This window comes from Kribbella sp. NBC_01510, assembly GCF_045040325.1.
Lineage (GTDB): Bacteria > Actinomycetota > Actinomycetes > Propionibacteriales > Kribbellaceae > Kribbella.
This window is the reverse complement of sequence record NZ_CP109418.1, coordinates 4,304,013-4,361,683: the sequence shown is the minus strand read 5'-3', so window position 1 is coordinate 4,361,683 and position 57,671 is coordinate 4,304,013. Positions and strand designations below refer to the sequence as shown.

The 57,671-nt window shown below is 69.0% G+C and carries 50 protein-coding genes (2 of these 50 cut by a window edge); 37 read left to right on the top strand and 13 right to left on the bottom strand.

Annotated features, from left to right (window positions below; translation table 11 throughout):
* Together OG558_RS21755 and OG558_RS21750 are read left to right on the top strand one after the other, a co-directional pair.
* Positions 1-748, top strand: the 3' portion of a protein-coding gene (locus tag OG558_RS21755; RefSeq protein WP_405071907.1) for a Gfo/Idh/MocA family protein. It extends 287 nt beyond the left edge of the window; only the last 748 of its 1,035 coding nucleotides appear in the window; its start codon lies off the left edge, out of view; its stop codon occupies positions 746-748.
* 173 nt (positions 749-921) lie between these two features.
* Complete coding sequence (locus OG558_RS21750; protein ID WP_405071906.1) at positions 922-1,287, top strand: PRC-barrel domain-containing protein; 366 nt, start codon at positions 922-924, stop codon at positions 1,285-1,287.
* Positions 1,288-1,472: 185 nt separating this feature from the next.
* Here OG558_RS21750 and OG558_RS21745 read toward each other — a convergent pair whose 3' ends face one another.
* Together OG558_RS21745 and OG558_RS21740 are read right to left on the bottom strand one after the other, a co-directional pair.
* The gene (locus tag OG558_RS21745; protein WP_329474764.1) at positions 1,473-2,657 is read right to left on the bottom strand and encodes an epoxide hydrolase family protein; all 1,185 of its coding nucleotides are present in this window, start codon (positions 2,655-2,657) and stop codon (positions 1,473-1,475) included.
* Positions 2,644-3,858 carry an MFS transporter gene (locus OG558_RS21740; RefSeq protein ID WP_405071905.1) on the bottom strand — a complete coding sequence of 405 codons (1,215 nt, stop codon included), beginning with the start codon at positions 3,856-3,858 and terminating at the stop codon, positions 2,644-2,646. The genes OG558_RS21745 and OG558_RS21740 overlap by 14 nt, the downstream gene beginning before the upstream one ends.
* A 72-nt stretch (positions 3,859-3,930) precedes the next feature.
* Between OG558_RS21740 and OG558_RS21735 the strand changes: the two genes are divergently transcribed.
* Both OG558_RS21735 and OG558_RS21730 read left to right on the top strand, forming a co-directional pair.
* Positions 3,931-4,899, top strand: a complete 969-nt coding sequence (locus OG558_RS21735) for a GlxA family transcriptional regulator (RefSeq protein ID WP_405071904.1) — start codon at positions 3,931-3,933, stop codon at positions 4,897-4,899.
* A 148-nt stretch (positions 4,900-5,047) separates the two neighbouring features.
* Entirely contained in the window at positions 5,048-5,698 is a 651-nt protein-coding gene (locus tag OG558_RS21730) for a hypothetical protein (protein WP_405071903.1), read from the top strand.
* Here OG558_RS21730 and OG558_RS21725 read toward each other — a convergent pair.
* Genes OG558_RS21725 through OG558_RS21700 form a run of 6 tightly spaced genes read right to left on the bottom strand, consistent with a single transcriptional unit; the run spans position 5,685 to position 12,093 of the window.
* On the bottom strand, positions 5,685-6,812 hold the full coding sequence (locus OG558_RS21725) for a mandelate racemase/muconate lactonizing enzyme family protein (RefSeq protein WP_405071902.1): 1,128 nt from the start codon (positions 6,810-6,812) through the stop codon (positions 5,685-5,687). The genes OG558_RS21730 and OG558_RS21725 overlap by 14 nt on opposite strands.
* Before the next feature lie 26 nt (positions 6,813-6,838).
* Positions 6,839-6,964 carry a hypothetical protein gene (locus OG558_RS21720; RefSeq protein WP_405071901.1) on the bottom strand — a complete coding sequence of 42 codons (126 nt, stop codon included), beginning with the start codon at positions 6,962-6,964 and terminating at the stop codon, positions 6,839-6,841.
* Positions 6,961-7,617, bottom strand: a complete 657-nt coding sequence (locus OG558_RS21715; RefSeq protein WP_405071900.1) for an aspartate/glutamate racemase family protein — start codon at positions 7,615-7,617, stop codon at positions 6,961-6,963. The genes OG558_RS21720 and OG558_RS21715 overlap by 4 nt, the downstream gene beginning before the upstream one ends.
* Positions 7,614-9,602 carry a glycoside hydrolase family 127 protein gene (locus OG558_RS21710; RefSeq protein ID WP_405071899.1) on the bottom strand — a complete coding sequence of 663 codons (1,989 nt, stop codon included), beginning with the start codon at positions 9,600-9,602 and terminating at the stop codon, positions 7,614-7,616. The genes OG558_RS21715 and OG558_RS21710 overlap by 4 nt, the downstream gene beginning before the upstream one ends.
* Positions 9,563-10,846 (bottom strand): four-carbon acid sugar kinase family protein, encoded by a 1,284-nt coding sequence (locus OG558_RS21705; protein WP_405071897.1) that lies wholly within the window; start codon positions 10,844-10,846, stop codon positions 9,563-9,565. The genes OG558_RS21710 and OG558_RS21705 overlap by 40 nt, the downstream gene beginning before the upstream one ends.
* Positions 10,846-12,093 carry a RuBisCO large subunit C-terminal-like domain-containing protein gene (locus OG558_RS21700; RefSeq protein ID WP_405071895.1) on the bottom strand — a complete coding sequence of 416 codons (1,248 nt, stop codon included), beginning with the start codon at positions 12,091-12,093 and terminating at the stop codon, positions 10,846-10,848. Before OG558_RS21700 ends, OG558_RS21705 begins: the two co-directional genes overlap by 1 nt.
* Before the next feature lie 79 nt (positions 12,094-12,172).
* Here OG558_RS21700 and OG558_RS21695 point away from each other — a divergent pair, with 79 nt between their 5' ends.
* The 9 genes from OG558_RS21695 (at position 12,173) to OG558_RS21655 (ending at position 21,479) form a co-directional block, all read left to right on the top strand.
* Positions 12,173-13,024: a phosphogluconate dehydrogenase C-terminal domain-containing protein gene (locus OG558_RS21695; RefSeq protein ID WP_405071894.1), complete on the top strand. Its 852-nt coding sequence runs from the start codon at positions 12,173-12,175 to the stop codon at positions 13,022-13,024.
* A 47-nt stretch (positions 13,025-13,071) separates the two neighbouring features.
* Positions 13,072-13,797: a FadR/GntR family transcriptional regulator gene (locus tag OG558_RS21690; RefSeq protein WP_405071893.1), complete on the top strand. Its 726-nt coding sequence runs from the start codon at positions 13,072-13,074 to the stop codon at positions 13,795-13,797.
* A gap of 173 nt (positions 13,798-13,970) precedes the next feature.
* On the top strand, positions 13,971-14,825 hold the full coding sequence (locus tag OG558_RS21685; protein ID WP_405071892.1) for an alkaline phosphatase family protein: 855 nt from the start codon (positions 13,971-13,973) through the stop codon (positions 14,823-14,825).
* Positions 14,816-16,090: an MFS transporter gene (locus OG558_RS21680; RefSeq protein WP_405071890.1), complete on the top strand. Its 1,275-nt coding sequence runs from the start codon at positions 14,816-14,818 to the stop codon at positions 16,088-16,090. The genes OG558_RS21685 and OG558_RS21680 overlap by 10 nt, the downstream gene beginning before the upstream one ends.
* Complete coding sequence (locus tag OG558_RS21675; protein ID WP_405071889.1) at positions 16,087-17,073, top strand: TolB family protein; 987 nt, start codon at positions 16,087-16,089, stop codon at positions 17,071-17,073. Before OG558_RS21680 ends, OG558_RS21675 begins: the two co-directional genes overlap by 4 nt.
* A 331-nt stretch (positions 17,074-17,404) precedes the next feature.
* Positions 17,405-17,854 (top strand): hypothetical protein, encoded by a 450-nt coding sequence (locus OG558_RS21670; protein WP_405071888.1) that lies wholly within the window; start codon positions 17,405-17,407, stop codon positions 17,852-17,854.
* 51 nt (positions 17,855-17,905) lie between these two features.
* Positions 17,906-20,632: an AAA family ATPase gene (locus OG558_RS21665; protein WP_405071886.1), complete on the top strand. Its 2,727-nt coding sequence runs from the start codon at positions 17,906-17,908 to the stop codon at positions 20,630-20,632.
* A 58-nt stretch (positions 20,633-20,690) separates the two neighbouring features.
* Positions 20,691-21,044, top strand: a complete 354-nt coding sequence (locus OG558_RS21660) for a VOC family protein (protein ID WP_405071884.1) — start codon at positions 20,691-20,693, stop codon at positions 21,042-21,044.
* A 42-nt stretch (positions 21,045-21,086) separates the two neighbouring features.
* Complete coding sequence (locus OG558_RS21655; protein ID WP_329474747.1) at positions 21,087-21,479, top strand: VOC family protein; 393 nt, start codon at positions 21,087-21,089, stop codon at positions 21,477-21,479.
* A gap of 62 nt (positions 21,480-21,541) precedes the next feature.
* Here the strand turns inward: OG558_RS21655 and OG558_RS21650 are convergent, their stop codons facing one another.
* Positions 21,542-22,015 carry a hypothetical protein gene (locus tag OG558_RS21650; RefSeq protein WP_405071882.1) on the bottom strand — a complete coding sequence of 158 codons (474 nt, stop codon included), beginning with the start codon at positions 22,013-22,015 and terminating at the stop codon, positions 21,542-21,544.
* A gap of 217 nt (positions 22,016-22,232) precedes the next feature.
* Between OG558_RS21650 and OG558_RS21645 the strand changes: the two genes are divergently transcribed.
* Together OG558_RS21645 and OG558_RS21640 are read left to right on the top strand one after the other, a co-directional pair.
* On the top strand, positions 22,233-22,862 hold the full coding sequence (locus OG558_RS21645; protein WP_405071880.1) for a VOC family protein: 630 nt from the start codon (positions 22,233-22,235) through the stop codon (positions 22,860-22,862).
* Positions 22,859-24,187, top strand: coding sequence for a dihydrolipoyl dehydrogenase family protein (locus OG558_RS21640; RefSeq protein WP_405071879.1), 1,329 nt, complete (start codon positions 22,859-22,861; stop codon positions 24,185-24,187). Before OG558_RS21645 ends, OG558_RS21640 begins: the two co-directional genes overlap by 4 nt.
* A 1-nt stretch (position 24,188) precedes the next feature.
* On the opposite strand, the gene OG558_RS21635 is transcribed toward OG558_RS21640, so the two are convergent.
* Positions 24,189-25,298 carry a hypothetical protein gene (locus OG558_RS21635; RefSeq protein WP_405071877.1) on the bottom strand — a complete coding sequence of 370 codons (1,110 nt, stop codon included), beginning with the start codon at positions 25,296-25,298 and terminating at the stop codon, positions 24,189-24,191.
* Positions 25,299-25,365: 67 nt separating this feature from the next.
* Here OG558_RS21635 and OG558_RS21630 point away from each other — a divergent pair, with 67 nt between their 5' ends.
* On the top strand, positions 25,366-28,023 hold the full coding sequence (locus OG558_RS21630; RefSeq protein ID WP_405071876.1) for an MGH1-like glycoside hydrolase domain-containing protein: 2,658 nt from the start codon (positions 25,366-25,368) through the stop codon (positions 28,021-28,023).
* On the top strand, positions 28,020-30,128 hold the full coding sequence (gene glgX / locus OG558_RS21625) for a glycogen debranching protein GlgX (protein ID WP_405071875.1): 2,109 nt from the start codon (positions 28,020-28,022) through the stop codon (positions 30,126-30,128). The genes OG558_RS21630 and glgX overlap by 4 nt, the downstream gene beginning before the upstream one ends.
* On the opposite strand, the gene OG558_RS21620 is transcribed toward glgX, so the two are convergent.
* Together OG558_RS21620 and OG558_RS21615 are read right to left on the bottom strand one after the other, a co-directional pair.
* On the bottom strand, positions 30,125-30,748 hold the full coding sequence (locus tag OG558_RS21620; protein WP_405071874.1) for a hypothetical protein: 624 nt from the start codon (positions 30,746-30,748) through the stop codon (positions 30,125-30,127). The genes glgX and OG558_RS21620 overlap by 4 nt on opposite strands.
* Positions 30,749-30,751: 3 nt before the next feature.
* Positions 30,752-31,927: a PASTA domain-containing protein gene (locus tag OG558_RS21615; RefSeq protein ID WP_405071873.1), complete on the bottom strand. Its 1,176-nt coding sequence runs from the start codon at positions 31,925-31,927 to the stop codon at positions 30,752-30,754.
* A 128-nt stretch (positions 31,928-32,055) separates the two neighbouring features.
* Between OG558_RS21615 and OG558_RS21610 the strand changes: the two genes are divergently transcribed.
* From OG558_RS21610 to OG558_RS21600, 3 genes are all read left to right on the top strand, one after another.
* Positions 32,056-32,451 (top strand): hypothetical protein, encoded by a 396-nt coding sequence (locus tag OG558_RS21610; protein ID WP_405071872.1) that lies wholly within the window; start codon positions 32,056-32,058, stop codon positions 32,449-32,451.
* An 8-nt stretch (positions 32,452-32,459) separates the two neighbouring features.
* The gene (locus tag OG558_RS21605; RefSeq protein ID WP_405071871.1) at positions 32,460-34,424 is read left to right on the top strand and encodes a LamG-like jellyroll fold domain-containing protein; all 1,965 of its coding nucleotides are present in this window, start codon (positions 32,460-32,462) and stop codon (positions 34,422-34,424) included.
* Between the two features lie 134 nt (positions 34,425-34,558).
* A complete protein-coding gene (locus OG558_RS21600) occupies positions 34,559-35,392 on the top strand; it encodes a ZIP family metal transporter (protein ID WP_405071870.1) in 834 nt (277 codons plus the stop codon).
* A 25-nt stretch (positions 35,393-35,417) separates the two neighbouring features.
* Here the strand turns inward: OG558_RS21600 and OG558_RS21595 are convergent, their stop codons facing one another.
* Complete coding sequence (locus OG558_RS21595; RefSeq protein WP_405071868.1) at positions 35,418-36,242, bottom strand: M55 family metallopeptidase; 825 nt, start codon at positions 36,240-36,242, stop codon at positions 35,418-35,420.
* 184 nt (positions 36,243-36,426) lie between these two features.
* Here OG558_RS21595 and OG558_RS21590 point away from each other — a divergent pair, with 184 nt between their 5' ends.
* The 17 genes from OG558_RS21590 to OG558_RS21510 form a co-directional block, all read left to right on the top strand.
* Positions 36,427-37,092, top strand: coding sequence for a response regulator transcription factor (locus OG558_RS21590; RefSeq protein ID WP_405071867.1), 666 nt, complete (start codon positions 36,427-36,429; stop codon positions 37,090-37,092).
* Positions 37,064-38,158: a sensor histidine kinase gene (locus OG558_RS21585; protein ID WP_405071866.1), complete on the top strand. Its 1,095-nt coding sequence runs from the start codon at positions 37,064-37,066 to the stop codon at positions 38,156-38,158. Before OG558_RS21590 ends, OG558_RS21585 begins: the two co-directional genes overlap by 29 nt.
* A gap of 270 nt (positions 38,159-38,428) precedes the next feature.
* Positions 38,429-39,754: a right-handed parallel beta-helix repeat-containing protein gene (locus tag OG558_RS21580; RefSeq protein WP_405071864.1), complete on the top strand. Its 1,326-nt coding sequence runs from the start codon at positions 38,429-38,431 to the stop codon at positions 39,752-39,754.
* A 283-nt stretch (positions 39,755-40,037) separates the two neighbouring features.
* Complete coding sequence (locus tag OG558_RS21575) at positions 40,038-40,646, top strand: HAMP domain-containing sensor histidine kinase (RefSeq protein WP_329474731.1); 609 nt, start codon at positions 40,038-40,040, stop codon at positions 40,644-40,646.
* Complete coding sequence (locus OG558_RS21570; protein ID WP_405071863.1) at positions 40,643-41,278, top strand: DNA-binding response regulator; 636 nt, start codon at positions 40,643-40,645, stop codon at positions 41,276-41,278. The genes OG558_RS21575 and OG558_RS21570 overlap by 4 nt, the downstream gene beginning before the upstream one ends.
* Positions 41,275-41,988, top strand: coding sequence for a response regulator (locus OG558_RS21565; RefSeq protein ID WP_405071862.1), 714 nt, complete (start codon positions 41,275-41,277; stop codon positions 41,986-41,988). The genes OG558_RS21570 and OG558_RS21565 overlap by 4 nt, the downstream gene beginning before the upstream one ends.
* A 102-nt stretch (positions 41,989-42,090) precedes the next feature.
* The gene (locus OG558_RS21560) at positions 42,091-43,314 is read left to right on the top strand and encodes a DegT/DnrJ/EryC1/StrS family aminotransferase (protein ID WP_405071860.1); all 1,224 of its coding nucleotides are present in this window, start codon (positions 42,091-42,093) and stop codon (positions 43,312-43,314) included.
* Positions 43,311-44,786 (top strand): polysaccharide biosynthesis protein, encoded by a 1,476-nt coding sequence (locus tag OG558_RS21555; RefSeq protein WP_405071859.1) that lies wholly within the window; start codon positions 43,311-43,313, stop codon positions 44,784-44,786. The genes OG558_RS21560 and OG558_RS21555 overlap by 4 nt, the downstream gene beginning before the upstream one ends.
* Before the next feature lie 33 nt (positions 44,787-44,819).
* Positions 44,820-46,280 (top strand): RtcB family protein, encoded by a 1,461-nt coding sequence (locus OG558_RS21550; RefSeq protein WP_405071857.1) that lies wholly within the window; start codon positions 44,820-44,822, stop codon positions 46,278-46,280.
* Between the two features lie 23 nt (positions 46,281-46,303).
* Positions 46,304-50,518 carry a right-handed parallel beta-helix repeat-containing protein gene (locus OG558_RS21545; protein WP_405071856.1) on the top strand — a complete coding sequence of 1,405 codons (4,215 nt, stop codon included), beginning with the start codon at positions 46,304-46,306 and terminating at the stop codon, positions 50,516-50,518.
* Between the two features lie 34 nt (positions 50,519-50,552).
* Positions 50,553-51,812 carry a hypothetical protein gene (locus tag OG558_RS21540; RefSeq protein WP_329474724.1) on the top strand — a complete coding sequence of 420 codons (1,260 nt, stop codon included), beginning with the start codon at positions 50,553-50,555 and terminating at the stop codon, positions 51,810-51,812.
* Positions 51,809-52,804, top strand: a complete 996-nt coding sequence (locus OG558_RS21535) for a hypothetical protein (protein ID WP_405071855.1) — start codon at positions 51,809-51,811, stop codon at positions 52,802-52,804. The genes OG558_RS21540 and OG558_RS21535 overlap by 4 nt, the downstream gene beginning before the upstream one ends.
* Positions 52,804-53,964, top strand: a complete 1,161-nt coding sequence (locus OG558_RS21530; RefSeq protein WP_405071853.1) for a glycosyltransferase — start codon at positions 52,804-52,806, stop codon at positions 53,962-53,964. The genes OG558_RS21535 and OG558_RS21530 overlap by 1 nt, the downstream gene beginning before the upstream one ends.
* Positions 53,961-54,395: a hypothetical protein gene (locus OG558_RS21525; RefSeq protein WP_405071852.1), complete on the top strand. Its 435-nt coding sequence runs from the start codon at positions 53,961-53,963 to the stop codon at positions 54,393-54,395. Before OG558_RS21530 ends, OG558_RS21525 begins: the two co-directional genes overlap by 4 nt.
* A complete protein-coding gene (locus tag OG558_RS21520) occupies positions 54,392-55,450 on the top strand; it encodes a phosphotransferase family protein (RefSeq protein ID WP_405071851.1) in 1,059 nt (352 codons plus the stop codon). Before OG558_RS21525 ends, OG558_RS21520 begins: the two co-directional genes overlap by 4 nt.
* Positions 55,447-56,739 (top strand): O-antigen ligase family protein, encoded by a 1,293-nt coding sequence (locus OG558_RS21515; protein ID WP_405071850.1) that lies wholly within the window; start codon positions 55,447-55,449, stop codon positions 56,737-56,739. Before OG558_RS21520 ends, OG558_RS21515 begins: the two co-directional genes overlap by 4 nt.
* Positions 56,736-57,671 carry the 5' portion of a polysaccharide biosynthesis C-terminal domain-containing protein gene (locus tag OG558_RS21510; RefSeq protein ID WP_405071849.1) on the top strand. Its footprint extends 396 nt past the window's final position, so the window shows 936 of its 1,332 coding nt (coding positions 1-936); the start codon lies at positions 56,736-56,738; its stop codon lies off the right edge, out of view. Before OG558_RS21515 ends, OG558_RS21510 begins: the two co-directional genes overlap by 4 nt.

Here is a 57,671-nt window from a genome sequence, read left to right as displayed (position 1 = left end):
CACCAACCTGGAGGACGCCCATGCGATTGCTGCGGCGGTTCACCGCTCGGGCGTTCGATGCCTCGTCGGCTTCGAGAACCGTTGGAACCCGCACGTGGTGCAAGCCAAAGCGGCGATGACGTCGGGGAGCCTCGGCGAGCCGATCACGGCGTCAGCCACCCTGAGCAACTCGTTCTTTGTGCCGACCACCATGCTGTCGTGGGCGGCCCAGTCGTCGCCGGCCTGGTTTCTGATGCCGCACACCGTCGACCTTGTCCTGTGGCTCACCGCCAGGTTGCCCGTGTCGGTGAGCGCGGTGGGATCTCGTGGTGTCCTCGCGAAGCGCGGCATCGACACCTGGGACGTGGTGCATGCCCTGGTCACCTTCGACGACGGATCGACGGCGACACTCTCATCGGCGTGGACACTGCCGGATGCCGGTGACGGCATAGTCGACTTCCGGTTCCAGGTGATCGGCACCGAAGGGTCGGTGACGGCGGATCTGTCCCATCAGGGCCTCACTGTGGTGAGCGACAAGTACCGGTCGGCGTGGCCGGTCTCCGGCCGGATCGGGCGATCACAGGTCGGTCCTGCCGTGTGGATGGTCCAGGACTTCGCGGCGGGTCTCGTGGACGGCGGCGAACTCGGGCCGGGCATCGACCACGGCGTACTGGTCACGCAGATCATCTGCGCGATCGAGGACTCGATCACCACCGGACAGCCCGTGGACCTGAGCGATCCGAGCACCCAGGCCACGCGCCGCGCCTGACAAGCCGCCAACCGGCGCGGACCTGAACTCGCGGTGTCCTGCTTGATCGCGCGGGCGGTGGGTACCGGGCTCGCACCATGCTCGAGACACCGGGTGCCGGTCTCGGGCTGGCGCGCGCGTGTCACGGGTTCCCTTGCTGGGCCAACGCCCACCTGTACGAAAGGCGAACCGCCATGTCGATGAACGCATTCGACCCTTGGAACTACCGAACGACGGCCGGCTACACCCAGGGCACCGACCTGACCGGGTACAAGATCGCCGCCCTTGACGGTGATATCGGCAAGGTCGACGAAGCCACTGACCAGACCGGCACCTCCAGCTTGGTGGTCGACACCGGACCGTGGATCTTCGGGCGCAAGGTGCTGCTGCCGGCCGGCGTGGTCGAGAAGGTCGACCATGACGACAAGAAGGTCTATGTCGACCGGACCAAGGACCAGATCAAGGACGCCCCTGAGTACAACTCCGACGCCGGCGTCGACGACGACTACCGGACCCGGCTCAGCGGCTACTACGACGACACCTACCGCTCCGGCATGTAGCCACCCCTGACCCGAGCGTTCGGCGGCCGCCGCGCCGCGGAACCACCGGCCCCCGGCCGCCGAACGCACGGACCGCTCACGATCACACCTCAGTAGTTGTCCGGAGCAACGGTCATGGACAGCGGAGGACCGGCGCGTCGCTCAGACGACCAGGAACCCCGGTGCGGCCCTCACGACGCGGTGCACTAGCGCGTGCCGATTTCATCGAAGAATGCTGCGATGTCGCGGCTGAGCGACTCGGGTTGTTCGGCGGCCGGGAAGTGCCCGCCTCGGGGCATTGGTGTCCAGCGGCGGATGTTGTACAGGCGCTCCGCCCACTCGCGCGGCGGGCTGCCGTCATCGATGAACTGGTTGGCGAACAATGCGACCGCAGTGGGGACGGTGACGACATCGATTGACCGGAGCTGGGCAGCCAGGTCGCGGTTGTCGACGTAATCTCGCATCGACGTGGTGATTGTCTGCGTCGCCCAGTAAATGGTGACGATCGACAGCAGCAGGTCGCGGGAGAAGGTGGCGTCCAGGTCGCCCGCGGAGTCGGCCCAACCTCGCCACTTCTCGAGTATCCACGCCGCCAAGCCGGCGGGTGAATCGTTGAGCCCGTAGCCGACGGTCTGCGGTCGGGTCGACTGAATGGCACCGTAGCCACGGTCGTCGTCTCGCCACCGCCGGTACTGAGCCAGGTAGTTGCGTTCGGCCTCGGACAACGGCCGCGATCCCGGGCCGGTGTACGGAGGCAGGTCAAGATTGCCGAGATGGATGCCGAGCATGGGCGCGGGTTCGTCCAGCGCCATGAACGTTGTGACCGCCGAACCCCAGTCGGTGCCGTGCGCGCCGTACTGCGAGTAGCCGAGCCCGCGCATCAGCCGATGCCACTGCGCCGCTACGTATCGGCTGGTCACACCGGTGCGGGCGGGCCGCTCGGAGAAGCCGTATCCGGGAAGTGAGGGGATCACGACATCAAAGCCGGGCCCGTCGAGGCCGTGAGCGGCTGGGTCGGTCAGCCACGGCACAAGGGGCAGGAACTCGACGAAGCAGCTTGGCCACCCGTTCGTCAAGACCAGCGGGATGCCGCGGCCGGTCCGGGCCCTCTCGTGCACGAAATGAATCCGGACACCGTCCACATCAGCCACGAAGTGAGCGAAGCTGTTCAGCCAGCGTTCCTGAGCATGCCAATCGAAGCCGTCCGCCCAGTACGTCAGCAACCCTCGCAAGTAGGCGAGATCCGTGCCCTGCCGCCACGGTGCGTCCGGCGAGTCAGGCGGCCATCGTGTGCTCCGGATCCGGGCCGCCAGGTCGCCCAAGACCTCTTCGCTCACCGAGATCGTGAACGGCCTCGGGTCGAACGTCGACGCCGCGTCAGTCGACTCCATCCCTCCACCCTGCCATGGATCCGGCCAGCCACAAGGCCGCCACTGTCGCGACGACGAGGGTGATGGTGAGAGCGTGTAGGGCCGTCCAGTCGAAGCGTGTGTGGGAGATCGTCAGCAGGTACGGCACTGCGAATCCGAGATAGCACAGCGCCTGGTACGCAGCGGTCGCTGATCCGAGTCGTGCCGGATGAGCTACGCGCTGGACGTCAGAGAGACCGGCGAACTGGGTGATGCCGTATGCCGCACCGAGTGCGATGCACGCGATCAGCACTGGCAGGACGGTTGCGGTCGCGGCGGCCCACACTGCCACCGCGAGCGCGACCACGACACTTGCCATTGCGACGAGGAGCAGGCGTCGTCCCGCCACGCGGGCGGCGGCGGGCTGTACGACGACGGCGGCAAACGCCGGCACCGCAGTCGCAACTGCGGCGAACGCCACTGGCGAGGCCCCGGCGCCGGACGCCACCAGACCCGGGAGGAAGGCCAGAGCGATAGCCGCGGTGCCGAACACCCACGGTGCGAATGGCAGCAGCACGAACAACAGGTACCGGGCAGGCAAGGTCCGGCGCGGCGCAGGGTGCGAATCGGCCGGCCGGCTGTCCGTCACGCCAGCGCGTGCTCGACGCAGGAGGAGCAGCGCCGAAGCCGCGAGTACCAGATGAGGTAGATAAGCACTGACTTCGGGCATCGGAGCCCACTGCGCGACGACTCCCGCAACCAGCGGCCCGATCCCAAATCCAGCGGACATCGCGACAGTTGTCCTCCTCGGCCCCGCACTCGCGACTCCTTCGGTGACGGACAACTCACCGATCCAGGCTGCGCCCGCGCCGAAGCCCAAGCCGCTACTGGCCCCGGCCAGCAGCCGACCTGGGTACAGGCACCACAGATGAACTGCTCCCAGAATCAGGGTCAGGCTCCCTGCGAGCGAGAGCAGCACGGCTGCTTGCACGACCTTGCGTCGCCCGATGCGGTCGGACCACCGCCCGCCGGTCACGAGTGCCGGGACGAGACTGACGGCGTACAGCGCGAAGAGCAGACCCGTTGCCGAGGCCGAGACCCCGTGCTGCTGATACAGCACGATCAATGGGGAGAACTGGTTCGCACCCCACCCGATCGCCGCGATCGCGACTCCTGGCCACACCCAGTCGCGGGCAGCAGTTGTCGAACGGTCAGCTACAAGCGCGGGATCTCTGCCGGTCATGGATACCAAGCATTACGGTCGCCGTACGCCGCAAACAGTGTCCGATCAGACGTCTGAGATACGATTTCGGACATGGCTCACGTCATCGCCCTCGCGCTCAGCGACGGCGTACCCATCTTCGAACTGGCTGCGCCCGCCGCCATTTTCGGCACGAACCGGTCAGAGCTGACAACCACGGACTGGTACGACCTGCGGGTCTGCAGCCCCGCGAACGCCCGCGTCGACGCGTGGTTCACCACGACAACGCCCTACAGGTACGACGACCTCATCGCGGCCGACACCGTGATCGTGCCGGCGTGCCACGACGAGGCACTCGACCCGCCCCTGGACCTCGTCGACGCGGTACGGAGTGCCGCCGAACGCGGAGCACGCGTCGTCTCCCTTTGCACGGGTGCGTTCGTCCTTGCCGCCGCCGGGCTTCTGGACGGGCGTCGCGCCACGACACACTGGTTGCACGCAGCAACCCTGGCCGACCGCTATCCCCACATCGAGGTCGACCCCGCCGCACTGTACGTCGACGAGGGACGCGTGCTCACGTCCGCCGGCAAGTCCGCGGGCATGGACCTGTGCCTGCACATCGTCAGATGCGACTACGGAGCCGACGTGGCCAATCAGGTCGCCCGTCGACTCGTGACACCTCCCCATCGCGAAGGTGACCAGAGCCAATACATCGACCCGACCCAACCGCGTGCCACCCACGACACACTCGGAAACGTCATGGACTGGGCGATCAGTCACCTGGGCGAACCGATCACGGTCGAACAGCTCGCCAGGCACGGCCGCGTGAGCGTCCGCACCCTTCACCGGCACTTCAATTCTCACGCGGGCACCAACCCCCTCGACTGGCTCAACAGCCAACGCGTACGCCGGGCTCAGCAACTCCTCGAGACCACTGGCCTGCCCATCGAACACATCGCCTCGCACTGTGGATTCGGAACCGCAACTGCTTTCCGACGACAGTTTCGCCGGCTCCTCGACACCACCCCTGACAACTATCGCCGCACCTTCACCACCGATGTCGTCACACCGCCCGCGCGGTGACACGCAGGCGCCGTCCTGACCACCTGGTTCTCATTCACGGTGATGGCGCTGGGCGCGGCCGAGCCGGGTGTGTGGGCTCATCCGCGCCGGGGGAAGCGCCTGGCAACGGGACTGCCTTACGGTCTGCGGGTTGGGGGGTGGTGCGCACGTGATCGGTCATGCGCTGGTCTCTGTTCCGAGGCCGGCTACCCGGCGGGGCTGGGACGTCGCGATCGCCGTGGGGTTCGCGATCGGGTCGGCGTGCTTCTTCATCGGGCCGTTCCCCGGGTTCGTCCAGCTCGTGGGTTCCGCGACGGACGGAGTGGTCTTCTTCGTCGGCTCCATCTTCTTCACCCTCGCCGCTGCCATGGAACTGCGGGAGGGGACCGTACGGCGCGGGCACCGGTGGGGCCATGATCCGTCCTGGTGGACTGCCGCGGTCCAGTTCGCCGGCACACTGCTGTTCAACGTCAGCACGTTTTCCGCGATGCAGGAAAGCCTGTCGACCCAGCAGGAGAACCGGCTGATCTGGGCGCCTGATGTGTTCGGCTCGGCGTGCTTCCTCGTGTCCGGCGCGCTGGCCTACCGCATGACGGCCGGACCGGGGCTCCGCCCGCGGCGTGTGGACCGGACGTGGACGACAGCCGCAGTGAACCTGCTCGGATGCATCCTGTTCGGGATCTCGGCCATCGCATCGTTCATCGTGCCGTCCACCGGTTCGATACTCCACCTGGCCGCCGCGAACTGGTGCACCGTGCTCGGCGCCCTCTGCTTCTTCATCGGCGCCCTCCTACCCCTGCCCCGTCTCACCAGTTCGTGACGGATCCGTCTGGGCCGTGGAGGCGGGGAATGGTGGTCGTTGCGGGGGGCACGGCCTGGGACAGATCGGCGGTGATGCCGAGGCCTGGCGCATCGGATGCGGTCAAGCGGCCTGGCTCGGCGATGATCGTCGAGGTGAAGGCACCCAGCGGGGCGGTAGCGCGGTGGGCCTGTTCCTGCACGCTCACGTTCGGCAGGGCGGTGTTGAACTGGGTGGACGCCGCGGTACAGAGCGCACCGATCGAGTTGTGCAGCGCCAACTGCACGTGGTGCGTCTCGCACAACGCCGCGATCTTGCGCCCCTCGGTGATCCCGGTGTGACCGAGATCGATCCGGGCGTGGTCGATCAACTCGTCCTCGACCAACTGCCGGAACTCCCACTTCGTGCAGAGCTGCTCCCCCGCCGCGATCGGTACGCCGACCCGCCCCCGGAGCGACTTGTATTCCGAGAGGTGCTCACTGCGCAGCGGGTCCTCGACGAAGAACGGCCGCATCGGCTCCAGCTCGCGACACAGCTGCACCGCCTCGGCCAGGTCGAGCCGGGTGTGGACGTCGATCAGCAACTCGATCTCGTCGCCGAGTCCGGCCCGCAGCTCCTGCATCAGTTCGACCGACCAGCGGACCGCACGACGCGCGTCGTACTCCGGCTCCTGCGGATCCCAAGCCGTCAGCCGCAGGTGCCGCCAGCCCTGACCGGCCAGGTCGGAGGCATGGTTGAGCACGTCGTCCATCGACCCACCACGCACATGTGCGTACGCCGGGACGTAGTCGCGCGACCGGCCGCCGAGCAGCTCGTGCACGGGGACACCCAGTGACTGCCCGCGGATGTCCCACAGCGCGATGTCGATCCCGGCCAGCACCGAGGCGTGATGGCGATCCGAGGGGAAGAAGACCGACCGGAAGCCCAGCTGCCAGATGTGTTCGATCCTGGTCGCGTCGACCCCGACGAGCAGTGGTCGCAGGTCCTCGACCAGCCCCGCCGCGGCCCGTTCGCGACCACGCATCCCCACCTCGCCGAGACCGGTCAAACCGTCGTCGGTCCTGACCACTGCCACCAGCGCCGGCCAGTCATCGGCAGCCGGCAACATCACCAGGTCGATCTCCTCGATCTTCATGGCTTCACCCCATCACAGGCCAGGCCTCAGCCGTTTCTCGGGATGAGCGGGAAGCGGGGCCGGTAGCCGGCGAAGACGCGCTCCAGTTCGTCGACCATGAGCTCGAAGAACCGGGGCCGCTCCTGTTGAAGCCCGATGAGCGGTTGCATCATGCGGTCTTCTCCGCGAGGTGAGCGGCCAGTCGGCGTACGCCGCGCTCCGGACTGGTCAGGACCGGCACGGGCACCTGGAGACCCGCGGCCGCCGACGCCATCGATGCCTGGGCGAGGACCACGACGTCACTCGCCGCCGCCCGGTCCTCGATGGCCGCCGCCACCAAGGCGTCGTGACGAGCGCGATCCCCGTTGACCGCGGCCTCGAACGCATCCGGTACGACGGTCTCCTCGATCCGTACGTCGCGACCGAGCAACTCGGCCCGCTCACGCAGGAGCGCGGCCGTCGGCCGCACGGTGGTCCGCAGTGTGGCGACGACACTCACCCGGTCGCCCGCCTGCACGGCTTCGTCCGCCATCGCCTCGTCGACCCGGTAGACCGGGACCCCGAGACGATCGGCGAGTGGCCCGGCGTACTGCGAGATGGACGAGCAGGTGAACAGCACGGCGTCGGCACCGGCGGCGACCGCGGCGTGACCGAGATCGGCCAGCCGCTGCTCGATCTGCTCGGGCGCCACGCCGTGGCCGAGATCGCCGACGATCTTGTCGTCGAGCAGGTTCTGCACCTCGACGTCCGGGAGCAGTTCGGCGGCGAGATTGGCGAACGCGGGGATGACGACGGCCCCGGTGTGCAGGAAGGCGATGCGCTTCATACGGCGCTCCTCTCGAGGGTGCGGATCAGGGGCAACCAGACGGTCATCTCGCCGTGTCCGCGGTTGGCCCACAGGGCGTACGGGACGAACTGCAGGTCGATGGCACGTGCCGGTGTGCGGTCGAGCTCGGCGTACAGAGGACTTTGCGAGCTGGGGAGGACGGCGGCCGCGACGTGCAGCAGGGCGTGACCCGCGAACATCCCGCCGCCCGGCGTGACCGTGATGTTCGCGTCCTGCGGGATGGCCACGTCCTCGATGCCGGTTCCTTCGGGCAGGTCGGCGCTTTCCAGGCAGTAGACGACCGGGCCACGGACGACGCACACCTGGTTGGTCGCCTCCTCGACGAAATGGTGAGCGGTCAGCAGGCGCGGCCGCAGCGGAATCCGAACGGTGACCGCATCGCGATGCCACTCGCGGTCGAGGACGACATAGCCGCGGTCCATCGCGGCCGGCTCGACCGGAGAGCCGTCGATCTCAACGCGGTCCGCCCAACCCGGCACACGGATGCGTAGTTGCCCGCGAACCGGACGCTCCGCCTCGACGGACAGCTCGATGTCACCGGAGACCGGGAAGTCCGTCCGTTGCCGCACCGTCACGGGCACGCCGCCGAAGCTCGTGCGGACCTCGCCGCTCACGAACTGATGGACCCACAACTCGTCACGGCCTTGCCCGTAGACGTAGTACGGCAACTCCGCCATGACGCGCGCGATGTTCGGCGGGCAGCAGAAGCAGGCCTGCATGTACTCCTGGCGTTCCCGTCGGTCCGACGGCGGTGGAGCGACGTCCCTGGGATCGCCCGGCCTGCGCAACGGGTAGGTGAGGCCGCGAACCTGCCGGAGTGGGTTGACGTAGAAGTACGTCGACCCCTCGTACCCGACCATCGCCGGCAGCGCGTTGAACAGCACTCGCTCGATCTCGTCGGCGTACTTCGCGTCCCCCGTGCGGATCAGCATCCGCCAGGCCCAGAACACCAGACCGAGCGACGCACAGGACTCGTTGTAGGCCGTTGTGTGCGGCAACTGATAGGGCCGGCCGTACGACTGGTGCACCTTGGTCACCGAGTAGTAGTCCTGGCCGGCGTCGGGCGAGGCTCCGTCGTACAGCGCGCCGCAGCCGCCGGTGACATACAGCTTGCTCGACACCAGGTCGTCCCAGATGCTGTCCAGCGCCGCGACGACCGCTGTGTCTCCGGTCTCCACCGCGTAGTCCGCCATCCCGGCATAGAGGTAGTTGGCGCGGACCGAGTGACCCACGGCCCGGCGCTGGTCTCGTACCGGCAGTACGTCCTGGTTGTCGTCTGTGCCCGCGCCGCCCTTGCCGCCGTGCAGGTCGAGCAGCGTCGCCGCCAGTTCGAGATGCCGGCGGTCACCGGTGATCCGGTAAAGCTCGACGACACCCATGTAGTGCGACGGGCAGACGTTGCACTCGGCCAGCCGCTCCGGCTTCTGTACGGCGAGGAAGTCGGCGACCCGGATCGCGACAGCCAGGAGGGTGTCGTCGCCGGTGACGCGGTGATGAACGCAGGCGAGCGTCATCAGGTGCCCGAAGTTATAGGTCTCGAAGTCGGTGCCGATGGCAAGTGGTTCGACGTCGTCGCCGTGGCGCCGGGCGATCTGGGTCTTGGTGTGCAGGTACCCGTCCTCGCGCTGCGCCCGGGCGATGACCTTGGCCGCCTCGGCGACGGCCGACCGCGGCTCCGGATCCTCCGTCTCGGCCGCCGCGACGGTCGCCGCCTCGAGCCACTTGTAGAGATCGCCGTCCATGAACGGCGGCCCGTTGTGCTCGCCCGGTACGTCGCCGGCGGCCACCCGGAAGTTCTCGCCGGCATGCGCGGTGGCCGGATCGAACATGATCGCGCCCATCGAGGGAATGGTCTTCTCCAGAGCACGGTGGCGCAGCGCTGCCAATGGTCCGTCGCCCGCGAGTGACACCGCGGCCACCGAGGTCATTCGAGCGTGAGCGCTGGCACCGGTGTCGGTGAGCATGCAGCCTCCTTCAGGGAGCGACCATGGCGGATGTCGTCGAAGAGCGAGGTGTGCCCCATCTGCCCGCCCTTGAGGACGAGCTCGACCTTTTGCAGGTGCGCGGCGGGGCCGCTCGCGTGGCAGAGCACGACGTTGCCCCACGGACGGGCGGCGATGCCGAGCCGTTCGACCCCGAGGCGGCGCAGCACGTTGCCGGACGTGTCGCCCCCGGAGAGCGCCAGACGGGTGTTCTGCTGCCGGCGCAGGCTGCTGTCGGCGATCGCGGCCAACCTGTGTTCGATTTCGGCACTGGGAACGGACCGATCGGTCATCGACGAATCGACGAGCACACCTGCACCTGCTCGGAGTGCGGTCTGGACGAGTCGCGTCGTGTCCTCCTCGAACAGGTCCAGTACGGGCCATCCGGCCGCGGTCGCCGCGTCGACCTGCACTCGGGTGAGCCGGGAGCGACTACCGTTCAGGACCAGGGTGGGACCGGTCGCCGGCTCGACGTCGGTCGGGAGCGATGGCAACCGATCGCTGACCTGCAAGCGCCGTCCGAGCGCGCCGCTGATCCCACCTGAGCCGATGACGAACCGCTGTCCCGTTCGGCCGGTGAGGATCGCGGCAGCCAGCCGGTCCAGCTCTTCGTCACTGATCGCATCACAGACGACGCCGGACTCGTCCGCCTCGTCGAGCAGCCGCCTCAGTTGCACGGGATCGCCGTACGACGGCCAGTGCGCACCGCCGATCGCCAGCTCAGTCTGCGCGCCAAGGTGCAGTCGCAGGTCGGACTCGTGCACCGGCGTCACCGGATGCGAGCTCATGGTCGGCTGCCGGTCAAGGCGGAAGACAACGTCGTGATCGCGCGCGAAGTGGTGACTGAAGAAGGTGTACCGGCCGGCATCGGGCTGGGCGAACACGATAGGCACCGGGGCCGAAGGGAACAGCTCGATCGCCAGCTCGAGCACGCGACCGATGCTTCCCGTCTGCGGTGCTGAGTCTGCGGTCGAGCACGCCTTGTACTGAACGACTCTGGTGCCGAGCCCGCGGAGCCGGCGCAGGGCGGGAACGACCTCGGCGTCCATCTCGCCGGTCGGCAGCGACCGCCCTGTGCCGGCGATACCGAGGACGTCCGTCGCGTTGACGTCGACCTCGACATCGGGCCCGGTCACGAGGACGCCCGACAGTCCGGCGCGACGGAACTGCAGGAGCGCGTCGACCGAACCGGTGAGGTCGTCACCGTAGAAGGCGGCAACGGCCATCAGGCTCTCCCGAACGTGTTCAGCGCGGCGGCCAAGGCGGGGACCGCGGCGGCGCGCTGGTCCAGCGGCTCACCGGATGTCGCCGCCTCCCAGGCCTCCCGCATCGCGAGCACTCCGGCGGCCGATCCCTGTGGGTGACCGTGGATTCCACCCCCGGAGAGCACGAGCAGGTCGGTGCTCCGCGTCCGCGCGTACGTCGTATGGGCGAGCCCCGGGGTCTGCGCCGAGGACAGGACGGGCAGCGCCTCGTACCCACCGAGCAGCGGCGCGCGCACCGCTGCGATCGAGGCCAGCACCTCGTCGTCGGTCTCGTAGAACTTGTTGGCGAACCCGTTGGTGTGCAGGTGATCCGCGCCGGCGATCCGGGCGAGTTTCTGCCAGACCCGGAAGTCGATGCCCAGCTGCGGCGAACGGGCGTACGCGCCGTACATCGCCCGATGCCCATGGATGGGCAGCTGTGTACGCCGGCTCAAGTACTCCAGTCCGGCGAGCCCGACCAGATTCACGCAGACCATGACGCAGGTACCGCCGGCGGCGAGCACCAGGTCGTGGTTCGGCTCGAGCCGGTCGAGGTCGTCGGTGATGTTGAAGGCGTACATCGGCTGCCGGCCGTTGCGATCGGCAACTTCCTTCAGGGCGTCCGTCACCACCCGCACCCGCTCCCGCAGGGGCAGGCCGGGCGGATTGCCCTGGAGCTCGTCGTCCTTGATGAAGTCGATTCCGGCATCGCCGAGCTCGATGACGAGCTGGGCGAGCTGTGCACCGCTGAGACCGATGCTGGGCTTCACGATCGTGCCGATCATCGGGCCGTCCGGCCGATCGAGCAGGCGCCGCGTCCCCACGACCCCGAAGCGCGGCCCCGGGTACCGCTCGGCGAAGGCTGCCGGGAGCTCGAGATCGACCAGCCGCAACGCCCCGACGTCGCGCAACTCGAACAGGTTGCCGGCCACGGCGGCGAGAAGGTTCGGTATCGAGGGCCCGAAGTTCGCCAGCGGAAACCGGACCGTCACGCGGCCTCGGCGTACGTCGTGAGGGTCGCCGGTCATCCCCGGAAGGGGCGGACGTCCGCTGGGCGGCAGTTCGTCGACGGCCACGACCTGCGCGGCATGGCGGGCCCGCAGTTCGTCGCTCTCGCGGGCGACGCGGACGAACGTGCCGCAGGACTGCTCACCCGCGATCACCTCGGCAGCTCGGTCCAGCGGGACCGCGCTCTCGATCTCGTAAACAGCCGTCACGTAGTCGGACACGGGGCTCAGATTGACACGTTTCAGACAAATTGGTCAACCAGTTGACCGATCTTTCCCCAGGGACCTACATTCGGGTGTCATGAGCACGCAGCAGGAGACAGTCGTCGTCATCGGAGCGGGCGGCAGGATGGGCCAACGGGTCTCGGCGAATCTCGCGACCAGCCCGTACCAGGCCTTGTACTGCGAGACGTCGGCAACCGGCATCGAGCGGGTGAACGCGGCGGGGCGGACCGTCACCGCGGCCGCCACAGCCGTGCCCCAGGCGGATGTCGTCGTACTCGCGACCCCGGACACCGTGCTCGGTCAGGTCTCGCACGACGTCGTTCCGCTGATGAGGGACGGGACAGTCCTCCTCACCCTCGACCCCGCGGCTGCCTACGCCGGCCTGCTCGCAACCCGGGACGGCGTGACCCAGGCAGTCGCACACCCGTGTCACCCGTCGGTGTTCCTCGAGCGGACCAGCGCCGAGCAGTGGGCCGACACGTTCGGAGGGATCAGCGCACCCCAGGATGTCGTCGCAGCCGTCGACGACGCTGCAAGCCAGGGCCGGGTCGAGGAGGTCATCCGGGTCATCTACGGCCCGGTCCTCGACGTCCACTGGGTCACGGTGAAGCAGCTCGCCGTACTGGAGCCCACTCTCGTCGAGACCGTCGCCTGCATGGTCGGCACGCTGCTCAAGGAGGCGCTGGCCGAGACCGTGCACACCGTCGGCGTGCCCGAACCGGCGGCCCGGGCGATGCTGTACGGGCATGTCCAGATCGCCCTCACGAACGCCCTGCGCGGATCGCACTCGTTCTCCGAGGCCTGTGAGATCGCGATAGCCTACGGCCGCGAGACGATCATCAAGGATGACTGGAAGCGCATCTTCGACGACGGCGAGCTCGATCGGGTGATCACCAGAATGCTTCGTCTCGAGCCGTCGACCCGGTGAGGGTGTGCCGGGAGCCGGCGGCGACGCCGCGCTGAGGGGCGGGCGATGTGAGCGAGGGGCAAGGCACGCCGTTCATCCGGACGCGGTTCCGGCCGGTCCAGCGCCTGTCCACCGCGAGCCTGGTTGCCCGCCAGCTGATCGAGCAGCTCGGCGCCGAGCACATCCCGGTCGGGGCCAGGCTGCCGTCCGAGCGGGATCTCGCGCAGATGCTCGGAGTGGGCCGATCGACGCTCCGCGAGGCGATCGCCGCGCTGGAGCTGCTCGGCCTGGTCGACATCCGCCCGGGCTCCGGGTCGTATCTGCGAGCGGACAGCACACAGCTGCTGGCACAGGCACTCGAGTGGAGCCTGGCGCTGGGCGAGCCCGAGATCGGCGACCTGGTGGAGGTGCGCGAACAACTGGAGCTGCTCGCGGCCCGGCTCGCCACCGAGCGGGCCGACGAGACCCAGCTCGAGCGTCTCCGCGAGCACGTCGACCGGATGCGTGACGCGGGCGACGACGTCGAGGCATTCGTGGCGGCGGACATCGCCTTCCATCTCGAGATCGCCACCATCGCGCAGAACGTCGTACTGCACAGTCTGCTCACCAGCATCCAGTCGCTGCTGGCCGACTGGTTCGATCGGACGCTGCGGGTCCCGGGGACCATCGAGGCCACGCTGGCCGAGCATCAGGCCGTCTTCACCGCGATCCAGCAGGGCGACCCGGACGCGGCTGAGACCGCCATGGCCACCCTGATGACCGCCGCCGACCACCGCGTACGCCGCTCTCGCTGAGCCGCCGCCTCACGCTGTGCGAGCACGCGGATCGCCTGAGCGATCGCGCGCTGTTCACCTCGCGCACATCTGAGGTGCTCGCAGCATTCGGCCTGGAGCGGCCGTCGGCTCTCAGGATTGGCCGCGGCCCTGACCGTCCGATCAGGGTCCGCCCATCCTTGTGAGGAGGATTCGTGATACGGAAGCGCATTGCGGCCGCGGTCGCGGTCGCGGCGGCTCTCATCGCCTCGGCGACGGCGATCACCACCGCCACCTCGCCCACCGCGCAAGCGGCGGCGAGCGTGCCGGTGTTCGATCACATCGTGCTGGTGATGTTCGAGAACCACGCGTACTCGCAGCTCAACGGCAGCTCCAGTGCCCCGTACTTCAACAGCCTGGCCGGCCAGGGCGCGAAGTTCACCCAGTCGTACGGCGTCACCCACCCCAGCGAGCCCAACTACCTGGCGATCTTCTCCGGGTCGACCCAGGGCGTCACCGACGACAGCTGCCCGCACACCTACAGCGGCAACAACCTCGGCAAGCAGCTGATCACGGCGGGCAAGACCTTCAAGGGCTACTCCGAGAGCATGCCCTCCGACGGATACACCGGCTGCTCGAGCGGCCAGTACAAGCGCAAGCACAACGGCTGGGTCAACTTCACCACCGTGCCCGCCGCCAGCAACGTCAGATTCACCGCGTTCCCGAGCTCGACGAACTATGCCAGCCTCCCGACCGTCTCCTACGTCACCCCGAACATGTGCAACGACATGCACGACTGCTCGGTCAGCACGGGTGACACCTGGCTCAAGAACAACCTGGACGCGTACGCGCAGTGGGCGAAAACGCACAACAGCCTGCTGATCGTCACCTTCGACGAGGACAACGGCGGATCGTCGAACCACATCCTCACCACGTTCGTCGGCGCCCACACCCAGGTCGGCTCGTTCTCCAACCAGATCAACCACTACAACGTGCTGAGCACGATCGAGAGCGCCTACGGCCTCTCGCATCTGAACTCGGCTCCGGAAATCACCAACGTGTGGAACTGACAGCCACCGTGTACCTCTCCACGATCGACCAGTCGCGCCCCGCGAACAAAGGTCCGCGGCGCGCGCTGTTCCTGGTGAGCGGCAACGTGTTCGCACTCGGCGCGGTCAGCCTGATCACCGACATCTCCTCGGAGATGGTGACCGCGGTTCTGCCGGTCTACCTGGTGCTCGGCCTGCACTTGAGCCCGACCGTGTACGGCGTTGTCGACGGCACGTACACCGGTGCGACGGCGCTGCTGCGGCTTGTCGGCGGGTACGTCGCCGACCGGGCGAGCCGCCGTAAGTTCATCGCCGGCCTCGGCTACGGGCTGTCGGCGGTGGCCAAACTCGGACTGCTTGCCGCGGGCAACGCTGTCGGCGCGATCGGTGCGGTGATCGCGATCGACCGTACCGGCAAGGGCCTGCGTACGGCGCCGCGCGACGCACTGATCACGCTGTCCACCCCGCTACCCCTGTACGGCCGCGCGTTCGGCGTCCACCGGATGATGGACACCATCGGCGCCTTCACCGGGCCGCTGGTCGCGCTCGGCATCCTGGCGGCCACCGCGCAGGCGTACGACGCAGTGTTCATGGCCAGCTTCTGTATCGCCGCGTTCGGGGTGCTGGTGCTCGTGCAGTTCGTCCGGGACCGCCGCGACGAACAGCCACCCAAGGGCACGGTGGCGCTGTCCGCGCTAGGTGGCCTGCTGCGGATGGCTCCGGTGCGGCGGTTGGTGGTCGCCGCGGGCCTGGCCGGTCTGGTGACCATCGGCGACGGATTCGTCTACTTGCTGCTGCAGCGGCGGGAAGAGCTGGGCATCGGCTGGTTCCCGTTGCTTGCCGTGGGCACCAACTTGTCCTACCTGCTGCTGGCCACACCGCTGGGCGTACTGGCCGACAAGATCGGCCGGCTGAAGGTGGTGCTCGGCGGCTACACCGCACTCGTGCTGGTCTACCTGCTGCTGTTCGGACCGGTCGGCGGTTGGCCGCTGCTCGTGATGGTGCTCGCGCTGTACGGACTCTTCTACGCCTCCACGGACGGAGTGCTGATGGCACTGGCGGGACCGGTGCTGCCGGTGGCTCTGCGTACGACGGGAATCGCGCTGATCCAGACTGGACAGGCGTTGTCCTACTTGGTCTCCTCGGTGCTCTTCGGACTCGCGTGGACCGTGTGGGGACCTGCGAGCGCGACCCGGATCGCCGCGGCACTGGTCGCCGTGGCAGTGCTCGCGATCGACCTGCTGCTCCGCGGCATCCCAGCCACGGCCACGGAGAAGCAGGCGTGACGCGCCGGGTGCTGGTCGCCCCCCTCGGGGCGCTGCTGCTGACCGCGGTCGCGGTCGGGTACGGCGCGTTCACGGTGACGCGTGATCACACGCCGGTGGCCGCGGCGACAAACGGGCTGAGCCTCACGGGCGGGCCGCGGATCCTGTTCCGCAGTACCGCGCCGGACAGCATGGGTCATCTGGCGCTGGTGGCGAAGAACCATCCGGACGGGCCGCGCTCGGTGTCCACGCTGAGCTGCCTGCGCGTGTACGCCGCCGGCGGCACCGGCGCTTGTCTACGCCAAGACGGCGCGCTCAGCACGTTCCAGGTCGCCATCCTCGACAAGAACCTCCAAGTGGAGAGAGCCATTCCGCTCGTCGGGGTCCCGAATCGCACCCGGGTATCCGCGGATGGACGCATGGTGGCCTGGACGGTGTTCGTCGCCGGGGACTCGTACAACCACGGGCGGTTCTCCACCCGCGCGGGACTGATCGACCTCGAGAACGAGGACACCGTCGACTCACTCGAGTTTCTCTCGGTGACTCTGGACGGCCACCCCTACACCGCCGCCGATCTCAACTTCTGGGGCATCACGTTCGCCCCCGGCGACGACAACCACTTCTACGCCACGATGTCCACCGCCAGCCACCGCTACCTGGTGCAAGGCGACATCGCCGCCAAGACAATCCGCACCATCACCCAGAACGTCGAATGCCCGTCCCTGTCCCCCGACGGCAAGCGCATCGCCTTCAAATCAGCCATCAACGGAGACCCGACCAAGGGCTGGCGCCTCTCCGTCCTCGACCTGGCTTCAGGCGCACGGACCCCCCTGGCCGAAACCCGCACCGTAGACGACCAGCCCTCCTGGCTGGACCCCAACACCATCGCCTACGCCATCCCACGAGCTCCCGCCGACGCCGACATCTGGACAGTCCCAGCCGACGGCACGGGCACCCCCCACCTCCTCATCCCCCACGCCGAATCCCCCGCCCCACTCGGCTAGTGCCGCGGCAAGCAAGCTTGGCGAGGTAATCCGGCGTGACCACCGCCCCGAAGCCGCCCCCGGCGGCCAGATGCGGGGTTCTCCCCTCATCTGGCCCCTTCACCCCCGGCATGCGGTGGGTAGAAGGGTGCATCTGCGAGGTTCTCCCCTCAAATTGACCCGCGTGGCTGGGACGCTCAGTGCGGTAACGGCCTCAATGGTTCTTGGCGAGGCGCAAGCTCTGCACGAAGCCGAACGCGGGCCCGTGGGAACTACTGGTGCGATGCGTGGTCTGGGTGCGGGAGTGTGTGGTCAGTGAGGGACTTCCTGAGCCCACAGACTAGGAGTGCACATGTCCACGATTCGGCTGCATGCGACTACGAGCTCGACGCCTGAGCAGTTCGTCAACGGGCTGACGGACTTCGGGCCGGGGCGTGCGGAACTCTTCGGGAACAGCACCGACGAGTATCTCGTGGTCCACAGCCGCGGCGATCACGACGCCGACGTCACCGAAGGGTCCGCCGGAATCTGGGAACGGCTGCACTACGACTGGTCCGACCCGAACCACGTCGTCCTGACCACCACCGACTCCAACATGTGGGGCGGAAGGTCCGGCCACACGTATGACCTCACGCCGCAGCCCGACGGAACGACGGCGATCGACGTCACGGTCGTGCGCGAGGGCAAGAACCTCAAAGGACGCGCGCTCGGAGTCGTCGTCGGCATAGTCGGCAAGCGCCTCCTGGCCAAAGCCTTCGCGAACACGGTCAAGGCCATCGAAGCCCGAAACACCGGGGGCTGATCCGTCGGCGTTGCGTTGGGGGGATCTCGGGTGCAAGCCTGAGGCGTGGCGATGGCGGATCGTGAACTGCGCGGCCGGTTGCGGGAGCGCGCCGTACTGGACCGGATGATCGACGCGGCGCGGCAGGGACGGAGCGAGGCCCTGGTTCTGCGCGGTGAGGCGGGAGTCGGGAAGTCGGCGCTCCTGGACGCCCTGGTGGCACGCGTCAACGGCTGCCAGGTCGCGCGCGCCGTCGGGATCGAGTCCGAGATGGAGCTCGCGTACGCCGGTCTCCATCAGCTCTGCCGCCCCTTTCTCGACGGGATGGAGCGGCTGGCGCGGCCGCAGCACGAGGCCCTCGGTACGGCGTTCGGCCTGCTGAGCGGGACGGCGCCGGATCGATTCCTGGTCGGCCTCGCCGTACTGAACCTGCTGTCCGACGCGGCCGCCCACCAGCCGGTGCTGTGCGTCGTCGATGACGCCCAGTGGCTCGACCTGATGTCGGCGCGGATCCTCGCGTTCGTGGCCCGGCGGCTGGAGGCGGAGTCCGTGGTCATGGTCTTCGCCGTCCGCGACGGGGAGGACCACGAGCTGTCCGGACTCGCGGAGCTGGAGATCCGGGGCCTCGACGACGCCGACGCACGGGCACTGCTGGATTCGGTGCTGCCGGGGCCGGTCGACCCGCGTGTTCGCGACCGGATCGTGGCCGAGACGCACGGCAACCCGCTGGCCCTGCTCGAACTGCCCCAGGCCTGGACCGCGGCGGAACTGGCGGACGGCCTGAGTGCGGGCACACTGGCCGGCCGGATCGAGGAGAGCTTCGTACGGCGGCTCGAAGTCCTCCCGCCGGACACCCGGCTCCTGCTCCTGACCGCCGCGGCCGAGCCACTCGGTGACGCACCTCTGCTCTGGCAAGCGGCCGAACGACTCGGCCTGGGCGCCGACCCGGCAGCAGGAGCCATCGAGTCGGGACTGATCAGCTTCGGCCAGCACATCGCCTTCCGGCACCCGTTGGTGCGCTCGGCGGCGTACCGGATGGCCACCGCCCGGGATCGGCAGGCAGTGCATCAGGCGCTCGCCGAGGTGACCGATCCCGACCTCGATCCGGATCGGCGCGCGTGGCACTGGGCCCAGGCATCCGCGCGACCGGACGAGCAGGTCGCGGCCGAGCTCGAACAGTCGGCGCGCAGAGCGCAGGCCCGCGGCGGCTTCTTCGCCGCCGGCACCTTCCTCGAGCGCTCCGCGGAGTTGACCCCCGAGCCCGCCCGCAGGGCTCGGCGAGCACTTGATGCGGCAGTGGCGAAACGCAGTGCCGGCGCCCTCGACGCGGCGCTGAGCCTGCTCGGAGCCGTGACCGCCGGGCCACCGGACGCGCTGCGGGTGGCGGAAGTCGAACGGCTGCGCGGATCGATCGCCTTCGACCAGGGACGCGCCCGTGAAGCCGCCCGGACCCTGCTCAACGCCGCCAAGCAACTCGACCGGCACGATCCCGGCCGGGCGCGCGTGGCCTACCTCGAGGCGATGTCGGCCGCTATCTGGGCCAGCGGTCCCGATGCGCCGGGCATTCTCGCGTTCGCGGCAGCCGAGGCTCCTCCCCCACTGGCCTCGGAGCCACCGGCCGACGTTCTGCTCCAGGCACTCGCGCTCCGCTTCACCCGCGGCTACCCGGCAGCCGCGCCGCACCTCACCAAGGCCCTCGACCAGGCACGCGAAGCCCAGATCGACGCCCAGAACATCGGAGACTGGCTCTGGCTCGCCGGCAACCGCGCCAGTGGGATCATCGCGGTCGAGGTCTGGGACTTCGACGCCGCCCACGAACTCGCGCTCAGACAGGACCGGATGGCCCGCGAGACCGGCGCGCTCGTGCAGCTGCAGTTCGCACTCAACTTCCGTGCCAACCTGTTGTGTCTGACCGGCGATCTGCAGGCAGTCGGCTACCTGGTCGAGGAGGACCGCGACCTCGCCTCGGCGACCGGCAACCCCGTGGTCGGGTACGCCAGGCTTCTGCTCGAGGCCTACCGAGGCGACGAGACGACAGCGACCGCGCTGATCGACGCCACCGCCCGGGAGGCCACCGCACGCAGCCAGGGCCGGATGGCAGCCTTCGCGACGTACGCGAACTCCGTCCTGCACAACGGCCTCGGCCGGTACGACGCCGCCCGCGACGCCGCGCTGCAGGTGTTCGAGCAGGATGTCCTCGGGTACGGCGTACTGGTCGTCGGCGAACTCGCCGAGGCGGCATCCAGGACGGGCGACACCAAACTCGTCGAGACAGCACTCGCCTGGCTGACCGAGCGCACCACGGCCACCCCGACAGACTGGGGACGGGGAATCGAGGCGCGCGCCCGTGCGCTCCTGGCCTCAGACGAGACCGCCTACCGCGACTCGATCGAGCACCTCGGCAGAACACCACTCCGCGTCGAGATCGCCCGAGCCCACCTCTTGTACGGCGAATGGCTACGGCGCGAGGGACGTCGCCTGGACGCCCGGGAACAGCTGCGCACCGCCCATGAACAACTGACCGAGATGGGACTCGGGGCCTTCGCCGAGCGGGCCCGCCACGAACTGCTCGCCACCGGCGAGACGGTCCGCAAGCGCCGACCGGACACACTCAACGACCTGACCGCGCAGGAAGCGCAGATCGCCGGGCTCGCCCGCGACGGCATGACCAATCCCGAGATCGCGGCCCAGCTGTTCATCAGCCCCCGCACCGTGGAGTGGCATCTCCGGAAGACGTTCTCCAAGCTGGGGATCACCTCGCGCCGGCAGCTCAAAGGTGCGCTGGCCCGGATCGGCTGACGAACACCAGTGGTTTCCACGGACGCGACGCCGTACGGCGGAGCCGACTATGGGCCTCGTGGACAGCAAACTCGAGGCAATCGTCGTTCCGGTATCCGACGTGGACCGGAGTCGGCATTTCTACCGTGCCCTGGGGTTCCGGCTGGATCGCGATGATGCAGCCGGGGCTGTGCGGGTCGTTGCACTGACTCCGCCGGGCTCATCGTGCTCGATTCTCATCGGCACGGGCATCTGCTCGGCCACGCCGGGTTCGTCCTGCGGCCTGTTGCGGGTGGACGATCTCGAGGCGGCCTGCGCCGAACTCCAGGCTCGTGGCGCGGCGCTGCGGCCCGCCTCCCGGTGGCCGACCGGCGTCCCTTACGTGGAGTTCGACGATCCCGACGGCAACCGGTGGCTGCTGGTGGGGAGTTGAGTTCTGCGGGCTCGTGCCGCTTACTGTGGCCAGGAGGTGGCGATGCCCGCACTCGATGCTGTTTCACACCTTTCGCTGACCGTGACCGACCCGGGGCGTAGTGCCGACTTCTACAACCGGGTGCTCGGTACCGAGACCCTGTTCTCGTCGAGCGGCGGCCCCTTCAGCCTGGTGGTGGTCGCCCGTCAGGGGCTGATGATCGCCCTGCGCGACCATCCGGGGATGACGGATCAGGGCTTCGACCCGAGCCGGATCGGGCTCGACCACGTCGCGTTCCAGGTGCCGTCCCGCGCCGACCTGGAAGCCTGGCACACCAACCTCGCCGCGGCAGGTGTCGCCTGCTCGGAGATCGAGGTCAGTCCGTTCGGGCTGCACCTCAACCTGAAGGATCCCGACAACATCGCCATCGAGCTCTTCGTGTCCGAGCCCACCTGACCACGAAAGCCGGCCGGAGCACGAGGCTCCGGCCGGCTTTCAGGTGGGACGATGGCCGATCGTCACACCTCGGCCCGGTTCGCCGGGGCGGCCGGGATGTTGCGTGCCTCGATGGCCCGGACCGTCTCGTCGAAGGCCTTGGCCAGCACGCGCTTGCCGCCGAAGGCGAACACGAACGCGAGCAGGTGGCCCTTGAGGTTCTTGCCTTCGCGCACGATCACGACGTCGATCTCGGTCGCGCCGTCCGCGTGCCGCTTGAACGTGTAGGTGTGACCGGAGGCGCCGCCCCAGAGGTTGGAGTCGACGGTCGTCAGGACGACGTGGTGCGGGTCGGACCAGTTGTAGTGCAGGCGTTCCCAGACGCCGCCCGAGCCCTCGGTGACATCGGCGTACCCAGGTCCCTGGTCGTGCACCTTCAGATAGTCGTCGTGGCTGTTGGGGAAGAGCTTCGAGCGGCCGGGCCCGAAGTCGGTGAGCCCGGCGATGAACTGCTCGGGCGTCGCGGTGGTGATCTCGGTGAAGTGAATGGTGGTCATCGGTCTTTCCGTTTCTCGAAGGGGTACCGCTACCACCAATCTGCGGCGACCGTTCCGCCATCACCCCAGTGGAAACCACGGGTCCACCCCCCAGCCAAGCCTGTCCAACGTTTGACCACCTTCGGCCAGGCCCGGGACCAGTGAGGATCACTGGCGCGAAGCCGCCGGCGGAGCGGCATAGTCGTCAGGGAAAGCCCACACACACCAGGAGGACATAGTGAGCACCGATCTCAAGCTCGAGGCCGTCGTCATCCCCGTCAGCGACGTCGACAAGGCGAAGGCGTTCTACGAGCAGCTCGAGTGGCGGCTCGACGCCGATTTCGCGTTCGACAACGGCTTCCGGGTCGTCCAGTTCACGCCGCCGGGCTCGCCGGCGTCGGTCCAGTTCGGCTCGAACATCACCTCGGCCGCGCCGGGCTCGGCCCGAGGTCTGTACCTGGTCGTCTCCGACATCGAGGCCGCACGGAACGAACTCGCCGCTCACGGCATCGACGTCAGCGCGGCGTTCCACCCCAAGACGCCAGGGGCCCAGTTCCAGCCCGACACCAGCGACCGGATCGCCGGACCGGCCGACGAACGCGCCAGCTACAGCTCGTTCGCCACGTTCAGCGACCCGGATGGCAACACCTGGCTCCTGCAGGAAATCACGACGCGACTCCCCGGCCGCATCGACTCGGGTGAGACGTCGTACTCCTCGGTCAGCGACCTGCAGCAGGCCCTGCAGCGGGCGGCGGCAGCCCACGGCGAGCACGAGAAGCGCAACGGCGGCCAGTTCGACGAGCAGTGGCCCGAGTGGTACGCCACCTACATGGTCGCCGAGCAGTCGGGCCAGGAACTCCCGCAATGACCGACTACGACGTCATCGTCATCGGCGGCGGCTCCCCCGGCGAACACACCGCCGGAGCCCTCGCCGGGGGCGGCCTGCGGGTGGCAATCGTCGAGCGTGAGCTCGTCGGCGGCGAATGCTCGTACTGGGCGTGCATCCCGTCCAAGACCCTGCTGCGACCGGGCGAGGCCGCGCACGCCGCGAACGACGCGGCCGCTCCCGCGACTGTCGACGTCGAGGCGGCGCTCGGCTGGCGCGACTTCATGGTTTCGGACTACTCCGATGCCGGCCAGGAGAAGTGGCTCGCGGACAACGGCATCGACCTGATCCGCGGCCGCGGACGCCTGGCCGGCCCGGGTGTCGTCGATGTCGACGGCCGCCGCTACACCGCGGATCACATCGTCCTCGCGAACGGCGCCGAACCCATCGTGCCGCCCGTCCCGGGCCTGCGTGAGCTCGACGGCCTCTGGACGAACCGCGAAGTGACGGGCATGAAGGCGGTCCCGCGCCGGCTGCTGGTCCTCGGCGGCGGTCCGGTCGGCGTCGAGATGGCCCAGGCGGTCCGCCGTCTCGGCGGCGAGGTCGTGGTCGTCGAGGCCGCGGAGCATCTGCTGCCGCGCGAGGCCGCACCACTCGGTGAGGCACTCGTCGAGGTGCTGCGCGGTGACGGGATCGAGCTCGTCCTGGGGGTCAAGGCGAGCGCGGCCCGGCTCGACGGCGACGACTACGTGCTCGTCCTGGACGACGGACGCGAACTCCGGGGCGACCGGCTGCTGGTCGCCACCGGCCGCCGACCGCGAGTCGACGGGATCGGACTCGAGACGATCGACGTCAAGGCCGGCGCCCACGGCGTACCGGTCGACGCTCGACTCCAGGTCGTCCCAGGCGTCTGGGCCGTCGGCGACGTGACAGGACTCTGGCAGTTCACCCACGTCGGCAAGTACCAGGGCCGGGTCGTGGCGGCCAACATCCTCGGCGAATCCAGGTCGGCCAACTACGACGCCGTACCGCGGGTCGTCTTCACCGATCCACAGGCCGCCGCCGTCGGCACCACCGACAGCCGCCACAGCGCGACCGTCGCACTGCGCGATGTCGCGAAGACCGCGACGTACACCCACAAGTACGCCGAGAGCAACGGATTCCTGACGCTCCTGAGCGACGGCGAACGGCTCACCGGCGCCTACGCGCTCGGCCCCGAGGCCGGCGAATGGCTGCAGCAAGCGACCCTCGCCATCCGGGCGCGCATCCCACTCGACGTCCTGCTCGACACCATCCAGCCGTTCCCGACCTTCTCCGAGATCTACCTCGACGCACTCAAGGCCCTGCGTGCACGCATCACGGCGTAAGTCAGGTGGTGGTTTCGGTCTTCGCCATCTCGACGCAGTAGTCGTGGATCGGACGGTAACGGTCGTAAAGGGTCGTCAGGATGCTGAACAGGAAGACGAAGAACAGCGTGTCCGTCAACTGCAGGCGGCCCTCACCTCGCGTCAGCAGCAGGTCGGCGACCGCGACCAGGACGACGTTCGTCGCGAAGACGACCGCGAACGACACCCCGGCCGACTCCCACGAGTGGCCGCGCTTCGCCGCCCACAGTCCGAGCCCGGCGTTGACGATCGCGTAGAAGGCGACCGCGAGGAAGATCTGCAGGCTGGACGCCTCGACCCCGGGCAGGACCCGGCCGTAGATCACGCTGATGAGTCCGATCAGGAAGATCTTCTCCAGCGCCGCCTCGTCGAAGACCTTCCGGTGCCTGGCCTGGAACGCGGCCCGCTCGCGCGCCTCGTCGATCCCGGCCGGCAACGGGTCGGCCGCGAGCCGCAGGGACCAGTCGGTCTGCGGCAACCGCGGGCGGACGACGAACCACAAGACCGCGATCAGCAAGAGGATGCCGGCGACGAGCGCCGGACCGAACCAGGGCACGTCTCTGATCGTGTCGGTGACGTCGAGCTGCGCGATGTGCACCCAGTACTCCTGCGGCAACTTGATGAACACCCAGATCGCGCCGGCGACGATCGCCCAGAACTTGAATCCCCACCGCAACGGGTTCCACCGGGTACGCACCGTCTCGTAGGCGATGAAGAAGTACTCGAACGTGTTCGGGAACACCAGCAGCAGCCAGCGCAGGCCGGTCAGCTCGAACGCCACCACACCGATCTGGCGGTAGAAGAACAGGAACCGGTTGATCCGGAACGCGGGATGACTCGTCCAGTTCCGCAGGCTCGCCGTGTACGCCACGGACAGGTAGAACACGTCCATCGCCTTGTCGTAGCTCTGGTAGAACGGCGGATTGAAACCGAACGCTTGAAAGATCGACTGGTCGGCCGCGTCCAGCACCAGGCAGCCGATGATCGCGGGCAGCGGATACTTCGGGATGAACAGGGGCAACACGAAGCGTGCCGTCACCACGCTCCAGAAAACGACGTCGACGCCCATCGACCCATCCCACTGGACAGCCACTCGTGGAACGATCGTAGGCGCGATGCGCGCAAGGTCCCAGACCGCGTGAAGTCGAGGGGGAAGAATCATGCCCGAGCTATCTGACGAGTGGTACCTGTGGGGTCCGTACCTGAGCGAGCGCCAGTGGGGCACCGTCCGGGAGGACTACAGCGCCGACGGCGAGGCCTGGAGCTACCTTCCGCACGACCAGGCCCGCTCCCGGGCGTACCGCTGGGGCGAGGAAGGGCTGGCCGGGTTCAGCGACCGCGAGCAGCGCCTGTGTCTCGGCCTCGCGCTGTGGAACGGGCGCGACCGCATGCTCAAGGAGCGGCCGTTCGGCCTGACCGGCGCGGAGGCCAACCACGGCGAGGACGTCAAGGACTACTGGTGGTATCTCGACGCCACCCCCAACCACGCGTGGAACCGCTGGCGCTACCACTATCCACAGGCCACCTTCCCGTACGACGACCTGCGCGCGGAGAACGGCAGACGCGGAAAACACGACCCCGAGTACGAACTCCTGGACACCGGCGTGTTCGACGACGACCGGTACTGGATCGTCGAGGTCCATTACGCGAAGGCGACTCCGACCGACCTCCTGATGTCCGTGCAGGTCACCAACGCCGGACCCGACCCGGCCACGATCCACGTCCTGCCGACCGCGTGGTTCCGCAACACCTGGTCCTGGGACCCGGGCAGTCCGCGACCCGAGCTCGCCGCGACCGGTGACACGTCGATGCGGGTCTCTCACCCCTCACTCGGAGAACTCGAGCTGCTGGCCGGCCAAGGTCCAGAAGGCGACCCGCCGAGTCTCCTGTTCTGCGAGAACGAGACCAACACCCAGCTCCTGTACGACGTCGCCGCGACGACGCCGTACCCGAAGGACGGCATCAACGACCACGTCCTGACCGGCGCCGCGACCGTCAACCCCGATCGCCAGGGGACGAAGGCCGCTGCCTGGTACCGAATCGACGTCGCACCGAAGACCACGGTCGAGCTGCGGTTGCGGCTGCGGCCGGCCGGCAACGGCCCGGATCCGGCGACCGCACTGGGTCAGGATTTCGACGCTGTCGTCGCCACGCGCCGGGCCGAAGCCGACGAGTTCTATGCCGGCCTCACTCCCCCGGCCGCCTCACCGGACGAGGCGATGGTGATGCGGCAGGCCTTCGCCGGGATGCTGTGGAGCAAGCAGCTCTACTACTACGACGTGGCGCGCTGGCTCGACGGTGACCCCGGCCAGCCGATACCGCCCGCCTCGCGGCAGACCGCTCGCAACTCCCGCTGGCGGACGTTCGACTCCTTCGACATCATGTCCATGCCGGACAAGTGGGAGTATCCGTGGTTCGCCTCCTGGGATCTCGCCTTCCACTGCATCGCGCTGGCGCACGTGGACCCGGCCTTCGCGAAGGACCAGCTGCTGCTGATCTGCCGCGAGTGGTTCCAGCACCCGAACGGCGCGCTCCCGGCGTACGAGTGGGACTTCGGCGATGTGAACCCGCCGGTCCAGGCCTTCGCGGCGCTCGAGGTCTTCGCGATCGACGGCGGGCGTGACCTCGACTTCCTGAGCCGCGTCTTCGACAAGCTGCTGGTGAACTTCACCTGGTGGGTCAACCGCGAGGACGCGGACGGGTCGAACCTGTTCGAGGGTGGCTTCCTCGGCCTCGACAACATCGGGCCGCTCGACCGCTCGCATCTGCCCGTCGGTGGGGTGCTGGAGCAGTCCGACGCCACCGGGTGGATGGCAGGGTACGCGCTGGCGATGACCACGATCGCGGCGGTCCTCGACCGGACCGGGTACCGGCCGGCCCGCGATCTGGTGCACAAGTTCCTCGAGCACTTCGCCGAGATCCGCACCGCGATGATCGCGCAGGGGATGTGGGACGAGTCCGACGGCCTGTTCTACGACCGGATCTCGGTGCCGGGCGGCGGTGTGGTGCCGGTTCGGGTGCACTCCATGGTCGGCATCATCCCCCTGCTCGCGGTCGCGGTGATCGACGAGCAGCAACTCGAGCGCTCCGTTGCCCCAGGCAAACAATTCGCCCGTTTCCTGCACCGCGAGGGAGTGCGCGACGCCGAGGACCTGGTGAAGACGGGCGCCCTGCGCGGCGACCCCGGACAGCGGCGCCTGCTGCTCGGCGCCGTCGGTGTCGAGCAGTTGCTGCGGTTGTTCGACCGGCTGTTCGACCCCGGCGAGTTCCTGTCGCCGTACGGCCTGCGTTCGCTGTCCGCGTTCCACCGCGACCATCCGTACACGATCGAGATCGAGGGCGTCACCGCCGGCGTGGACTACGAACCGGCCGAGTCGACCACGGCCATGTTCGGCGGGAACTCGAACTGGCGTGGCCCGATCTGGTTCCCGCTGAACTACCTCGCGGCCGAGGCGCTGGACCGTTACCACCGCTTCTTCGGTGACGACCTGCGGATCGAGTACCCCACCGGCTCCGGCGTCCACCAGACCCTCGACACCGTCGCCGACGACCTGCGGGCGCGGTTGGTGTCGATCTTCCTCACCGGTCTCGACGGCCGGCGACCGTGCTTCGGCGGAGTCGAAACCCTGCAGCGGGACCCGAACTGGAACAGCAACCTGATGTTCAACGAGTATTTCCATGGCGATAACGCCGCCGGTCTGGGCGCGGCGCACCAGACCGGCTGGACTGGGATCGTGGCAGACATCATCAGGCGCCGGCACGGCATGGTTCGGCCGCTCGGCGAGGTGCTCCTATCGGTGATCGAGCGGAAGCCATGAGTACGGCGCTGCCCGGCAGTCCGTTTCCCCTCGGCGCGACGCCCGGACCCGACGGGACGAACTTCGCGGTGGCCTCCGCGGCCGACGGCGTACTGCTGTGCCTGTTCGATGCCGACGGCAACGAGACCCGGATCCCGCTGCCGGAGCGCGACGGTGAGGTGTGGCACGGGTTCGTTCCCGACGTCGGGCCTGGCCAGGCGTACGGCTACCGGGCCACCGGGCCGTACGATCCGCGCCGGGGTCTGCGCTGCAATCAGGCGAAACTGCTGCTCGACCCCTACGCCAGGGCCATCCACGGCGTGGTGCAGCCCGGACCGGAGATACTCGGTTACGCCGCCGACGATCCCGAGGCCCCCAGTGAGCTCGACTCGGCCGAACACGTGCCGCGCAGCCTGGTGACCGACACCGCTTTCAGCTGGACCGATCAGCCCAGGCCGAGACACTCCGTTGCCGACACGATCGTGTACGAGGTCCACGTGAAGGGCTTCACCGCGGCCCATCCCGACGTACCCCCGAGGCTCCGCGGCACGTACGCCGGCCTGGCCCATGAAGCGGCGGTCGGCCATCTCGTCGACCTCGGTGTGACGACGGTCGAACTGCTCCCGGTCCATCACTCCGTGCCCGAGGCGGCCCTGGTCGCTCGCGGGCTGACGAACTACTGGGGCTACAACACGATCGGATTCTTCGCCCCGCACGCCGCCTACTCCGCCGCAGTCCGGGCCGGGCGGCCGGGTGGACAGGTCGCGGAGTTCCAGGCCATGGTCAACACGCTGCACGACGCCGGTCTTGAGGTCATCCTGGACGTGGTGTTCAACCACACCGCCGAAGGCAACCAGCTCGGACCGACACTGTGTCATCGCGGGCTGCACAACCCGGCGTACTACCGGCTCGAGCCCGACGACCAGCGCTACTACGTGGACACGACCGGCACCGGCAACTCGCTCAACGCCGACAACCCGTTCAGCCTCCGCCTCATCATGGACTCGCTGCGGTACTGGCTGACCGAGATGCGGGTCGACGGGTTCCGCTTCGACCTGGCGCCGACCCTGGCCCGCGAGGACGGCGGCTTCGACCGGATGGCGGCCTTCTTCGACCTCGTCGCGCAGGATCCGGTCGTCTCCACGGCCAAGCTGATCGCCGAGCCGTGGGACGTCGGGCAGGGCGACAGCTACGACCTCGGGCAGTTCCCGGCGCTGTGGAACGAGTGGAACGGACGGTACCGCGACGTGATGCGGGACTTCTGGCGCGGCACGGACGGACTGATCGGCGAGTTCGCGAGCCGGCTGTGCGGATCGCCGGACCTGTACCGCTGGGGCGGGCGGCGTCCGACCGCGTCGATCAACCTGATCACCGTCCACGACGGCTTCACCCTCGCCGACCTCGTCTCGTACGACGACAAGCACAACGAAGCCAATGGCGAGGACAACCGGGACGGCAACGACGACAACCGCTCCTGGAACTGTGGCGTGGAAGGACCGGCGACCGACCCGGACATCGTGTCCCTGCGTGCTCGGCAGGGCCGGGCGATGCTCACCACCTTGCTGCTGTCCTTCGGCGTACCGATGCTCCTCGGCGGCGACGAGCTCGGCCGCACGCAGCGCGGGAACAACAACGCGTACTGCCAGGACAACGAGATCAGCTGGTTCGACTGGTCCGCGACCGACCCGCAGCTGACGGCGTTCACGAAGAAGTTGATCGCGTTGCGACGTGCGCATCCGGTCTTCCGGCGCCGGCGTTACCTGACCGGCGTCGAGGCCGCCGAGCTCCGCTGGTTCACCCCCGGCGGCGCCGAGATGACCGCGGCGGACTGGAACTTCCCTGGTGCCCGGAGCCTCGCGCTCTACCTGGACGGCGCCGACGACCCTGATCGAGCCGCGGACGGTACGCCGCTACTCGACGACGACTTCCTCCTCCTGGTCAACGGCTGGTGGGAACCGCTGGACTTCGTCATCCCGTCCACCGAGCCCGGTGAGACCTGGGACCTGGAGGTCGACACCTACGCCCCCGACGGCGACCCCGCCACGGACCTTGCCGCAGGCAAGCACGTCACCGTCCGCCCACGCTCGATCACCCTCCTCCACGGCCACCGCGTCACAGCCGTCTAGGCAGCGGCCACGGAGCTGGTGATCAGTGGGCGTGGTGGGTCCAGGCGGACGACGAGTTCGAGGTCGGCGGTCCGACGAGCGTCGGCCAGTCGTACGCCGTCGAGGGTCAGACTCGCCGTCATCACGCAGTCGCCACTGCGCAGCATCGCCAACGTGCCGGCCCGGACGACCGCGTCCAGCGCTGCCACCTCGACGACGATCTCGAGCACGAACTTGAAGCAGTGGACCAGCACGCCGTTCACCACCAGGTCGACGTGCGGCGCATACTTCGACTGGATGCTGTGCGACGCCAGGCTGACGATCTCCTCGCTGCCGCTGATGGCGAGCGTACGGCGGGCGGCCTCGGTCAGCTTCGCGTGCCGCTGCCAGGCGGCGATCAGGACATCGCCGAGATCCATGTCCAGCAGACCGTCCGTCACAGTGGCGACCTCGCGGTCGACCAGGCCGGCCGCCGAACTCGACAACCGGCGGACCCTCCGCAGGGCGGTGCGGGTGGCGTGGCGCTCACTGATCGCCTGCCCCAGCGCCTCGGCCGGCTGCGAGCCGGCTCCGAACAGGAGCTCGCCGGCCGTCAGCGGCGTGTCCACAGGTCGATCGGCGGCAAGCGTCGTACTGGTCATCTGTCAGTCCCCCTTGAGAATGTGGACGCCCGCGTCAGCGTGCGGCTCGAGCCGCACGACCGGCATCGGCGGCTCCGAGTCGGACTCCGTGAGCCGTGGAACGACCGCGGGAGCTGCCGGCACGACAATCCGGAGTTTGTTGCGAACCCAGCGCCGATCCAGCCACCGCCGCGCAACGCCGTACGTGACAGCGCCGAACGCCAGTACGACGAGCGCGAGGAGAGCTGCCTTCGACCACGGGAACGGATCGGCGAACGTCACGGTGATCGTGGTCCCGGCGGCGACGAGGGTCCCGGGAGCCGGTTGCTGGCCGGCGATGTCGCGGTCGGCTTCCGCCGTACCGCCGAGGCGCAGCCCGACGGCCGACAGGGCCGAGCGAGCCGCGGCTGCCTGCTCGCCGATCAGGTTGGGAACCGGGACCAGCTGAGGAGCCACGACGGCGGGCTTGATCGTGACGCGTACGGCGTGGCCGACGCCGACCATCGATCCGACTGTCGGGGACTGACTGGCGACGACATCTCCCTCACCGGACGTCACCCGCAGCACCAACCCGAGGGCGGACAGCGTGGCCTTCGCGTCGGCAACCTTCATTCCGACCACCCTGGGAACGCGGACCGTCCGCGGCGTCACTGTTGCCGATGGGACAGCCGTCGACGGGACAGCCGTCGACGGGCTGACTGATGGCGACGGGACTGACGGCGACGGGACTGTCTTCGGCGGTACGACGACCGACGCCTCCGAGCGCGTCACGACGAACAAGTCGTCGTCCGTCAGCTTCGAATCGGTCATACACCGGGCCACGATCGAGTACCGCTGCGCCGTCGCCTCCGCGGGAACGGAGAACGGCACCTCGACCACCCCACTGGTGGGAACCACGGCCGACCCGACTGCCTCGTCGAAGCCCTCCCAGAAGATCTTGACCACGCCGCCTCCGGCCGTTGCGCCGTCGGCAGGCGAGGGACTCGTCGTGGCCGGCGCATGGCATCCGGCGTACCCCCAGGCGGTGGCGATCACCTTGGTGCCCGGCGGCCCGTCGGACCGATCGAGCCAGAGCGTCGCCGTCGCGTCACTCGCCGCGCGGGCAGGCGCGGCCGCGGTCGACGCGAAGACAAGCACGAGAGCCCCCGCCAGACCCCCGACGAACCAGCGGGCCCCCGAGGCCACGCGCGTACCGTCCATCCCCCATACCTTCTTCGCCGCAACCGTCGGGCAGAACGGTTCCACCCAAGCTGCGGGCTCACAGATACGGAGTCACACACCACCCCCTTTGATACGCTCGACCGCTATCCGGGTGGGGGGAACTACCGATGCAGATTCAGGGCAGTCTGACGATCGACGGCGTCTTGGTCGTGCCGGTCGAGGCGTACACGTTCGCGGTGACCGGGACGATCGCGGTCGCGACCGGGAAGTCGCGGATCTATCTGGAACACGACTACGTCGTCGAGACGGTGCGAGCCGCGGTCCACACCGCTCCGGCCGGGGCCGCGCTCGTCGTGGACGTGAACAAGAACGGCGCCACCATCTACACCGATCAGGCGAACCGGCCGAGTATCGCGGTGGGCACGAATAGTGCCACCGGCAACAATCCGGCCGTCACCGCACTGGCGGCCGGTGACTACCTCACCGTCGATGTCGACCAGGTCGGATCGGCAACCGCCGGCGCCGAGCTGACGGTGACGGTCCGGGTCCGCCGGGCCAGTTAGGGGCGGCTGTGGCGCAATCGGCGGGCTACACGTTCAATGCGAACACAGTCAGCGGTACGACGGTTCGGGACGTCGCGGGCTACTTCCTGCACGGCAGCATCGTCGGATCCGCGACCCTGGTCCCAGGCAGGTACGGCGACGGCCTCAACTGCACAGGTGGCGCGCTGCACGTCGTCGTACGACCGCCGAAGGCAGGCGACTCCTTCTACCCACTCAACACCGACGGCGGCCTGTCGATCGCCGCGTGGGTCGAGCTCGGCGACAACACCGCGGCGGCCCGTTGCATCGCGTCCGCGAGCAGCGGCGGCGTCCTGAACTGGGCCGTCTACGCCTCGAACGCGAGCGGCAACGTGGAGGCGAAGATCGCCGGGACGACGTACAGCACGACCACGAGCATCCGGGACGGGGAGCAGCACCACGTCCTCGTCGTGTACGACGCCACCCCGTCGACCGACACCGTGAAGATCGCCGTCGACGGTGTCGAGGTGTTGTCGGTCAACGCCGGCACCGCACTCGCCTACTCCGGCACAGAGGTCACCGTCGAGGCCGGGCGGAACACCCTCACCGGCTCCGAGGCGCTCAACGGGATCGTCGACGACCTGCGCTGGTGGAACGACCCGGTCGAGGCGGCGTACTGGCCGGACCTGGTCGCCGCCGAGCAGATCGACCACCAGTTGGCCATCTACCCCTTCGACCACGACAGCGCCGAGGACTTCGGCAGCTACGGGCATGCCCTCACGGTCGCTCCGTCGGCGAGCTTCACCGACGGCTTGTACGGGCGTGCCCTGGTTTCCGGTGCGGCGGCAGCCGGCGCGAGCGGCGTGGTCGGCTTCCCGAACTGCGACCGGCTCGCCATCTGCGGCTGGCTCCGGCTCGACACCGCGCCCGTCGGTTCGGCCGCCCCGATCCTCGCGATCGACGACAGCTCGAACAACGCGCGGGTCCGCGTAGTGGTGAATACCGACCGGACAGTCACCACGACCTGGACCACCATCGACGACGGAACGGTCTCGGTGACCAGCACGGCGGCACTCACGGTCGGTCAGTGGACGCGATTCCAGTTCGCGATCAACCCGACGTACGTGCAGGTCCGGCTGGAGAGCGATCAAGCGACCCAGAGCATCGGTGACGGCGTGCCGCACGTGACGCCGGCCATCGACGGTCTGCACCGGCTGCACCTCGGCGGTGACGCGAGTAGCGGCGGCCAGATCTCGTACGACTACCTGACCTTCACGAAGAACTTCCTCGCCGAGGTGACCTCGGGTTACTGGAACGGCGCGCCGGTCGTCACGCCGTACCGGCCGGTCAACGTGGCGCGCGGCGTGTATCACTTCAACGAAGGCAGCGGGACAGTCGTCGACGACAGGTCGCCGTCAGCGAACGACCTCACGTTGACGGCGGCCGGTTCGTGGGTGTCCGGCATCGAGGGGTCGGCGCTCGGCGCCAACGGGACCGGCCCCGGGGCGTCGAGGACCTCCCTCGCCTGGCCGGCAACGCCGCTGGGCTGGGCGTTCTCGGCGTGGGTCAAGTGCCGCTCCAGCAGCAGTGGCGCCCGGTTCCTGGTCCTGCGGAACGGCCAGGTCGAGGTCGCGCACGCGGGCCGGCTGGACGAGTTGTTCTGGATCCGGCTGTTCGGCACCGGCGGCACGACCGGCATCGTCAGCTCGTCGCGTGCGTCGATCCCGGCCGAGACCTGGACGCACGTGGCAGCGTCCTGCGATCAGCGGGCGATCCAGCTGTTCCTCAACGGGGCGGTGTTCACGGTCGAGCAGTACGGCGTGGGGGCACTGCTGCAGCCGGGCGAGTTGCACGCGGGCGGCGACACCCCGGATTCGTCGGTCGCGGACGTCGACGACCTGTGCCTGTTCGACACTCCGATCAGCGCGGCCAACGTCCGCTGGCTCTACCAGAACGCCGGCCACTTCGACGAGCCCGCACCCGCGACCTTCGCCGCCTGGGGGATCTCGCTCTAGCGAGGCCGGCGGCCGGCGACGGCGTACATCGGCGGGGTTGATGGATGCTTGAACGCTTGAGGACTTGTTAGGTAAGGCTCGCCTGCTCTAGAGTCGGCTCGCCGGTTCAGTGGTTCGTCCTTGGAGTGCACGTCATGTCCAGTACGCAGATCGCCCTACTCGGAGCCATCGCGGGGCTCACCATCTTCCTGGGCCTCCCGGTGGGACGCCTGCGCAATCCGGCGCCGCGTCTGAAAGCCTCCTTGAACGCGGTCGCGATCGGGATCCTGCTGTTCCTGCTCTGGGACGTCCTCGGACAGGCGTGGGAGCCGACCGATGTCGCGTTGACCGACAAGGAGTGGGGCAAGGCGGCCGTCTCCGGCCTGGTCCTCGCGGTCGGCTTGGCCATCGGCCTGGTCGGCCTGGTTCGGTACGACCGCTGGATGGCCCGCCGCAACGCGCCCTCCGCGCCACCGAAGTCGGAAGGTCCAGGGGCAGCCGCCGCCACCGAACTGACTCGCACCACGCGGTCGGCCGCCACCCAGCTCGCCCTGATGATCGCCGTCGGCATCGGACTGCACAACTTCGCCGAAGGCCTCGCGATCGGCAACTCTGCCGCGTCCGGCGAGATCTCCCTCGCCGTGCTGCTCATCATCGGTTTCGGCCTGCACAACGCCACCGAAGGCTTCGGCATCGTCGCGCCGCTGGCCGCTGATGGCACCCGCCCGTCGTGGGCGATGCTCGGCCTGCTCGGCCTGATCGGCGGTGGCCCCACCTTCATCGGGACCTTGATCGGCGAACGCGTGGTCAACGACACCCTGTCGGTGGCCTTCCTAGGCCTGGCCGCCGGCTCGATCCTGTACGTCGTGATCGAACTCCTCGCCGTCGCCCGCCGCTCCGGCCTCAAGGAACTCACCACCTGGATGATCCTCCTCGGCCTCCTCCTCGGCTTCGCCACAGACGCCATCGTCACCGCCGCCGGCGTCTGACCACCCAGACTCGCGAGGCTGCGGGCTATTCGCTGACTCCTCTGCTCAGTAGGACAGCGGCGATGAAGGTGCGGAAGAGTTGCAAGGGGTCGTCGTTGCGGATAGCAACGACCTGCTCGTCTTGTTGTTCGACGCCGCGAAGCGCGCAGGCCAGTTCGGCGAGTGCGCGGTTGTGGTAGCGGACGGTCAGCTCGGCCGGCCGCGTGATGGCCGGCGGCCGGAAGTCGGGCAGCCGTTCCAGCGCGCGTTGCGCACCGTCCCGGATCAGCCCACGGGCAGTGTCTGGATGCAGGGACAGGGCTGCGTTGTGCGAGATCGACTCCTTGACGACGACCGCCTCGATGTCAGGGAAGAACGGCTTGGCCTCATCGATCGTCACCCGGTCACCCGAGATGAGCACCACCGGTACGCCGTAAGCGAGCGCAACCAGCGCATTGACTCCGGCCTCGCCCGTGATCACACCATTGAGACGCACTTCGGCGATGGCCCGGGGGTTGTACGTGTGATGAAGCACCGACGAGGTGGAGCCCGCCGACCCGTGGTACGAGACGAAGAGGGCCGCGTCGAAGGACTCGTCGAACCCCTCCATCATGTACAGCGGTTTGTGCCGTCCGGACAGATAGCTCGCCCGGCCGTGCAGCTCGTCCGGCCGGAGATTCTGCATCGTCGAGTGTGAGTCGTTGACCAGGAACTCGGTCGCCCCGGCGGCAAGCGCGCCGTCGATCGCGGCGTTGACCTCCGCCTGCAACTGCCCTCGGTAGTACTCGTACTCCTGACTGGGACCGCGACACTGACTCCAGTCGACAACGCCGGCGGTTCCTTCCATATCTGTCGACAAGAACACCTTCACAGCTGCCTCCTCGTGCAGTTTCACCGACTCTGGGCGACCGTACCTGCTCCTGCCCCGAGCCAACCGCTGTGACACAAGCGATTGAAGGCGGAACGATTGGGTCACAAGCCTTCCCATGGCCGCTGCGGACAGTGAGAATGACCTGCGGAAGCTAACGCCTGGTCATCACCTGAGGGGGGCGAGGATGACCAAGATTCTGGTGATCGACGACGAGCCGGATCTGGTTCGGTTCGTCCGTCGCGCGCTCGAGGCCGAGGGCTACCAGGTACTGACGTCGACCAACGGGCTGGACGGCATCCGGCTCGCGCTGGATCAGCAGCCGGCCCTGATCGTGCTCGATCTGGTGATGCCGGGCATGCACGGCGAGGCGGTGCTCTCGGCCCTGATGGCACAGGATTCGGCGTACCGGATTCTCGTCCTGTCGGCCACGGCGGATGTCCAGCTCCGGATCGGCTGCCTCGAGCAGGGTGCGGTCGACTTCCTGGCCAAACCGTTCGCGGTCCGGGAGCTGGTCGCCCGGGTCCGGGGCCGGCTCGGCGAGGACACCGCCCATCGGCAGAAGAATCGGCTGCGGGTCGGGGACATCGTGCTCGACCTGGAGGCCCGCCAGCTCCTGGTCGACGGCCGGCCGACCGTGCTGTCCAAGCGGGAGTTCCTGCTGTTGCGCCACCTCATGCGCAATGCCGACGTCGTCTGCTCCCGGCAGGAGTTGCTGTCGGAGGTCTGGGGATACGACTTCGATCCGGCGACCAATGTCGTCGACGTCTGTGTCGGACGCCTGCGGTCGAAGGTCCGCCCCGATCTCATCGTGACGGTGCGCAATGTCGGCTATCAGCTCCAAAGCGCCTGACCGCCGGGCGCAGATCGCAGTCTTCCGCTCGCGCCCGCGGGTCGGAATGGTCATCGACGTGGCCGCCGCACTGCTCGTCGTGGCGATGATGGGACTCATGTTTGCCCTGCCCAGCCACGAGGCCGGGCCGTACCACATCATGTTCCTCGCGCTCGCGCTCGCGTACGGGTACCGGATCTGGCCGGTCGTCCCCACCGTCGCCGCGATCGTCGTGATCACCGCGCTGAGCGGCTGGCTGATGATCACCCACGCGTCGGAAGGCGTGCTGGCCCGGCCCGAACTCGCCGAGATCCCGCTGATGCCGCTGGTGCTCCTGGTCATGGTGTGGCACGCCCGTCGCCGGGTCGCGGCCGTCAAGCAGGTAGAGCGGATGGCCGCGCGGCAACTCGAGGCGGTCGACCGCGAGCGCGAGTTCTTCACCGACGCCTCGCACGCGATCCGGACGCCGGTGACCATCGCGCGTGGGCACCTGGAACTGATGGCTGCCGCGGATCTCGACTGCGAGGTCCGAGCGGATCTGGAGGTCGCACTGCGGCAGATCACGCGGATTACGGCACTGTCCAATCGCCTGCTCGCGCTGGCCCGGCTCGACTCCGGCGACGCCCTCCAGAAGCAGTCGGTCGACCTGGGCGAACTGGTCCGCGAGCTCGTCGCCAACTGGTCCACCTCTTTCGACCGGGACTGGCGGGTCGAGGGGGCGGCCAGCTGTGTGATCACGGCGGATCCGGAGTGGATCACGATGGCGCTGGACGCACTCGTCGAGAACGCGGTTCATTTCACCGCGGAGGGCGCCAGGATCAGCGTCCGCTGCCGGCGCTCGGGCGGCAAATGCCGGGTCGTGATCTCCGATTCGGGTCCGGGGATCCCGGCGGAGGACCTGCCGCATGTGTTCGATCGGTTCTGGCACCGGATGCCGCCGTTCGGTCCGATGGGAACGGGACTGGGGCTGTCGATGGCGCGGGCCGCGGTGGCCGCTCACGGCGGCACGATGTCGGCCCGCAACGGCGCCGGTGGTGGCGCCGAGTTCGAGCTGGCTGTCCCGGCCAATGGCAGGCCGCCCGTCTGACCGCTCGATGACAGCGACGTCATCTTTCTTGTCTTCGGCCGGAATGCGGCGCAACCTGCTGAGGGGGAACACGCTGCGTGCGTCGACAGTCTCGGATGCACCCCCACAGGCTCCGGGCGCCGGGTCGGTCCCGGCTTCGACACCCCCCCTCGTCGTGGCCGGCACAGGACCTGCCCGGCCCGGCGTACGCAGCCCTTCTCATCCCGGCAGCACACCGTTATACGTCGATTGCGCGATGCGACCGGAACCCGGCCGGTCCACGCTGGACGTATGACGCTCGTGGGGAGAACTTCGGCTGCCGTCGTGCTGAGCGGCCTGATGCTGGCGAATCCGTTGACCGCGCGCGGCGCGACGACGGATCTGTTCGTCGACAAGTCCATGCCCAACTGCTCCGACTCCGGCCCGGGTACGGCGACCACGCCGTACTGCACCGTGGTCAAGGGAGTCAGCAAGCTCGCGGCCGGCTTCACGCTGAACATCGGGGACGGGACCTACGCCGAGACGATCAAGCCCGCCGTCTCCGGGACGGCGTCGGCCCCGATCGTCATCACCGCATGGCCGGGCCGCAATCCGGTCCTGAGTCCGGCCAGCTTCGGTGCGAACATCTCGTCGCGCAGTTACGTCACCGTGTCGGGGTTGACCTTCAGCGGCACCAAGTACGACGGCGTCTATGTGACGGGCAGCAACAACATCACGGTGACCGGCAACACGGTGACAGGTGCGGGGCAGCCGGTGTCGGGTAAGACCGTCCCCGGGATCAGCATCCGCGGCTCGTCCGATTCCGTTGTCAGCAGCAACAACGTGCACCACAACAACGGCACCGGCATCCTGGTCACCGCCGGGTCCACCGGCATCCTGGTGACCGGGAACTCGGCCAGCTTCAACGCCGAGGGGTACCGCCGGAACGCCAATGGAATCAACGTGATCAGCCCGGGCAACACCGTGCTGCGCAACGTCACGCACGACAACGAGGACTCGGGCATCCAGTTCTACACCGGCGGCGACAACAACCTGGCCGCGCTGAACGTCACCTACAACAACGGCGACCACGGCATCGACGACCTCAACGTCACCGGCGGACGGCTGATCGGCAACACGGTCTACCGCAACTGCACGACGGGGATCAACGTCGAGGGTACGTCGGGCAACTACCAGGTCATCGACAACGTCGCGGTCGACAACGGGGTGTACCCCGCCTACAACGGCATCTCCTGTGCGCGGCGCGCCGGCAACATCGGGATCTGGGACTCGGCGCCGTCGAGTACGACGGTCGACCACAACCTGGTCTGGCTGACCACGAGCGGGAAGATGTACGCGTTCGGCACGACCTTCACCTCGCTGGCCGCCATGCAGGCGGCGACTCATCAGGAGGCGCACGGCGTGCAGGCCGACCCCAGGTTCGTCTCGCCGGCGGCGTGGAATCTGCGCCTGCAGGCCGGCTCGGCCGCGATCGACCGTGGCGACTCGGGCGTCTCCGGCGCTCAGCCCAGCGATATCGAAGGCCTCCCGCGCGTCGACGACCCGGCGACGAGCAACGCCTTCGCCGAGGGGCCGCGCACCTACGACGACCTCGGTGCGTACGAATACCAGCCCTGATCGCGCTCTGTGATCAAGACGTCGTTTGAACAAGCTGAACAGAAGATGACGTGAAGATGACCGAATCATGACGTATGGGCGAAAGCCTCCACCTTCTGACCGGTGAAGTCCTGTACTGGAGGTCTAGACCGAGACGCGTGCCTTGGGGGCTCGAGCAGGCAGGCCGGGACGGTGGTGACCGTCCGTGGTCGTCGAGGACTTGGAACGCGGAGCTGCGGGGGCAGCCAGCTCGGTCGGGACCTGAGGGGGGTCACCGATGGGGGTCGTCAACGTTTCACGGCCGATGAGTGGGTCATCTGCCGAAGATCTGAGTCAGCTCTGCCACGACCTGCGGCAGTACGTCGCGGCCGGTCTGCTGCTGTCGGAGACGTCGTCCGCGGCGATCGACGACGGCGCGGTGCTGGGCAGGATGAGTCTGATCCATCAACAGTTCACCGCGATCGCGGAACTGCTGGACGTCGAGCCGGACGCCGGTCATCAGATCGGCGGCGTCAATCTGACGCAACTCGCGGGTGAGTGCGCCGACGTCGTCCGGCTGACCCACCGGGTCTCGGTGATCTGCGAGCGCTCCACGCTCGTCGTGGCCGCCGGCGACCAGGTTCTGCTCCGCCGTGCGATCGGAAACCTGCTCGACAACGCGTGCCGAGCGGCCGGCGGCGCGGGCACGGTTCAGGTCCACGTCGGAGCTGCCGACGGCGAAGCTTTCGTCGAGGTGTCCGATGACGGTCCTGGCTTCGGTGACGTCGCCTCCGGAACCGGTCATGGCCTGAACGTCGTTGCCCAGGCGGTGCGCGCGTGTGCGGGTCGCCTCGAGCTCCACAGCGCACCGGGTGCCGGTACGACGGTTCGTCTCTGCATGCCCGCCGGACCGCGCTCGGTGAGGTCGGCATGAGACTGGCGATCTGCGACGAGCAATGGCTGTTCGCATCGGTCCTCGCGAGCGCACTCGACCGGCTTGGCCATGAGGTCGTCCTCACGACAGACGATCCGGCCGAACTCCTCGACTCGGCTGGGCCGTTGCGGGTCGATCTCTGCGTGATCGACGTTCCCGGACCGCCGACGACGGCCGACCTCGGCGAGCGCTTGCACGAACTGACCCCCGCGCCGTACGTCGTCCTGCTGGCCGACTCGCGCGACGACGGCGCCCGGGATGCCTACGACCGTGGCTCCGCGGACGGGCTGGTCAGCAAAGCGTCCGGCCTGCAGAGCCTGGTCCAGGCGATCGAAGCCGTTGCCGGCGGTGCCCGGGTGTCCGAAGGCTGGCTGACCGCGGATCGGCGGCGGCAACCAGTGGTCGTCGACGCCCTGACGGCCCGGGAGCTGGAGGTCGTGCGCCTCGTGGTGCGTGGCTACTCCACCCAGCAGATGGCCGACGAGCTCGCCGTCAGCCGGCACACGATTCGCACGCACGTTCAGCAGGTCCTCCGAAAACTCGGCGTCCACGGCCGCGGGAAGGTGGCCCGTGCGGCCGCCACCGCCGGGCTGGTCGACGTCAGTGAGCTGGCCGAGGGCCGGCACCGGTGACCGGCCGGGACGATGTGGTGGTCCTGCTGGTCGACGACCATCGGGTGTTCGCCGAAGCGCTGGCCGGAGTGCTCGCCGCCGAGCCGGGGATCAGCCGCGTCAATCTCGCCTCGACACTCGACGGGGCGAGAGGGCAGCTGCGCGCCGATCCGCCCGACCTGGTCCTGCTCGATCTGGCCCTGGCCGACGAGTCCGGATACACCCTGCTCGCGGATCTTGCGGGACCGCCCGATCCGCCGGCCGCGATCGTGCTCTCCGGCAGCACCGAGCCGCGGTTGATCGTGCAGGCTCTCGAGGCCGGCGCCCGCGGTTGGCTGACCAAGACCACCCGGCTGAACGCTTTGATCGCCGCACTGTGGCAGGTCCTCGACGGTCACATGTATCTCGCCCCGGCGACGCTGCAACCGGTGCTCACCCACCTGCTGGCCGACGTGCACAGGCAACGAGCCGCGGCCGCTTTCGTGGACCAGTTGACGCCCCGGGAGCTGGACGTCCTGCGCTGCCTGGTGTCCGGGATGACCCGATCCGAGGTTGCCCAGCATTTGTTCGTTTCCACGAACACCGTGCGGACCCACATCCAGAGTCTGCTGCGCCGCTCGGAGCAGCACTCGGCGCTCGCACTCGTCGCCTTCGCGCGCTCACACGGCGTGACGGGAATCGACGAGACGGACGCGTCCGTCATCGCAGTGCACCCCGGATCACCCTCTTGACGTAGGCGTTCTCGTCTCGTCGTCGGGCGCGGCCGACAGTCACGGCCCGTAGCGTCGATGGAAATCAGGAGGCCCTGAGGGGGGCACTGAGGGGGCATCGGGATGACAACCCGAATCAACGCTGTGCCGCGCGCCGTACCGGCCGACGAGGTCGCCGTACCGTTCGCGGACTGTTACATCACCGCGGAGGCGCAGGCCGCCGCGCTGCGCGTCCTGCAGTCCGGTTGGGTGACCACCGGCCGTGAGGTGGCCGCGTTCGAGACGGAGTTCGCGACCGCTGTCGGCGCGGAGTTCGCCGTCGGCGTTTCCTCTTGCACACAAGGGATCGAGCTCGCGCTGCGGTCGCTCGGACTGCCGAGCGGCTCACTGGTGCTGAGCTCGACGATGACGTTCTGCGGCGCCGTCCAGGCGATCGTCCACGCGGGACATCAGCCCGTTCTGGTCGACGTCGACCCGAGGACCGGGATGCCGACTCCGGCGACCGTGCGCAACGCCGTACGGGCGTTCGGCCGGCCTGCCGCGCTGACCGTCGTCCACTGGGCCGGCGACCTCGCCGATGTGCCGGCACTGGCCGAGGCCGCCGGGCTGCCGCTCGACCGGGTGGTTGTCGATGCGGCGCACGGACTCGGGACGTACGCCGGCCGCACGCCGATCGGCAGCGGTTGCGGCGCCACCTGCTTCAGCTTCTACGCCACCAAGAACCTGCCGCTGGGCGAAGGCGGCATGGTCACCACCGACGACCCGGCCCGTGCGGAGTGGTTGCGCAAAGCTCGCCTGCACGGCATGACGGCCGACGCCTGGCGACGGTATCTCCCGGGCGGGAGCTGGCGTTACAACGTCGCCGATGCGGGCCTGAAGGCCAACATGACCGACATCCAGGCAGCGATGGGACGGGCGCAACTCACCCACCTCGCGTCCTGGCAACGCCGCCGTACGCAGATCGCGGCCCGGTACGACGAGCAGCTGGCCGGACTTCCCGGCATCCGGCTGCCGCACCGTCCGGATCCTGAGCACGGCACCCACGCCTGGCATCTGTACCCGATCCGGGTGCAGCTCAAGGGCGGCATCGATCGCGACGAGGTGATCGCCGGGCTCTCCGAGCGCGCGATCGGAACCTCCGTGCATTTCATCCCGGTCCACCAACTGGCGTACTTCAGCCAGGCCGCCCTGGTCCCGCCCGCCGGACTGTCCGGGGCGGACGTGCTGTTCGGCCAACTGCTGTCCCTCCCGATCTATCCCCGGCTGACAGACGACCAGGTCGACGCTGTCTGCACCGCGATCGCCGACATCGCCCACCAGGGAATCTCCGGAAAGGGAACGGAATGAGTCAGCCTCTGCTGCTACACCCGCGCCAGGCGAACCTGCTGCGGGCCATCGTGCTCGGGGCCGGCGAGGCCGGCCTCGCGCTGTCCCGCGACCTGCACCGGGTCAGCTCGTTCGGGCTGCAGCCGGTGGGGTTCCTCGACGACGACAGCGCCAAACAAGGCCGGCGGTACGGAGGCCGCCGGGTCCTCGGCACCCTGGCCGACCTCGAGCAGGTGCTCGAGCGCTACCGGGTGGACGTGGTCGTCGTCGCCATTCCGTCGATGCCCTCGCACGAGGTGAGGCAGCTCGGGTTGCGGGCCGCCGCCCAGGGCGTGACCGTGTTGCATCTCCCACCCTTCTTGTCCGCTCTGCAGCGACAGATCGCCGGCACCGACATGCGCGCCCTGCAGGTGGGCCCGCTGATCGGCCGTCCGGAGATGCATGTCGTCAGCCGCCACGCGGCCGAGGCGATCGCCGGCAAGCGGGTCCTGGTCACCGGCGCGGGCGGCTCGATCGGCAGTGAGCTCTGCCGGCAGGTGCACGGGTTCGGCCCGGCCGAACTGATCATGCTCGACCACGACGAGTCGAACCTGCACCGGACCCAGCTGGAGCTGTGGGGCGAGGCGTTGCTGGACACCGAGAACACGGTCGTCGCCGACATCCGCGACTCCGAGCGGTTGTTCCAGCTGTTCCGCGACCACCGGCCACAGATCGTCTTCCATGCCGCCGCGCTCAAACATCTGCCGGTGCTCGAGCGGCATCCCTGCGAAGGCGTGAAGTCGAACGTGCGCGGCACCGAGAACCTGGTCGAGGCGGCCATGGCCCACGACGTCGAGCGGTTCGTGCTGATCTCGACCGACAAGGCGGCCAATCCGACATCGGTGCTCGGGGCGACCAAACGGCTGGCCGAGCTCGTCCTGGACGCGCAGCAGCCATCGTCGACGGTGCTGACGGCGGTCCGGTTCGGCAACGTGCTCGGGAGTCGCGGTTCGCTCCTGCACGTGGTCCGGGACCAGCTCGCCAGCGGCTCTCCGGTGACGGTCACACACCCCGACGTGAGCCGGTTCTTCATGACCATCGAGGAGGCCGTCGGCCTGGTGCTCGAGGCGGTCCGGATGTCCGACGGCTCGGCGACGTACGTGCTCGACATGGGCGAGCCGGTCCGGATCGTCGACCTGGTGCAGAACTTCGCCAGCCTGCTGAACATCCGCGACGTGGCCTTCAAGTACACCGGGCTGCGGCCCGGCGAGAAGCTCACCGAGGAGCTGTTCGGCGCCGGTGAGGAAGCGTTGCCGACCGACCACCCGCGGATCTCGATGACGCGGCCGCCGCAGGCCGCCGCCGGCTTCCGGGCCGGCCTGCACGAGCTGTACGACGCGGCCGCCCACAACCGCGCCGACGAGGTGTTCCGGCACCTGCGCCGGCTCGTGCCCGAGTACAGCCCGTCCCCCGGGCTCGTCTCGGCCGGGTCACCGTACCCGGACGACTTCTGACCGACACGTTCCGACGACGACTGCGAGCACAGCATGACCACTGAGGCCAGGCCACCACTGGACGTCCGCGTCCTCGACGGCACCGTCACCCAGCCCCCGACGGTCTTCGATGACAGCCGCTTGTTACCGGCTGACCGAGCGACGATCACCGCGCTCGGCCATCGGGTCGAGGGCGCGGACCTGGCCGCTCCACCCGTCGTCCTGCCCGACTTCCACCACAAGTCGAAGATGGAACTGCCGTCCAGCGTCGCCGTCGCGACCAGCGGAACCATTCGGCCGGACCTGACCAGCTCGTCGGTGAACTGCGGCATGGCACTGATCGCGGTCGACACCGAGGTCCCCGACGACAAGGCCGTCGACGTGTTCATGCGCGCGGTCCGGCAGCGGTACCCGTACCCGACCCGCGGCACCCGCGAGCTCACCGGGCAAGAGGTGGTCAAGGCGGTCCGGGACGGCTCCGAGTTCAGCGTCGACCGCTGGGACGCCCCGGCCGACGACCTCGAACGGATCGAGGAGGGCGGCCGGATCGACCTCGAGCGGTACGGCGGGATCGACCGGCTGCGGTCCGAGCTCCCCGGCGTCGCCCTCCAGCTGGCCCGGTACCGCTTCGGCACCGTTGGTCCGTCCAACCACTTCGTCGAACTGCAGCGGGTCGAGGAGATCCTCGACCCGGACCGGGCGGCCAAGCTCGGCGTCACCGAGGGCCAGCTGACCATCCAGTATCACGGTGGCGGCGGGGTCTTCACCGGCGAGATCGGGCGGCTCTTCTTCCGGCGCAAGGACTACCCGCGCCAGATCAAGGCGGTCAACGCGGCGCTGAAGCCCTGGTTCCACCTGCGCTCCGCCCGGTCGTTCCAGCAACTCAAGGCACGGCTCAGTCTGTACTTCACCGATGGCTGCACGCCACTGGCCCTGGCCAGTGACGAGGGCCAGCGGCTGATGCTCGCCACCGCCGCCGCGATGAACTACGGATTCGCCTTCCGGACGGCGACGTACGCCGCCCTCCGGCGCATCGCGGCGGAATCCTTCGGTGGCGCCACCGGCCGGCTTGTCGTGGATTCACCCCACAACAGCATCTACGAGGAGCCGGTCGGTGCCGGTACGGGCGTCGTCCACCGCCACAACTCCTGCCGGGCCTTCCCGGCGGAGCTGATGACGCCCGGAACCACCTTCGCGGATACCGGCCAGGCGGTCCTGCTGCCGGGTACGCACCGCACGTCGAGCTACCTCGCGGTGGCCGGCGACCGGGCGGCCACCAGCCTGTACTCCGCCTGCCACGGCGCGGGCACCGTCGTGTCCGACCTGGTGACCCGTGGCATCTCGGGCACCGACCCACTCCATCGCCGGACGCGTCGCTTCCGGTATGACGACGGTGCTCCCACCGACGCCTGGCACTTCGACGACCGCGGCGTGGACGCCGCCCTCGACGTTCTCGTCCGCAACGGCCTGGTCAAGCCAGTCGCCCGGATGCGGCCTATCGCGGTACTCCACTGACGGTTGCAAGAGCGGGAGAGATCATGAACAAGCGGCTCAAGAGGCTGGCGGGGGGGACGGCAATCGTTCTCGCCTCCTCCAGCCTGGTGGTGGCCACCAGCACCTCCGCTGCGGCGGCCGGCACCGGGTACTACGTGGACAACACGGCGGCCACCTGCAGCGACACCGGCGCCGGCACCCAGGCCGTCCCGTTCTGCACGATCTCGGCGGGGACCAAGAAGGCGATCGTAGCCGGCGACACCGTCCATGTTGCCCCCGGCACCTATCGCGAGCAGGTCACGGTCAACGCCTCCGGCACGGCCACCGACCCGATCACCGTCACCGGTGACGGGCCGGGTGTCGTCGTCCTCGGCACCCGGGCCCTCGGCGGCGCGGCGCTGTGGACCGCGACCAGCACCAGCGCGTGGAGCACGCCGTACGCGCCGCCGTCGGTGCCGCGCCAGGTGTTCCTCGACGACCAGCGGCTGGCGGCCGCGACCTCGGCCACCACGACCACGCCGAACAGCTGGTTCTACGACGCCACCGCGAAGGTCCTGTACGTCGACACCGGCGGCGCCAACCCCGGTGACGGTCACCTGATCGAGGCCGGCGCGCAGTCCTTCGGCGTCACCACGAGCAGCCGGCAGAACGTTGTCATCAGCAACCTCTCGCTGAACCGGCCGAACCTGGCCGGCGTCCGGTTGCTGTCGTCCTCGGCGATCACCGTCGACCACGTGACCGCGTCGCAGTCGGCGAGCAACGGCATCCTGGTCGACACCTGCCCGAACAGCTCCATCACCATCCGCGCGGCCGCCGTGGACAACTCGCTGTCGACCGGTATCCGGCTGTCCGCCTCGAGCGGCGTCACCGTGACCGGATCCAGCAGCCACCACAACGGCCTGCACGGCATCGGTCTGTCCACGTCGACGAACAACCTGATCACAGGCAACACGACGTACGCGAACACCTCGGTGAACCCGAACGCCACCGCGGTCGGGATCGACATCGACACCAGCTCGCCGGACAACACCATCAGCGGGAACGTCACCTACCAGAACCAGGACAGCGGGATCCAGGTGTACAGCTCCTCGCACCGGGCGCTGGTGGTCCGCAACATCTCGTACGGGAACGGCGACCACGGCTTCGACACGCTGACGTCGACCGGGGTCCGGTACGTCAACAACACGTCGTACGGGAACCGGCGGGACGGGATCTCCGTCGAGGGCAACTCGACCGGCGCGACCGTGACCAACAACCTGCTGGTCGACAACGGCACGACCGCGACCGAGTACGACCTGTACGTCGACGCCGGCTCGTTCTCCGGCTTCGCCGCCGACTACGACACCGCGTTCAACCACGGCATCGCGCCGTCCACCAAGGTGAACGGGACGATCTACAAGACGCTCGCCGCGTTCGCCACCGCGACCGGCCAGGAGAGCCACGGCCAGTCCGTGGATCCCGACTTCGCCGACGCCGGGTCCGCCGACTTCCGGCTGACCGGCGGCTCGGCCGCGGTCGACGCTGCCAACTCCGCGGCGACCGGCTTCGCCGCGACCGACCCCGCCGGCAACGCGCTCGCCGACGACCCGATCGTGCCCGACACGGGCAGTGGCAGCCCGGCGTACGCCGACCGCGGAGCCCTGGAGTTCCAGCCCGTCGCCGGCACGACGGACTACGCACCGCACGCGACTGTGGTGGTCGATCCGGCCGCCGTGACCACGCCGCCGGCAACCCCGGTCACCGCCGACGCGAGTGGCTCCAGTGACGCCGACACCATCGGCATCGCGTCGTACACCTTCGACTTCGGTGACGGCACCATCGTGGGCCCACAGGCCGGCGCGACGGCCGTCCACGCCTACTCCGCTCCAGGCACGTACGCCGTCACCGTCACCGTCAAGGACGGCGCTGGTTTGACCGACACCGCCACGGGACAGGAGGTCGTGAGCACTAGGACTCTGCAGACCTACTCGGTCGAGCAGACCAACCCGGCCTGCAGCGACACCGGTCCCGGCACCACGGCGACACCGTTCTGCACCATCGGTGCGGCCACCCGCAAACTGCTCGCCGGCGACACCGCCCTGGTCGGTCCGGGTCAGTACCGCGAACAGGTCCAGATCACGTCCAGCGGCGAAGCAGGCGCGCCGATCACGCTGCGCGCGACCACGCCGTCCGCAGTGATCCTCGGCACCAACGACGTCTCCGACGCCGCGGGCTGGACCACGACCACGACGACCGCCTGGAAGCACGCCTTCACCCCGGTTCCGGCCCAGGTGTTCCTGGACGGGCAACCGCTGGCCAAGGCAGCAAGCGCGACCACGACCACCTCGGGCAGCTGGTTCTACGACACACCGACGGCGACCCTGTACGTCGACACCGGTGGAACCAACCCCGCGGCCGGACACACGATCTCGGCCGGCGCCCGCAGCTTCGGGATCCTGCTCCGCCAGGTCACCGACGTCAGCGTCACCGGCTTCACGGTCCGGCAGACCAACCTGACCGGCGTCTACCTGGACCGGGTCCAGCGCACCGCCCTGAGCACGCTCGACGTGGCCCAGTCCGGCGCCCAGGGCGTCACGGTCGATGCCTCGAGCAACGTCACCGCGGACGGGATCCAGGCCGCGGCGAACGTCTCGATCGGAGTCAGGTTCTTCAGCTCGACCGACTCCGCACTGCGCTCCTCGATCACGCACGACAACAACTTCCACGGCGTGAGCGTGCAGGGCAGCACCCGGGTCACCGTGGCCGGTGTCACCACCTACGCGAACAAGCGCCTCGGCGCCCGGGTCGCCACCGGTATCGACGTCAGCTCGGCGTCCCAGCAGGTGCTGGTCGAGAACAACCTTGCCTACGGCAACGACGACTCCGGCATCGAGGCCTACACCGGCTCCACCGGTACGACGATCCGCCGCAACGTCGTCTACGACAACAACGACCACGGCATCGACAACTCGAACGCGCCGGGCTCGATCGTCATCTCCAACACGGTGGTCCGCAACGCGACCGCCGGGATCAACTTCGAGGGCGGGTCGAGCGGCGCCGTCAGCCGCGACAACGTGGCGATGGACAACGCGGTCGGAAGCACCCGCACGATCGGCGAGATCCGGGTCGACGAGTCGTCCAGCGCGGGGACCACGCTGAACCGGGATCTCGTCTTCCAGACCTCGGGCGGACCGCTGTTCGAGTGGGCGTCCCAGCCGTATCCGACGCTGGCCGGCTTCCAGACGGTCAGTGGGCAGGAAGCCGCGGGCCGGGCGGCGAACCCGGGCTTCAAGGACCTGACCGCCCGGAACCTCCACCTCGGCAGCACGTCACCGGCGATCGACACCGCCGACACCGCGACCGTGGGCTGGACCTCCCCGGACAAGGACGGCAAGGCGCCGTCCGACCATCCGGCCGTGGCGAACACGGGCGTCGGCCCGATCACGTACGCCGACCTCGGTGCCTACGAGTTCGCCGGCCCGGCCGCTGTGGCCACGGTGACTCCCACGACCGGGTTCGCGCCGTTGGACGTCACGGTGGACGCGTCGGCCAGCGCGGGACTCGGTGCTCCGATCACGTCGTACCAGATCGTCTGCGGCAACGGGACCGTACTGACGCAGCCCAGCGGGGTGTGCCACTACCCGGCGGCCGGAACCTTCACACCGACGGTCACGGTGACGGACTCGGCCGGCGTCAGCGACACCTGGACCGGCCCGGCGATCGTCGTGAAGCCGAACGGTCTGCCCACCGCGCGGCTCACCGCCACCCCGAGCCAGGCCTACCGGCCGCAGCAAGTGGTGCTGGATGCGTCCACGTCGTCCGACGCCGACGGCAGGCCGCTGGTCAGCTACACCTTCGACTGCGGCAACGGTCAGACGACTGGGGCGCTGACGACGGCGACCACGACCTGCACCTACCAGAACGCCGGCACCTTCACCACCGCGGTGACGGTGCGGGACACCGATGGTCTCACCAGCCGTGCCACGACCAAGGTCAAGATCCTCGCCGATGTGGCACCGACGGCGAGCCTGACGCTGTCGAAGACGACCGTCGGCCGGGGCCTGCCGATCACTGCGGACGCGTCCGGCTCCACGAGCGTCGACAAATCGCCGATCGCCACCTACCAGTTCAGCTGCGGCGTCGGTGCCGCGAAGCCGCCGCAGACCACTGCGACGACCACCTGCACCTACAGCGCCACCGGGATGTACACGGTCCAGGTGACCGTCACCGACACCGTGGGTCTGTCCAGTTCAGCGACCAAGAAGGTGAAGGTCACGTAGTGACGCACCACGGCAACGGACGAAGGGTACGACGATGACGATCGAAGAGATGTTCCGCCGCATCGTGCGGGCCCACCTGGGGATCATCCTGGTGTGCATGCTCCTGCCGGTCGCGGTGGCAGCGATACTGGCCGCGCAGCGACCGGACCCATCCGTCGCCTCGCTGCGCCTGCAGGTGATCTCGGGCGCGCCGAAGTCGGCGACCGAGGCCGAGGGCATGAGCAGCAGGGTGCTGGCCCTCGCGACCACGCCCAGCCTGCTGCAGACGGCGCTGATGGCAGCCGACGGGCAGCGCGACGTCAACGAGTTCGCCGCCACGCATGTGGCGGCGCAGCGGCTCGGTGAGTCGTCGATCGTCGAGCTCAGCGTCACCGACGACGACCCGATCGCCGCCGGGAAGATCGTGTCGGCGCTGGCCACCCGGGTGGCGCTGTTCATGAACGACGGCGACCGATCCTCCTTCCAGGACTCGACCGCCAAGCTCGACGACCAGATCGCGGCCGCGACGGCGCAGCGCGACAAACTGGTCGGACAGTTGCGCGGTATCGCGGACGTGACGGCGCGCGCCGACCTCGGGGCACAGATCCAGTCGGCGAACCAGTTGCTTTCCCAGCTCACCGCCCAGCGCGCCACGCTGGCGGTCGACAACGCGAACCGGGACCGGGTCGTCCTGGTCGGGAACAAGCCGGACATCCGTCAGGTCCAGACATCGATCCTGCCGCAGCTCGCCCTCGCGCTGCTGTTCGGCCTGGTCCTCGGCCTGACCGTGGCGACCGTTCTCGAGACGATGCGGCCGCGCGTGAACGGCATCCGGGCGCTGGCCAGGATGTTGGAGGCGCCGGTGCTCGGCAAGGCGACCGAGGACCTCGCCTCCCTCCGCAACACGATGGCGCTCGCCGCCCGCCGGCAAGGCGTCGACGCGGTCGTCCTGATGCCCGCGGACGACCCGGACGAAGACACCGTCAGCCACCTGCTGTTCGAACTGTCCGGCCATGCCCCGCTGGCACCGCGAAAGCTGAAGAGCCCGTCGAACACACCACCCGGTCCCGACGAGAACAGCCATCTGTTCGAGTTGGACGAGGCCGGCGGCGCGCCCTTCTCCGACGTCCGCTTCACCGGCCTGTCGGCGGTGACTCCGCAGGACGAGATGACGGCCGGCGTCGTGGTGGTGTCGAGCGGCACGGTCCTGCTGCGGCGGCTCGACGATCTCGACGACGTACTGAAGGCGGTGCGCTGGCCGGTGCTGGGCCTCGTCCACGGTCCGGCCAGGCGGCGGTTCGGCTGGCTGTCATGAGTTCCGAACTGCTGGACACCGCGGGTCAGCGGGTCGAAGTGCGCGGTGCGGACGACGTCGTACGCTCGATCGTCGCCGCTGCGGGTGGGCGGGCGAGGCTCGCGAGCGCCGACCGGGCCGCCTTGGTGCTGTCGATCGAGGACAGCCGCGAGCCGTTCCGGACCAGTGGATTCGAGCCGGTCACCCGCGGCGCCTGGGCGAACGACAGCGGCGAGGTCGTTCTCGAGAGTGTCGGTGGGTCGGGCTTCGACCAGCGGTGGCGCGTTGACGTCGACGGGTTGCGAGTCACCAGTCGCTGGCGGCCGTCGTACCGCGAACTCGGGGCGGCCCGGCTCCTGCCCGCCCGCCAGCACGCGCTGCGCGGCCAGGTGCTGCTGCACTACCCGGCGTTGTGGTTCGCAATGCTGCGGGGGTTCGCGCCCTTGCACGTGTCGATCGTCGAGGTCGGAGGCGTCGTCGTCCTGCTGGCCGGCCCGGGCGGCGTCGGGAAGTCGACGCTCGTCTCGCGGGCGCTGGCCGACGGCGCCCGCGCAACCTGCGACAACCTCGCGGTGTGCGATGGAACCACGGCGTACGGCGTCGCCGAGCCGCTACGACTGCTGACCGGTGACGGCCGGCGCGCATTCCACGGACGACGCGAGCAGGCGTGGACCCAACGGGTCCGATCACTCCCGCCCGAGCTGATCGTCGTACTCAGGAGGGGAACTGAGGAGACACCTCGGATCCGGCCCCTCACCGCCCAGCAAGCTGCGCGGGGAATCGTGGCCGGCACCTATTCCGCTGGGGAGCTGCGGCGGTTCTGGTCGCTGGCCGCCGTCGTCGGGTCGGCCACGGGATGCGGGCCGGTGCATCCGCCCGTCGAGCAGATCGCCATGTCGCTCGCCGAGCGCCTGCCCTGCATCGAACTGCAGCTCGGGCGCGAGCCTGGCCCCGGACTGGCCGAGTTGCTGAAGCGTCCACTGGCGAGTGTCCGCACAGGTGGGGTGCGCTGATGGCCGGCTCTGAACGGATCGAGGTGGCGCAGATCGTCACCCGGTTCATCGCGGGTGCGGGCGGTGTCGCCCTGCGCGGCGTCCTGCCGCTCGACCCTGACCGCTACCACGTCACCATCATCACCGGGCAAGGCGGGCCGCTGACCGATCGCGCCGAGGCCGCGGGCCTGCGGGTCCTCATCGAACCGTCCCTGGTGTCCCCGCTCTCGCCTCGCGACGACCGCCGAGCGCTACGCCGGCTGACCGAACTGTGCGTGAGTGGCAAGTACGATGTCGTCCACACGCACAGCGCGAAGGCCGGTGCACTCGGCCGGCTCGCGGCCCACCGGGCATCGGTCGGCCAGATCGTCCATACGTACCACGGCTTTCCGTTCCATGAGTTCCAGAATCCGTTGCGCCGTGGGGCCTACGTCGCGATCGAGCGCCGGCTGGCGCGGATCACCGACACCGTGCTGGCGATCGGCAGCGGCGTAGCGACCGAGGCACTGCGACGAGGACTCGCCACGCCGTCGAAGCTCAGGACGATCGCTCCCGTCGTGGAAGCGGTCACCGTGCCGAAGACCGCGGCATCGCGGGCGGCAGCACGCGCCGAGCTCGGCATCGGGCCGGACACGCCGCTGGTCGGCACCGTCGGACGGATCGACTATCAGAAGGCGCCGGAGCACCTGATCGCCGCGATGGCCGCGCTTCGGCACATCGAGGCCATGGCCGTCTGGATCGGTTCCGGTCCCGGCGATCGGGAGGCTGCAGAGCTCGTTCGCCGCGCGGGTCTGTCGACTCGCTTCGTCTTCGCCGGCGAGCGATCCGACGTTGCGAGCCTGTTGCCTGCCTTCGATGTCTTCGCGATGGCGAGCCGCTACGAGGGGCTGCCCTGCGCGGTCGTCGAGGCGATGCGCTGCGGCGTTCCCGTCGTCGCGACGGCGGTGAACTCCGTACCGGATCTCGTGGTGCCGGGCGAGAGCGGCGTACTGGTTCCGCCTGGGCGTCCGGAGCTCCTCGCGGATGCGATCGACGATCTGTTGGACGACCCGGCCAAGGCCGACCGGCTGGCGGGTCGCGGCCGGATCTCGGCGGGAAGCACGTTTGACGCGGAAGGGCTGGCCGAGGTTCTCGACCAGGTGTACTCCGGTCATCGCCGGGCGGAGCTGGTGGCCTCGTGAGCAGCGCCCCGGCGGCTGACCAGGTCAGGGCGGTGCTGTCGCCCTGGTTGCAGCTGTGTCCACCTGGCACGGTCGAGATCGACATCCGGACCGGCCCGGTGACGGCAGAGCTCTTACACCCTGAGCTGCCGGTGGTCCTGATGGATCAGCATCCGTTCAGCCGGCGCCGCCTCCGGCGACTGGCGCGCGGACTCGGTGTCGTGGTGGAGCGCGAGTTCGTCGTACTCCCGAGCCTTGGCCGGCCGATGGTCGTCATCGACGATGTCGAGGAGGCGGTCCGGCACTTCTGGACCGCGGTCGCCACCGTCCCACCCGGGCTGGCGCTCACCGCGCTGCCCGCGTCCGCACTGCTCGGCGTGGCCAGGATCGCGCCGTGGCGCTGGACCGGAGCCGGCGCGCCCGCTCGTGTCGTCATCGGGAGGCGACCATGACCGAGCTGCCCAGGCCGTTCAGTCCGCATCCGCGATCGGTGCACGAGTTGCTGTTCGCGCCGGGCAGCCGGGGCGTCCTGCTCGCCACCTCACGCGATCCGGACGCCAAGCGCACCTTCGTCGTGACGCCGCCGGCCGGGACCTACGTGGACGGCCCGGCCGGCCCGGTCGCCATCAAGATCCCGGTCACCATGGCGGCGGCCTCGGCGATCACGCGGGAGACGCGGATGCTGGTCGCGCTCCGGGACGCGGAGCTGGCCGGCCTCGAGCCCACAGTCCCCCGCTACCTCGAGACGCTGGACAGCGACGGCCTGCCCGCTCTCGTGTCGACGGTCGTGCATGGAACCCCGATGAGCGTCGCGTATCACCGGTGGCGGCACACCACCCGGCCGCGGCTGGTCGCCGAGGACTTCGCACTGGCCGGTGGCTGGTTGCGGCACTTCCAGACCGCGACAGCGGGCGAGCGAGCCCGCATCACCTGGGCGGCCGAGATGTCCGGTGCGGTGCGCGAGCGCTGGTCCGGCCATCCCCGGCTCGAGGCCGCTCAGGTGCGCCTCCGGGCGGCGGATCGCCAACTGAAGAGCTACCGCGTCGCCCGCACGATGGTCCACGGCGACTACTGGTTCGGGAATCTGCTCGTCAGCGACGGCGCGGTCACCGGCGTGGTCGACTGGGAGAGCGGCAGCCCGGCAGGTTGTCCGCTGCGCGACCTCGTCCGGTTCGCACTCAGCTACTGCCTCTACATCGACCGCCACACCCGCCCCGGAAACCCGGTGCGCGGGCATCGGGGGCTCAGGCGAACGGGATTCGGCGCGGGCATCAAGTACGGCCTGCTGGAAGAGGGTTGGCTGCCGGACCTCGTGCGCCTCTACCTACGGACCGGCGTCGACGCCGTCGGCCTGCCGTCGGCTCTCTGGTACGGCGCTGCCCTCGCCGGACTCGGTGAGATCGCAGCAACCGCCAACGACGACGAGTTCGCCGGGTCGCATCTCGATCTGCTGGCGGACCTGCCGTACTGGCCGCTGTCGAACGATCTGGGGGGTCCCACGCGATGACGACGACTGAGACTGCGGACCGCACCGACGGGATCGGCATCCCGGCGCGCCCCCGCGGCGATCTGCTCGCGGCGATGATGGGACTGACCACCTGCCTGCTCCCGTTCCTCGTGCCCGCGGGGCCCGGCAACACCGCGCCGGCCGACCTCGGCATCATGCTCTGCATCGTGCTGGCCGTGCTCTGGGCGGTGCGTGAGCAACTGCCGATCAAGCTGCCCTACATCGCGGGCGTCACCGGCCTCGTTCTCGGCGGGGCGTTCGCCGCGTTCGTCACCGACGCACCGGTCGGCGCCGCCCTGGTGGTGATCCAGGATCTGCTGCTGCTCGCCTGGGCGGTGTCGTTGGCGCTCGGCCGGCACAATCTCGCGATCGTGGGCGCGGTGACCCTGGCCTGGTGCCGGACAGCCGTCGTGTACTCGGCCGTGATGTCGGTTGCCTATCTGGTCGGCATCAACGCGCTCACCGGCGTCTCGGCGAAGGACGGCGTCCGGGCGTCGTACACGTTCGGCGACCCGAACCTGGCCGGCAACTATCTGGTCATCTCGCTGTTCGTGATGGCGGCGTGTCAGCATCCACGGTCGCCGGGAGTCCGGCGCCTCGGCTATCTGGTGGTGCTCACCGCGATCGGGTTCACCGGTTCGAACGGCGCGATGCTCACCCTCCTGGTCGGTCTGGTGCTCGCCTTCACGGTGACCAGGTATCGCCGGCAGGGCCCGGTGGCGGGCCTGGCCACGCTCGCCGCCACCGCGTTGCTCGCCGGCCTGATGATCGCCTTCGTGATGCCCCGGGTCGACCTCGGGCAGATCCGTGAGCAGGCCGCGGGCAGTATCCCACTGCTGCGTGACTCCTTCGGCCGCAGCGGGAACTCCAGCCATGAACGCGCCACGATCGTGCGCGAAGGAACGAACCTGTTCCTCGAGGGCGACGCCGCCGGCTTCGGTCCGGCCAGGACGAAAGCCACGCTGGCCGCGACCCAGGCGCCGTACGTGAAGGAGGCCCACAACGACTACCTGGCGACGCTGCTCGAGCGTGGACTGATCGGTGCGATCGGGCTGCTCCTGCTGGGAGTCGCCGTCCTGGTGCGGTGCATCCGGCTGGTCGTGGGCACGTTGCCGAAGGCCTATGCCGAACTGGTGCCCAGACCCTGGCTGCTGGCCATCATCGGGCCGGTGATGGCCACGGCGGCCGGCTTCTACGAGGTGCTTCATTTCCGGCATCTGTGGACCTGGCTCGGACTGGTCGCGGCGCTCGTGCTGGCCATGCAGGACGAGCAGAGGAAGGCCTCATGATCCGGCCGCGACTGCGCTCCGGCGAGCTGATCCGAACAGTGATAGCGAACTGTTCCGCGCGGCTCCTCGCGATGCTCGGACTGACTCTCGCCACGGTCCTCGTCGCCCGGATCGGTGGACCTGCCGCGGTCGGCGAGTATGCGCTGCTCCGGATGATCCCTGGTCTGGTCGGCGTGCTGTGCGTCCTCGGACTGCCCGGCGCACTGGCGTACTTCCTCGCCGAGCCGCGGCGTGAACTGCCGCGGCTGTGGCCGACCCTGATGGCGATCGGTGCCGCCGGAGCCCTGCTGGGAACGATCGCCTGGCTGGCCGCGGCGCCGCTGCTCACCAAGGTCTTCTTCCCGAGCGAACCGGTCTGGTTGATCGCGGCCGCCGGTGCCACCGTGCCGACCCAACTGCTGCTGACGCTGGCCAAGACATCCCTGCAGGGGTTGGAGGACCGGCATGGCGGCGACGTCGTGATCGCGGCCGAGGAACTCGCCTTCCTCCCCTGCTATGTCCTGCCGCTGATCGCCGGCGTGCACGGCCTCGCCGCCATCATCATCGGACTCGGCCTGGCGGACGTCGCCGTCGCGGTCGACGGCTGGCGACGCGTCAGCCGCCGGCTCGGATGGAAGCGCCTCGGCCTCGCCGGCGGCGGGCGAGGCTGGTGGGGCCGGCCGGACCGGGCCCTCGGCCGGCAGGTCGCCTCCTACGGACTCCGCGGACAGGTCGGCGGACTGATCACGCTGCTCAACCTCCGGCTCGACTTCGCAGTCCTCGGCGCGATGGCCGGACCGGCCGTCCTCGGTGCCTATGCGGTCGCGTCCAAGTACGCCGAACTGCTCAGACTTCCCGGGACGGCGTTGACCTGGGTCTTCTATCCACGGCTGGCCAAACTCGAACCGAGTGAGGCCGCGACCGTGGCACGGCGGATGGTCCGGCCGGCCCTG

Excerpts from the sequence above, each read along its gene's own strand:
- OG558_RS21750 (WP_405071906.1), top strand. The coding sequence starts at position 922 with ATGTCGATGAACGCATTCGACCCTTGGAACTACCGAACGACGGCCGGC.
- OG558_RS21745 (WP_329474764.1), bottom strand. The coding sequence starts at position 2,657 with ATGGAGTCGACTGACGCGGCGTCGACGTTCGACCCGAGGCCGTTCACG.
- OG558_RS21740 (WP_405071905.1), bottom strand. The coding sequence starts at position 3,858 with ATGACCGGCAGAGATCCCGCGCTTGTAGCTGACCGTTCGACAACTGCT.
- OG558_RS21735 (WP_405071904.1), top strand. The coding sequence starts at position 3,931 with ATGGCTCACGTCATCGCCCTCGCGCTCAGCGACGGCGTACCCATCTTC.
- OG558_RS21725 (WP_405071902.1), bottom strand. The coding sequence starts at position 6,812 with ATGAAGATCGAGGAGATCGACCTGGTGATGTTGCCGGCTGCCGATGAC.
- OG558_RS21720 (WP_405071901.1), bottom strand. The coding sequence starts at position 6,964 with ATGATGCAACCGCTCATCGGGCTTCAACAGGAGCGGCCCCGGTTCTTC.
- OG558_RS21715 (WP_405071900.1), bottom strand. The coding sequence starts at position 7,617 with ATGAAGCGCATCGCCTTCCTGCACACCGGGGCCGTCGTCATCCCCGCG.
- OG558_RS21710 (WP_405071899.1), bottom strand. The coding sequence starts at position 9,602 with ATGCTCACCGACACCGGTGCCAGCGCTCACGCTCGAATGACCTCGGTG.
- OG558_RS21705 (WP_405071897.1), bottom strand. The coding sequence starts at position 10,846 with ATGGCCGTTGCCGCCTTCTACGGTGACGACCTCACCGGTTCGGTCGAC.
- OG558_RS21695 (WP_405071894.1), top strand. The coding sequence starts at position 12,173 with ATGAGCACGCAGCAGGAGACAGTCGTCGTCATCGGAGCGGGCGGCAGG.
- OG558_RS21670 (WP_405071888.1), top strand. The coding sequence starts at position 17,405 with ATGTCCACGATTCGGCTGCATGCGACTACGAGCTCGACGCCTGAGCAG.
- OG558_RS21665 (WP_405071886.1), top strand. The coding sequence starts at position 17,906 with ATGGCGGATCGTGAACTGCGCGGCCGGTTGCGGGAGCGCGCCGTACTG.
- OG558_RS21655 (WP_329474747.1), top strand. The coding sequence starts at position 21,087 with ATGCCCGCACTCGATGCTGTTTCACACCTTTCGCTGACCGTGACCGAC.
- OG558_RS21650 (WP_405071882.1), bottom strand. The coding sequence starts at position 22,015 with ATGACCACCATTCACTTCACCGAGATCACCACCGCGACGCCCGAGCAG.
- OG558_RS21640 (WP_405071879.1), top strand. The coding sequence starts at position 22,859 with ATGACCGACTACGACGTCATCGTCATCGGCGGCGGCTCCCCCGGCGAA.
- OG558_RS21630 (WP_405071876.1), top strand. The coding sequence starts at position 25,366 with ATGCCCGAGCTATCTGACGAGTGGTACCTGTGGGGTCCGTACCTGAGC.
- glgX (WP_405071875.1), top strand. The coding sequence starts at position 28,020 with ATGAGTACGGCGCTGCCCGGCAGTCCGTTTCCCCTCGGCGCGACGCCC.
- OG558_RS21620 (WP_405071874.1), bottom strand. The coding sequence starts at position 30,748 with ATGACCAGTACGACGCTTGCCGCCGATCGACCTGTGGACACGCCGCTG.
- OG558_RS21615 (WP_405071873.1), bottom strand. The coding sequence starts at position 31,927 with ATGGACGGTACGCGCGTGGCCTCGGGGGCCCGCTGGTTCGTCGGGGGT.
- OG558_RS21610 (WP_405071872.1), top strand. The coding sequence starts at position 32,056 with ATGCAGATTCAGGGCAGTCTGACGATCGACGGCGTCTTGGTCGTGCCG.
- OG558_RS21600 (WP_405071870.1), top strand. The coding sequence starts at position 34,559 with ATGTCCAGTACGCAGATCGCCCTACTCGGAGCCATCGCGGGGCTCACC.
- OG558_RS21590 (WP_405071867.1), top strand. The coding sequence starts at position 36,427 with ATGACCAAGATTCTGGTGATCGACGACGAGCCGGATCTGGTTCGGTTC.
- OG558_RS21585 (WP_405071866.1), top strand. The coding sequence starts at position 37,064 with ATGTCGGCTATCAGCTCCAAAGCGCCTGACCGCCGGGCGCAGATCGCA.
- OG558_RS21580 (WP_405071864.1), top strand. The coding sequence starts at position 38,429 with ATGACGCTCGTGGGGAGAACTTCGGCTGCCGTCGTGCTGAGCGGCCTG.
- OG558_RS21575 (WP_329474731.1), top strand. The coding sequence starts at position 40,038 with ATGAGTGGGTCATCTGCCGAAGATCTGAGTCAGCTCTGCCACGACCTG.
- OG558_RS21570 (WP_405071863.1), top strand. The coding sequence starts at position 40,643 with ATGAGACTGGCGATCTGCGACGAGCAATGGCTGTTCGCATCGGTCCTC.
- OG558_RS21560 (WP_405071860.1), top strand. The coding sequence starts at position 42,091 with ATGACAACCCGAATCAACGCTGTGCCGCGCGCCGTACCGGCCGACGAG.
- OG558_RS21555 (WP_405071859.1), top strand. The coding sequence starts at position 43,311 with ATGAGTCAGCCTCTGCTGCTACACCCGCGCCAGGCGAACCTGCTGCGG.
- OG558_RS21550 (WP_405071857.1), top strand. The coding sequence starts at position 44,820 with ATGACCACTGAGGCCAGGCCACCACTGGACGTCCGCGTCCTCGACGGC.
- OG558_RS21545 (WP_405071856.1), top strand. The coding sequence starts at position 46,304 with ATGAACAAGCGGCTCAAGAGGCTGGCGGGGGGGACGGCAATCGTTCTC.
- OG558_RS21540 (WP_329474724.1), top strand. The coding sequence starts at position 50,553 with ATGACGATCGAAGAGATGTTCCGCCGCATCGTGCGGGCCCACCTGGGG.
- OG558_RS21535 (WP_405071855.1), top strand. The coding sequence starts at position 51,809 with ATGAGTTCCGAACTGCTGGACACCGCGGGTCAGCGGGTCGAAGTGCGC.
- OG558_RS21530 (WP_405071853.1), top strand. The coding sequence starts at position 52,804 with ATGGCCGGCTCTGAACGGATCGAGGTGGCGCAGATCGTCACCCGGTTC.
- OG558_RS21520 (WP_405071851.1), top strand. The coding sequence starts at position 54,392 with ATGACCGAGCTGCCCAGGCCGTTCAGTCCGCATCCGCGATCGGTGCAC.
- OG558_RS21515 (WP_405071850.1), top strand. The coding sequence starts at position 55,447 with ATGACGACGACTGAGACTGCGGACCGCACCGACGGGATCGGCATCCCG.